At 60.7% G+C, this 54,371-nt stretch carries 60 protein-coding genes (2 of these 60 running past the window's edge); 34 read left to right on the top strand and 26 right to left on the bottom strand.

The window, feature by feature from the left end; all coding sequences use genetic code 11:
- The 8 genes from mreB to tldD all read left to right on the top strand — a co-directional run.
- Positions 1–445 carry the 3' end of a rod shape-determining protein MreB gene (gene mreB, locus M0814_RS17755; RefSeq protein ID WP_002555108.1) on the top strand. 593 nt of this gene lie to the left of the window's left edge, so the window shows 445 of its 1,038 coding nt (coding positions 594–1,038); the start codon falls outside the window, past its left edge; its stop codon occupies positions 443–445.
- 141 nt (positions 446–586) lie between these two features.
- Positions 587–1,711 (top strand): rod shape-determining protein MreC, encoded by a 1,125-nt coding sequence (gene mreC, locus M0814_RS17750; RefSeq protein WP_080593219.1) that lies wholly within the window; start codon positions 587–589, stop codon positions 1,709–1,711.
- The gene (gene mreD / locus M0814_RS17745; RefSeq protein ID WP_003221660.1) at positions 1,711–2,202 is read left to right on the top strand and encodes a rod shape-determining protein MreD; all 492 of its coding nucleotides are present in this window, start codon (positions 1,711–1,713) and stop codon (positions 2,200–2,202) included. The genes mreC and mreD overlap by 1 nt, the downstream gene beginning before the upstream one ends.
- Positions 2,203–2,246: 44 nt before the next feature.
- Positions 2,247–2,843, top strand: a complete 597-nt coding sequence (locus tag M0814_RS17740) for a Maf family protein (protein ID WP_103485936.1) — start codon at positions 2,247–2,249, stop codon at positions 2,841–2,843.
- Positions 2,844–2,901: 58 nt separating this feature from the next.
- The gene (gene rng, locus M0814_RS17735) at positions 2,902–4,359 is read left to right on the top strand and encodes a ribonuclease G (protein ID WP_003221665.1); all 1,458 of its coding nucleotides are present in this window, start codon (positions 2,902–2,904) and stop codon (positions 4,357–4,359) included.
- 75 nt (positions 4,360–4,434) lie between these two features.
- Positions 4,435–8,238 carry a YhdP family protein gene (locus M0814_RS17730; RefSeq protein WP_103485937.1) on the top strand — a complete coding sequence of 1,268 codons (3,804 nt, stop codon included), beginning with the start codon at positions 4,435–4,437 and terminating at the stop codon, positions 8,236–8,238.
- Between the two features lie 58 nt (positions 8,239–8,296).
- Positions 8,297–9,157, top strand: coding sequence for a carbon-nitrogen hydrolase family protein (locus M0814_RS17725; protein WP_003221670.1), 861 nt, complete (start codon positions 8,297–8,299; stop codon positions 9,155–9,157).
- Between the two features lie 4 nt (positions 9,158–9,161).
- Complete coding sequence (tldD, locus tag M0814_RS17720) at positions 9,162–10,604, top strand: metalloprotease TldD (protein WP_007961588.1); 1,443 nt, start codon at positions 9,162–9,164, stop codon at positions 10,602–10,604.
- A gap of 51 nt (positions 10,605–10,655) precedes the next feature.
- On the opposite strand, the gene yjgA is transcribed toward tldD, so the two are convergent.
- Complete coding sequence (gene yjgA / locus M0814_RS17715; protein ID WP_003221672.1) at positions 10,656–11,180, bottom strand: ribosome biogenesis factor YjgA; 525 nt, start codon at positions 11,178–11,180, stop codon at positions 10,656–10,658.
- A gap of 102 nt (positions 11,181–11,282) precedes the next feature.
- On the opposite strand from yjgA, the gene pmbA reads away from it, so the two are divergent.
- The 6 genes from pmbA to M0814_RS17685 all read left to right on the top strand — a co-directional run bounded on the left by pmbA (position 11,283) and on the right by M0814_RS17685 (position 16,655).
- Positions 11,283–12,635 carry a metalloprotease PmbA gene (pmbA, locus tag M0814_RS17710; RefSeq protein WP_177434732.1) on the top strand — a complete coding sequence of 451 codons (1,353 nt, stop codon included), beginning with the start codon at positions 11,283–11,285 and terminating at the stop codon, positions 12,633–12,635.
- Positions 12,636–12,885: 250 nt separating this feature from the next.
- On the top strand, positions 12,886–13,293 hold the full coding sequence (locus tag M0814_RS17705) for a FagA protein (protein ID WP_103485939.1): 408 nt from the start codon (positions 12,886–12,888) through the stop codon (positions 13,291–13,293).
- Entirely contained in the window at positions 13,274–14,650 is a 1,377-nt protein-coding gene (locus M0814_RS17700; protein ID WP_103485940.1) for a class II fumarate hydratase, read from the top strand. The genes M0814_RS17705 and M0814_RS17700 overlap by 20 nt, the downstream gene beginning before the upstream one ends.
- Positions 14,651–14,677: 27 nt before the next feature.
- The gene (locus tag M0814_RS17695; protein ID WP_003221677.1) at positions 14,678–15,118 is read left to right on the top strand and encodes a hypothetical protein; all 441 of its coding nucleotides are present in this window, start codon (positions 14,678–14,680) and stop codon (positions 15,116–15,118) included.
- Position 15,119: 1 nt separating this feature from the next.
- The gene (locus tag M0814_RS17690) at positions 15,120–15,731 is read left to right on the top strand and encodes a superoxide dismutase (protein ID WP_045122293.1); all 612 of its coding nucleotides are present in this window, start codon (positions 15,120–15,122) and stop codon (positions 15,729–15,731) included.
- 30 nt (positions 15,732–15,761) lie between these two features.
- A complete protein-coding gene (locus M0814_RS17685; protein ID WP_103485941.1) occupies positions 15,762–16,655 on the top strand; it encodes a ZIP family metal transporter in 894 nt (297 codons plus the stop codon).
- Between the two features lie 37 nt (positions 16,656–16,692).
- Here the strand turns inward: M0814_RS17685 and M0814_RS17680 are convergent, their stop codons facing one another.
- From M0814_RS17680 to M0814_RS17635, 10 genes are all read right to left on the bottom strand, one after another.
- Positions 16,693–16,968 (bottom strand): HPr family phosphocarrier protein, encoded by a 276-nt coding sequence (locus M0814_RS17680; protein ID WP_003221684.1) that lies wholly within the window; start codon positions 16,966–16,968, stop codon positions 16,693–16,695.
- 15 nt (positions 16,969–16,983) lie between these two features.
- The gene (rapZ, locus tag M0814_RS17675) at positions 16,984–17,841 is read right to left on the bottom strand and encodes an RNase adapter RapZ (RefSeq protein ID WP_103485942.1); all 858 of its coding nucleotides are present in this window, start codon (positions 17,839–17,841) and stop codon (positions 16,984–16,986) included.
- Positions 17,842–17,843: 2 nt separating this feature from the next.
- Positions 17,844–18,308 (bottom strand): PTS IIA-like nitrogen regulatory protein PtsN, encoded by a 465-nt coding sequence (gene ptsN / locus M0814_RS17670; protein WP_003221688.1) that lies wholly within the window; start codon positions 18,306–18,308, stop codon positions 17,844–17,846.
- Positions 18,309–18,320: 12 nt separating this feature from the next.
- Positions 18,321–18,629, bottom strand: coding sequence for a ribosome-associated translation inhibitor RaiA (raiA, locus tag M0814_RS17665; RefSeq protein ID WP_003221690.1), 309 nt, complete (start codon positions 18,627–18,629; stop codon positions 18,321–18,323).
- A gap of 73 nt (positions 18,630–18,702) precedes the next feature.
- Positions 18,703–20,196, bottom strand: coding sequence for an RNA polymerase factor sigma-54 (locus M0814_RS17660; protein ID WP_045122294.1), 1,494 nt, complete (start codon positions 20,194–20,196; stop codon positions 18,703–18,705).
- Positions 20,197–20,382: 186 nt separating this feature from the next.
- The gene (lptB, locus tag M0814_RS17655) at positions 20,383–21,108 is read right to left on the bottom strand and encodes an LPS export ABC transporter ATP-binding protein (protein ID WP_003221693.1); all 726 of its coding nucleotides are present in this window, start codon (positions 21,106–21,108) and stop codon (positions 20,383–20,385) included.
- Positions 21,108–21,653 carry a lipopolysaccharide transport periplasmic protein LptA gene (gene lptA, locus M0814_RS17650; protein WP_103485943.1) on the bottom strand — a complete coding sequence of 182 codons (546 nt, stop codon included), beginning with the start codon at positions 21,651–21,653 and terminating at the stop codon, positions 21,108–21,110. The genes lptB and lptA overlap by 1 nt, the downstream gene beginning before the upstream one ends.
- Positions 21,640–22,212 (bottom strand): LPS export ABC transporter periplasmic protein LptC, encoded by a 573-nt coding sequence (gene lptC, locus M0814_RS17645; protein WP_103485944.1) that lies wholly within the window; start codon positions 22,210–22,212, stop codon positions 21,640–21,642. Before lptC ends, lptA begins: the two co-directional genes overlap by 14 nt.
- An 8-nt stretch (positions 22,213–22,220) precedes the next feature.
- Positions 22,221–22,745 (bottom strand): HAD family hydrolase, encoded by a 525-nt coding sequence (locus tag M0814_RS17640; protein ID WP_003221699.1) that lies wholly within the window; start codon positions 22,743–22,745, stop codon positions 22,221–22,223.
- Positions 22,745–23,719 (bottom strand): KpsF/GutQ family sugar-phosphate isomerase, encoded by a 975-nt coding sequence (locus M0814_RS17635; protein WP_003221702.1) that lies wholly within the window; start codon positions 23,717–23,719, stop codon positions 22,745–22,747. Before M0814_RS17635 ends, M0814_RS17640 begins: the two co-directional genes overlap by 1 nt.
- A gap of 275 nt (positions 23,720–23,994) precedes the next feature.
- Between M0814_RS17635 and M0814_RS17630 the strand changes: the two genes are divergently transcribed.
- The 10 genes from M0814_RS17630 to hisC all read left to right on the top strand — a co-directional run bounded on the left by M0814_RS17630 (position 23,995) and on the right by hisC (position 31,959).
- On the top strand, positions 23,995–24,804 hold the full coding sequence (locus tag M0814_RS17630) for an ATP-binding cassette domain-containing protein (protein WP_003221703.1): 810 nt from the start codon (positions 23,995–23,997) through the stop codon (positions 24,802–24,804).
- On the top strand, positions 24,804–25,601 hold the full coding sequence (mlaE, locus tag M0814_RS17625; protein ID WP_003221704.1) for a lipid asymmetry maintenance ABC transporter permease subunit MlaE: 798 nt from the start codon (positions 24,804–24,806) through the stop codon (positions 25,599–25,601). The genes M0814_RS17630 and mlaE overlap by 1 nt, the downstream gene beginning before the upstream one ends.
- Positions 25,601–26,068, top strand: coding sequence for an outer membrane lipid asymmetry maintenance protein MlaD (mlaD, locus tag M0814_RS17620; protein ID WP_007967220.1), 468 nt, complete (start codon positions 25,601–25,603; stop codon positions 26,066–26,068). The genes mlaE and mlaD overlap by 1 nt, the downstream gene beginning before the upstream one ends.
- Before the next feature lie 11 nt (positions 26,069–26,079).
- Entirely contained in the window at positions 26,080–26,733 is a 654-nt protein-coding gene (locus M0814_RS17615) for an ABC transporter substrate-binding protein (protein WP_103485945.1), read from the top strand.
- Positions 26,730–27,035 (top strand): STAS domain-containing protein, encoded by a 306-nt coding sequence (locus M0814_RS17610; RefSeq protein ID WP_103485946.1) that lies wholly within the window; start codon positions 26,730–26,732, stop codon positions 27,033–27,035. The genes M0814_RS17615 and M0814_RS17610 overlap by 4 nt, the downstream gene beginning before the upstream one ends.
- A 116-nt stretch (positions 27,036–27,151) precedes the next feature.
- Positions 27,152–27,391, top strand: a complete 240-nt coding sequence (locus M0814_RS17605; RefSeq protein WP_003221710.1) for a BolA family protein — start codon at positions 27,152–27,154, stop codon at positions 27,389–27,391.
- Positions 27,392–27,413: 22 nt separating this feature from the next.
- Positions 27,414–28,679 (top strand): UDP-N-acetylglucosamine 1-carboxyvinyltransferase, encoded by a 1,266-nt coding sequence (murA, locus tag M0814_RS17600; protein WP_045122295.1) that lies wholly within the window; start codon positions 27,414–27,416, stop codon positions 28,677–28,679.
- Between the two features lie 126 nt (positions 28,680–28,805).
- Positions 28,806–29,441, top strand: coding sequence for an ATP phosphoribosyltransferase (gene hisG / locus M0814_RS17595; RefSeq protein ID WP_003221711.1), 636 nt, complete (start codon positions 28,806–28,808; stop codon positions 29,439–29,441).
- Positions 29,442–29,566: 125 nt separating this feature from the next.
- Positions 29,567–30,904: a histidinol dehydrogenase gene (hisD, locus tag M0814_RS17590; RefSeq protein WP_003221712.1), complete on the top strand. Its 1,338-nt coding sequence runs from the start codon at positions 29,567–29,569 to the stop codon at positions 30,902–30,904.
- Positions 30,905–30,906: 2 nt separating this feature from the next.
- Positions 30,907–31,959, top strand: coding sequence for a histidinol-phosphate transaminase (gene hisC, locus M0814_RS17585; RefSeq protein WP_103485947.1), 1,053 nt, complete (start codon positions 30,907–30,909; stop codon positions 31,957–31,959).
- 123 nt (positions 31,960–32,082) lie between these two features.
- Here the strand turns inward: hisC and algW are convergent, their stop codons facing one another.
- The gene (gene algW / locus M0814_RS17580; RefSeq protein ID WP_045122296.1) at positions 32,083–33,237 is read right to left on the bottom strand and encodes a Do family serine endopeptidase AlgW; all 1,155 of its coding nucleotides are present in this window, start codon (positions 33,235–33,237) and stop codon (positions 32,083–32,085) included.
- 103 nt (positions 33,238–33,340) lie between these two features.
- On the opposite strand from algW, the gene M0814_RS17575 reads away from it, so the two are divergent.
- The 3 genes from M0814_RS17575 (at position 33,341) to cysN (ending at position 37,181) form a co-directional block, all read left to right on the top strand.
- Positions 33,341–34,099 carry a Nif3-like dinuclear metal center hexameric protein gene (locus M0814_RS17575; protein WP_003221714.1) on the top strand — a complete coding sequence of 253 codons (759 nt, stop codon included), beginning with the start codon at positions 33,341–33,343 and terminating at the stop codon, positions 34,097–34,099.
- Between the two features lie 256 nt (positions 34,100–34,355).
- Complete coding sequence (gene cysD / locus M0814_RS17570; RefSeq protein WP_003221715.1) at positions 34,356–35,273, top strand: sulfate adenylyltransferase subunit CysD; 918 nt, start codon at positions 34,356–34,358, stop codon at positions 35,271–35,273.
- Positions 35,274–35,282: 9 nt separating this feature from the next.
- Positions 35,283–37,181, top strand: coding sequence for a sulfate adenylyltransferase subunit CysN (gene cysN / locus M0814_RS17565; RefSeq protein WP_003221716.1), 1,899 nt, complete (start codon positions 35,283–35,285; stop codon positions 37,179–37,181).
- Positions 37,182–37,871: 690 nt separating this feature from the next.
- Here the strand turns inward: cysN and M0814_RS17560 are convergent.
- The 3 genes from M0814_RS17560 to M0814_RS17550 are packed head-to-tail and all read right to left on the bottom strand — an operon-like array spanning position 37,872 to position 41,264.
- Complete coding sequence (locus M0814_RS17560; protein WP_103486180.1) at positions 37,872–38,777, bottom strand: acyltransferase; 906 nt, start codon at positions 38,775–38,777, stop codon at positions 37,872–37,874.
- A complete protein-coding gene (gene pta / locus M0814_RS17555) occupies positions 38,778–40,877 on the bottom strand; it encodes a phosphate acetyltransferase (RefSeq protein ID WP_003221718.1) in 2,100 nt (699 codons plus the stop codon).
- Between the two features lie 60 nt (positions 40,878–40,937).
- Positions 40,938–41,264, bottom strand: a complete 327-nt coding sequence (locus M0814_RS17550) for a DUF3565 domain-containing protein (RefSeq protein ID WP_103486182.1) — start codon at positions 41,262–41,264, stop codon at positions 40,938–40,940.
- Here M0814_RS17550 and M0814_RS17545 point away from each other — a divergent pair.
- From M0814_RS17545 to M0814_RS17535, 3 genes are all read left to right on the top strand, one after another.
- Positions 41,233–41,718: a peptidylprolyl isomerase gene (locus M0814_RS17545; protein WP_003221719.1), complete on the top strand. Its 486-nt coding sequence runs from the start codon at positions 41,233–41,235 to the stop codon at positions 41,716–41,718. The two genes, M0814_RS17550 and M0814_RS17545, sit on opposite strands and share 32 nt — an antisense overlap.
- A gap of 124 nt (positions 41,719–41,842) precedes the next feature.
- Positions 41,843–42,325, top strand: a complete 483-nt coding sequence (locus M0814_RS17540) for a glutathione peroxidase (protein WP_103486179.1) — start codon at positions 41,843–41,845, stop codon at positions 42,323–42,325.
- Positions 42,326–42,466: 141 nt separating this feature from the next.
- Complete coding sequence (locus M0814_RS17535) at positions 42,467–43,570, top strand: NADH:flavin oxidoreductase (RefSeq protein WP_003221722.1); 1,104 nt, start codon at positions 42,467–42,469, stop codon at positions 43,568–43,570.
- A gap of 218 nt (positions 43,571–43,788) precedes the next feature.
- On the opposite strand, the gene M0814_RS17530 is transcribed toward M0814_RS17535, so the two are convergent.
- Together M0814_RS17530 and cysZ are read right to left on the bottom strand one after the other, a co-directional pair.
- Complete coding sequence (locus M0814_RS17530; protein ID WP_103485803.1) at positions 43,789–44,988, bottom strand: glycosyltransferase family 1 protein; 1,200 nt, start codon at positions 44,986–44,988, stop codon at positions 43,789–43,791.
- A 54-nt stretch (positions 44,989–45,042) separates the two neighbouring features.
- A complete protein-coding gene (gene cysZ / locus M0814_RS17525) occupies positions 45,043–45,795 on the bottom strand; it encodes a sulfate transporter CysZ (RefSeq protein ID WP_007968036.1) in 753 nt (250 codons plus the stop codon).
- 311 nt (positions 45,796–46,106) lie between these two features.
- Here cysZ and trxB point away from each other — a divergent pair, with 311 nt between their 5' ends.
- Positions 46,107–47,069 carry a thioredoxin-disulfide reductase gene (gene trxB, locus M0814_RS17520; RefSeq protein WP_003221727.1) on the top strand — a complete coding sequence of 321 codons (963 nt, stop codon included), beginning with the start codon at positions 46,107–46,109 and terminating at the stop codon, positions 47,067–47,069.
- A 183-nt stretch (positions 47,070–47,252) separates the two neighbouring features.
- Here the strand turns inward: trxB and M0814_RS17515 are convergent, their stop codons facing one another.
- From M0814_RS17515 to M0814_RS17490, 6 genes are all read right to left on the bottom strand, one after another.
- Positions 47,253–47,591, bottom strand: a complete 339-nt coding sequence (locus M0814_RS17515; RefSeq protein ID WP_103485804.1) for a HopJ type III effector protein — start codon at positions 47,589–47,591, stop codon at positions 47,253–47,255.
- Positions 47,584–47,880 carry a DUF1244 domain-containing protein gene (locus tag M0814_RS17510; protein ID WP_003221730.1) on the bottom strand — a complete coding sequence of 99 codons (297 nt, stop codon included), beginning with the start codon at positions 47,878–47,880 and terminating at the stop codon, positions 47,584–47,586. The genes M0814_RS17515 and M0814_RS17510 overlap by 8 nt, the downstream gene beginning before the upstream one ends.
- A gap of 68 nt (positions 47,881–47,948) precedes the next feature.
- Entirely contained in the window at positions 47,949–48,320 is a 372-nt protein-coding gene (gene folX, locus M0814_RS17505) for a dihydroneopterin triphosphate 2'-epimerase (protein ID WP_003221732.1), read from the bottom strand.
- Positions 48,321–48,881: a GTP cyclohydrolase I FolE gene (gene folE / locus M0814_RS17500; protein ID WP_103485805.1), complete on the bottom strand. Its 561-nt coding sequence runs from the start codon at positions 48,879–48,881 to the stop codon at positions 48,321–48,323.
- Positions 48,882–48,902: 21 nt separating this feature from the next.
- Positions 48,903–49,613 carry a dihydromonapterin reductase gene (gene folM, locus M0814_RS17495; protein WP_103485806.1) on the bottom strand — a complete coding sequence of 237 codons (711 nt, stop codon included), beginning with the start codon at positions 49,611–49,613 and terminating at the stop codon, positions 48,903–48,905.
- Positions 49,614–49,792: 179 nt separating this feature from the next.
- The gene (locus M0814_RS17490; RefSeq protein WP_103485807.1) at positions 49,793–50,362 is read right to left on the bottom strand and encodes an antibiotic biosynthesis monooxygenase; all 570 of its coding nucleotides are present in this window, start codon (positions 50,360–50,362) and stop codon (positions 49,793–49,795) included.
- Between the two features lie 210 nt (positions 50,363–50,572).
- Between M0814_RS17490 and M0814_RS17485 the strand changes: the two genes are divergently transcribed.
- The gene (locus M0814_RS17485; RefSeq protein ID WP_003221740.1) at positions 50,573–51,532 is read left to right on the top strand and encodes a MerR family transcriptional regulator; all 960 of its coding nucleotides are present in this window, start codon (positions 50,573–50,575) and stop codon (positions 51,530–51,532) included.
- 3 nt (positions 51,533–51,535) lie between these two features.
- On the opposite strand, the gene M0814_RS17480 is transcribed toward M0814_RS17485, so the two are convergent.
- Positions 51,536–52,141 carry a hypothetical protein gene (locus M0814_RS17480; RefSeq protein ID WP_003221742.1) on the bottom strand — a complete coding sequence of 202 codons (606 nt, stop codon included), beginning with the start codon at positions 52,139–52,141 and terminating at the stop codon, positions 51,536–51,538.
- A 55-nt stretch (positions 52,142–52,196) separates the two neighbouring features.
- On the bottom strand, positions 52,197–52,673 hold the full coding sequence (locus M0814_RS17475; protein ID WP_103485808.1) for a PAS domain-containing protein: 477 nt from the start codon (positions 52,671–52,673) through the stop codon (positions 52,197–52,199).
- Between the two features lie 153 nt (positions 52,674–52,826).
- Here M0814_RS17475 and M0814_RS17470 point away from each other — a divergent pair, with 153 nt between their 5' ends.
- Entirely contained in the window at positions 52,827–53,282 is a 456-nt protein-coding gene (locus M0814_RS17470; RefSeq protein ID WP_103485809.1) for a flavodoxin, read from the top strand.
- On the opposite strand, the gene M0814_RS17465 is transcribed toward M0814_RS17470, so the two are convergent.
- Positions 53,272–54,159 (bottom strand): LysR family transcriptional regulator, encoded by an 888-nt coding sequence (locus tag M0814_RS17465; RefSeq protein WP_103485810.1) that lies wholly within the window; start codon positions 54,157–54,159, stop codon positions 53,272–53,274. The two genes, M0814_RS17470 and M0814_RS17465, sit on opposite strands and share 11 nt — an antisense overlap.
- A gap of 94 nt (positions 54,160–54,253) precedes the next feature.
- Between M0814_RS17465 and M0814_RS17460 the strand changes: the two genes are divergently transcribed.
- Positions 54,254–54,371: the start of a CidA/LrgA family protein gene (locus M0814_RS17460; protein WP_103485811.1), read on the top strand. 269 nt of this gene lie beyond the right edge of the window; 118 of the gene's 387 nt are visible here — the first part of the coding sequence; it begins with the start codon at positions 54,254–54,256; its stop codon lies off the right edge, out of view.

The following is a 54,371-nucleotide window of genomic DNA, read 5'->3' as shown; positions in this document are numbered from 1 at the left end:
CTACGTGCGCCGCAACTACGGCAGCCTGATCGGTGAATCGACTGCCGAGCGCATCAAGCAGGAAATCGGTACGGCCTACCCGGGCGGCGAAGTGCGCGAAGTCGACGTTCGCGGTCGCAACCTGGCCGAAGGCGTTCCACGCGCATTCACCCTGAACTCCAACGAAGTGCTGGAAGCTCTGCAAGAGTCGCTGGCTACTATCGTTCAGGCGGTGAAAAGCGCGCTGGAGCAATCGCCGCCGGAACTGGCTTCCGACATCGCCGAGCGTGGCCTGGTGCTGACCGGTGGTGGCGCGCTGCTGCGTGACCTCGACAAGCTGCTGGCGCAGGAAACCGGTCTGCCGGTGATCGTTGCCGAAGATCCGCTGACCTGTGTTGCTCGCGGCGGTGGCCGTGCATTGGAAATGATGGACAAGCACACCATGGACCTGCTCTCCAGCGAATAAGCGCTGGGTTGCAATACGTGGGTGAGCGCACAGGCAGCACTTTGCAGTGCTGCCTGTTGGCGTTTATCTTCTGTCAGTCTTCATCCAGGCCGGTTTGATGCCGTATGAATAAACAGAACATTTGCCTGGGAGGAGCGGCTTATTAAACCGCTTTTCGCCAAAGGCCCTTCGTTGGGTGTGCGCCTGTTGGTGTTGGCCGTGCTGTCGGTCGCACTGATGGTGGTCGATGCCCGCTTCGACCTGCTCAAACCCGCGCGCAAACAAGCGTCGCTGGTGTTGATGGACGCCTACTGGATCACCGACCTGCCCGGACGGCTGTGGGAAGGGGTCGCCAGTCAGTTCGGCAGTCGCACCGAGCTTGTCGCCGAAAACGAAAAACTCAAGACCGAAAACCTGCTGTTGCAGGGCCGCATGCAAAAGCTTGCCGCCCTCACCGAGCAGAACGTGCGGCTGCGCGAGTTGCTCAATTCCTCCGCACTGGTCAACGAAAAGGTCGAAGTGGCCGAGTTGATCGGCATGGACCCCAATCCCTTCACCCATCGCATCATCATCAATAAAGGTGAGCGCGATGGCGTGGTGCTCGGTCAGCCGGTGCTCGATGCACGCGGTCTGATGGGCCAGGTGGTCGAGTTGATGCCGTACACCTCCCGTGTGCTGCTGCTGACCGACACCACTCACAGCATTCCTGTACAGGTGAACCGTAACGGTCTGCGGGCGATTGCCAGCGGCACCGGCAATCCGGAACGCCTGGAACTGCGGCACGTTGCCGACACCGCCGACATCAAGGAAGGCGACCTGCTGGTCAGCTCCGGCCTCGGTCAGCGCTTCCCGGCCGGTTATCCGGTGGCGACGGTCAAGGAAGTCATCCACGATTCCGGCCAGCCTTTCGCGATTGTCCGCGCGGTGCCGACCGCTGCGCTGAACCGCAGCCGTTATCTGCTGCTGGTGTTCAGCGACAACCGCACCGCCGAAGAGCGCGCCAACGATGCGGCGCAGGCCCAGGAAAATCTTGATGCGCAGGGCGGTGGCCCGGTGCTTCCGGCCACAGTGCCGAAAATCGTCAACAGCCCGGCTGCCGCTGCAGCAACAACCGCCCCCGCAGCACCTGCCGCCGCGGCCAGCACTACGCCGGCCAAACCGGTAGCGAGCAAACCGCCTGCGACCAAGCCTGCGGCAGCGAGTAAACCGCCGGCGTCCCAGCCTGCTGCGCGTCCGGCGGCGAAACCGCCGGTCACCGCGCCGGCCAATACCGGGAGACAAGAATAATGGTTGGGGCTACTGCTTCCCGTAACGGCTGGATGGTCTGGCTGACATTTCTCATCGGTCTGCTGCTCAGCGTGTCGCCGATGCCGCAATTCATGGAAATCCTGCGTCCGCTCTGGCTGGCGCTGCTGCTGGCATTCTGGGCGTTGGCCTTGCCGCAAACCGTGGGCATGGTCACGGCGTTTTGCCTGGGGTTGGCCGAAGATGTGCTGTACGGCACGCTGCTTGGGCAGAACGCCTTGATCCTGACCCTGATCACCTTCCTGGTGCTGTCCTTGCAACAACGCCTGCGGATGTTCCCGATGTGGCAGCAATGCCTGGTGATCCTGGTGATCTTCGGCCTCGCTCAACTGGTTCAATTGTGGCTCAGTGCCCTGACCGGCAACCGCCAGCCAACTCTGGCGCTGGTGCTGCCAGCCTTGACCAGCGCCTTGCTCTGGCCTTGGGTCAGCTTTGCTTTGCGTGGATTGCGCCGCCGCTACAAAATCAACTGATTCGGTCAGGCATGTGCCCGCACCTCGACAAGGGAGATGTCTTGATGAAGCCGCTTTACCTCGCCTCTGGTTCGCCGCGTCGGCGTGAGTTGCTCACGCAGATCGGCGTGCCGTTCGCCGCCATCAGTGCGGACATCGATGAAACCCCGCTTCCCGAAGAATCGCCCTCGGCCTACGTCGAACGCCTCGCTCGTGGCAAGGCCGAGGCCGGTCGACGCACGCGGGTGTCCGAGGCGGCGTTTTGCGTTCTGGGCGCGGACACCGCGGTGGTGCTCGACGGCAAAATTCTTGGCAAACCGGTGGACGAAGCCGACGCATGCGCCATGCTGATGATGTTGTCCGGCAAGGAGCATGAAGTGCTGACCGCCGTCGCGGTGCTGGAAGGCCAGCGTTGCGAGTCGCGAGTGGTGCGCAGTCTGGTGCGGTTCCGCTCGATCAGCCGTGAAGAAGCGGCGGCCTACTGGGCCAGCGGTGAACCTCGGGACAAGGCCGGCGGTTATGGCATTCAGGGCCTCGGCGCGGTGTTTGTCGCCGGGCTCAATGGCAGCTATTCGGCGGTGGTCGGGCTGCCGGTTTGCGAAACCGCAGAACTGTTGGGCCATTTCGGCATACCCTGTTGGCAAAACCTGAACGCGCAATGAGCGTCGTACGAATCAAGATGCGGCCATTATCGTGAACATGCCTGAACGAGACCCTGCCATGAGTGAAGAGATTCTGATCAACATCACGCCGATGGAATCGCGCGTGGCGGTGGTCGAAAACGGTGTGCTGCAAGAAGTCCACGTTGAGCGCACGCAAAAGCGCGGGATCGTCGGCAACATCTATAAAGGCAAGATTGTCCGGGTGCTGCCGGGTATGCAGGCGGCATTCGTCGACATCGGTCTGGATCGTGCGGCCTTCATTCACGCTTCGGAAATCTCCCTGCGCGAAGGCCCGGCGGTGGAAAGCATCAGTTCACTGGTGCACGAAGGCCAGAGTCTGGTGGTGCAGGTGACCAAGGACCCGATCGGGTCGAAAGGTGCACGACTGACGACTCAGCTGTCGATTCCGTCGCGTTATCTGGTGTACATGCCGCGCACCGCCCACGTCGGCATTTCTCTGAAAATCGAAGACGAAGCCGAGCGCGAACGCCTCAAGCAGGTGGTCAGCGATTGTGTGGCCAAGGAAGGGATCAAGGAGGCCGGTGGCTTCATCCTGCGTACCGCCGCCGAGGGGGCCGGGGCCGATGAAATCCTCATGGACATCCGCTATCTGCGCCGTCTGTGGGATCAGATCAGCGAGCAGATCAAGACCATTGGCGCGCCGAGCGTGATCTACGAAGACCTCGGTCTGGCCCTGCGCACCTTGCGCGACCTGGTCAGCCCGAAGATCGAGAAGATCCGTATCGACTCCCGGGAAACCTTCCAGAAAACCACGCAGTTCGTCGCCGAACTGATGCCGGAAATCGCCGATCGTCTGGAACACTATCCGGGCGAGCGGCCGATTTTCGACCTGTATGGCGTCGAAGACGAAATCCAGAAAGCCCTCGAGCGCAAAGTGCCGCTCAAGTCCGGCGGTTATCTGGTGGTCGATCCGGCGGAAGCCATGACCACCATCGACGTCAACACCGGCGCGTTCGTCGGTCATCGCAATCTCGAAGAAACCATCTTCAAGACCAACCTCGAAGCGGCCACCGCGATTGCCCGGCAGATGCGCCTGCGCAATCTGGGCGGAATCATCATCATCGACTTCATCGACATGGAAGATGAAGAGCATCAGCGTCAGGTGCTGCGCACCCTGGAAAAACAGCTCGAACGTGATCACGCCAAGACCAACATCATCGGCATCACCGAGTTGGGCCTGGTGCAGATGACCCGCAAGCGCACCCGCGAAAGTCTTGAACAAGTGCTCTGCGAGCCATGCAGCAGTTGCCAGGGGCGTGGCAAGTTGAAGACTCCGGAAACCATCTGTTACGAGATTTTCCGCGAGATTCTGCGTGAAGCCCGGGCCTATCAGGCTGAGGGTTATCGGGTATTGGCGAACCAGAAAGTGGTGGATCGGCTACTCGACGAAGAATCCGGTAACGTCGCCGAGCTTGAAGGGTTCATCGGCCGCACCATACGCTTTCAGGTCGAAACCATGTATTCCCAGGAACAATATGACGTGGTGCTGCTCTGAACCCCTGCAGCACATTTAATCCACAACGGCTGGCCTCAGCTTTTAGTAGTTTTATTGCCATGGGAGCCAACTGACATGGAGCGTCTGACACGCATTTTGGCCGCACTGACCCGCTGGGGGCTGGGCCTGTGCGCGTTGGTTCTGGTGCTGATGGCGTTGTACGTCAGCCTCGGTCGGGAACTGACGCCGCTGGTGGCGGAATACCGCACCGATATCGAAGACAAGGCCACGGCCGCGCTCGGCATGCCATTGGAGATCGGCGAACTGGAGGGCAACTGGAGCGGATTCGCGCCGATTCTGCTGGCCCACGATGTGATGGTCGGTGACGGCGCCAATGCCTTGCGTCTGGATCGGGTGCGCGTGGTGCCTGATCTTTGGGCCAGTGTGCTGGCGCGCGAAGTACGCATCGCCCATCTGGAACTGAACGGCCTGAAGATCAGCGTCAAGCAAGCGCAGGACGGCACCTGGGCATTGGAAGGCCTGCCGGTGCAGAACGACCAGCCGCTTGATCCCGAACAATTGTTCAATCGCTCGCAGATTATTCAGCAACTGTCGGTGCTCGACAGTCAGGTGACCGTGCAGCCGCTGGATCAGGCGCCGATGACCTTTACCTACGTCGGCCTCAATCTGAAAACCGGCAGTAGCCGTCAGCGTCTCGACGCCCGTCTGACCTTGCCCGACGGGCAGCCGGTGGCGATGAGCCTGCGTACGCGGATTCGCCCCTCTCAATTGCCCGACAGTTCGGTGGAGGGTTATGTCAGCCTGCCGCAAAGCGATTGGTCAAAGTGGCTGCCCGAGCGTTTGACCCAGCAGTGGAATTTTTCCCAGATCAAGGCCGGCGGCGAGCTGTGGGTGAACTGGAACGACGGCGCCCTGCAAAGCGCCGCCGTGCGTTTGAATGCGCCGCAGGTGACCGGCGCTTATGCCGAGCGCAAACCGATCAAGATCAGCAATCTGGCGCTCAACGGTTACTACCAGCGGGATGACGAGGGCGCGATCGTTACCCTCGATTCGTTGGCGATGAATTTCGGCGAGACCCGCTGGGAATCCCATGTGCAGCTCAAGCAGACGGTGGCCACCGATAAAACCGATGAGCTGTGGCACTTGCAGGCCGATCGCCTTGATCTGACACCGCTCACGCCGTTGCTCAATGCGCTGGGGCCGTTGCCCGAAAGCGTCGCCACGGTCGTCGACCACCTGAAGGTGACGGGCGGACTGCGCAACGTGCTGCTGGATTTTCGCCCGAACGCCACCGACGGCTCGAAATTCGGCTTCGCTGCCAACCTCGATAATGTCGGTTTCGATGCCTATCACGGTGCCCCGGCGGCGCGAAACGTCAGTGGCAGCCTCAGCGGCAACCTCGACGGCGGTGAACTGCGCATGGACAGCAAGGATTTCGTCCTGCACCTCGACCCTATCTTCGCCAAGCCATGGCAATACATTCAGGCCAACGCCCGTTTGACCTGGAAACTCGACAAAGACGGTTTCACCCTGATCGCGCCTTACCTGAAAGTGCTGGGCGAAGAGGGCAAGATTGCCGGCGACTTCCTGATCCGCCTGCACTTCGACCATAGCCAGGAAGACTACATGGATCTGCGCGTCGGACTGGTCGATGGTGACGGTCGTTACACCGCCAAGTACCTGCCCGAAGTCTTGAGCCCGGCCCTCGACGAGTGGCTGCGCACGGCGATCCTCAAAGGCGCCGTGGACCAGGGGTTCTTCCAGTACCAGGGCTCGTTGAACAAGAACGCCAAGGATGTCGATCGCAGTATCAGCCTGTTCTTCAAGGTGCATGACGCCGAACTGGCGTTCCAGCCGGGCTGGCCGCATGTGAGCAAGGTCAGCGGCGACGTGTTCATCGAGGACAGCGGCGTGCGCATCGTGGCCGACAAGGGCCAGTTGCTCGACACGCAGGTCAGTGACGTCTTCGTCAACATTCCCCATGTGCAGGCCGGACAACATACCCATCTGTTTCTCGACGGCGGTTTTTCCGGTGGGCTGGGCGACGGGCTGAAAATACTGCAGACCGCGCCGATCGGCACCGGCGAAACCTTCGCCGGCTGGGAAGGCGAGGGCGATCTGCAGGGCAAGGTCAAACTCGATATTCCGCTGGAAAAGGGTGATCAGCCGAAGATTGTCGTCGACTTCAAGACTGCCAATGCGCGCCTGAAACTGGCGGAGCCGAAGCTTGAACTGAGCCAGCTCAAAGGCGATTTCCGTTTTGACAGCGCCAAGGGGCTGAGCGGGCAGAACATCGCGGCGCAGGCGTTCGACAAGCCAGTCACCGCGCAGATTTTTGCCGATGGCAGCGCCAACAAGATCAAGACCCGGGTCGCCGCCTCCGGGCAGGTCGAGGTGAAGAAACTCACTGACTGGCTGGGCGTCACTCAGCCATTGCCGGTGTCCGGGACCATTCCCTATCAGTTGCAGGTCAACCTCGACGGCAGCGACAGTCAGTTGACGGTCAGTTCCAACATGAAAGGTGTGGCGGTGGATCTGCCAGCACCGTTCGGCATGTCGGCCCAGCAGGGCCGGGACACGGTATTCCGCATGACCCTGCAAGGTCCGGAGCGGCGCTACTGGGTCAGCTACGATCAGCTGGCCAGTTTCACTTTCGCGGCGCCACCGAGCAATTTCGCCGATGGCCGCGGCGAGCTGTTCCTCGGTACGGGCGATGCGGTTCTGCCGGAGGCCAAGGGTTTGCGCATTCGTGGTGTGCTGTCGGAGCTGGACGTCGCACCGTGGCAGGATCTGGTCAGCAAATACGCCGGCAACGACCCGGGTGGCAGCGCCAAGCAACTGCTCAACAGTGCCGACTTCAAGGTGGGCAAGCTCACCGCTTTCGGCACCACGCTCGATCAGGCTGCAGTGCAGGTCAACCGCAAACCGTGGGCCTGGAATCTGTCGCTCGACAGTCAGCAGGCCAAGGGCTCGGCCAGCCTGCCTGATGCCAAGGGCGCACCGATTGGGGTCAATCTGCAATTCGTGCGCCTGCCGGCGCCGGATCCGACGGTGCAGGCTGACGAGAACTCGCCCGACCCGCTGGTTTCGGTCGACCCGACGAAGATTCCTGCGCTGGATATCACCATCAATCAGTTGTACCTCGGCCCGGATCTGGTGGGCGGCTGGTCGCTCAAGGTGCGGCCAACGGCCAAAGGCATTGCCCTGAACAATATGGACATGGGCCTCAAGGGCATCCTGTTGCAGGGTAATGGTGGCTGGGAAGGTACACCGGGGGCGACCAACAGTTGGTTCAAGGGCCGGATCAGCGGCAAGAACCTCGCCGATGTGCTCAAGGGCTGGGGCTTTGCACCGAGCGTGACCAGTGAAGAGTTTCACATGGACGTCGATGGCCGCTGGCCCGGTTCGCCGGCATGGCTGGCGACCAAGCGTTTCTCGGGCACGCTGGATGCCTCGCTCAATAAAGGTCAGTTCGTTGAAGTGGAGGGCGGCGCGCAGGCGTTGCGGGTGTTCGGTCTGCTCAACTTCAACTCCATCGGCCGCCGCCTGCGCCTGGATTTCTCCGACTTGTTCGGCAAGGGCCTGAGTTACGACCGGGTCAAGGGCCTGCTGGTGGCCAACGCCGGTGTCTATGACACTCGCGAGCCGATTCGCCTGACCGGGCCGTCGAGCAATCTGGAACTCAACGGTACGCTGGATCTGGTGCGTGAGCAGGTCGATGCGAAATTGCTGGTGACCTTGCCGGTGACCAACAACCTGCCGATTGCCGCGTTGATTGTCGGCGCGCCGGCGGTGGGCGGGGCGTTGTTCCTGATCGACAAGCTGATCGGTGACCGTGTGGCACGCTTCGCCAGCGTCAAGTACACCGTCAAAGGCCCGTGGAAAGAACCGAAAATCACCTTCGACAAGCCTTTTTGAACAGCCATATCCCAAGCCTATGGAGTAGCATGGCCGCATACCTGTTGCGGAGCGCGCCATGTCTTTAGCGGTGATTCAAATGGTCAGCCAGAGTGATGTGCTGGCCAATCTGGCGCAGGCTCGACGCCTGCTCGAACAGGCCGCGGCCGGCGGCGCGAAGCTGGCGGTGCTGCCGGAAAACTTCGCCGCCATGGGCCGTCGCGATATCGCCGACATCGGCCGCGCCGAAGCGCTCGGCGAAGGGCCGATCCTGCCGTGGTTGAAACAGACCGCCCGTGACCTCAAGTTATGGATAGTGGCCGGTACCTTGCCGTTGCCGCCGCTCGGGCAACCGCAGGCCAAGTCCCACGCCTGTTCGCTGCTGGTCAACGATCAGGGTGAAACCGTCGCGCGGTATGACAAGCTGCACCTGTTCGATGTCGATGTGGCGGACAATCGCGGGCGTTATCGCGAATCCGATGACTATGCTTATGGCAGTGGCGTGGTGGTGGCGGACACGCCGGTCGGCCGCGTCGGTCTGAGCGTGTGTTACGACTTGCGCTTCCCGGAGCTGTACAGTGAACTGCGCGCCGCCGGTGCCGAGTTGATCACCGCTCCATCGGCCTTTACCGCGGTGACCGGTGCGGCGCATTGGGACGTGCTGATTCGCGCCCGGGCCATCGAGACCCAGTGTTATGTGTTGGCGGCAGCGCAGGGCGGAACCCATCCGGGGCCGCGAGAAACCTTCGGTCATGCGGCGATTGTCGACCCGTGGGGCCGTGTGCTGGCGCATCAGGATCAAGGCGAAGCGGTGCTGTTGGCCGAACGCGACAGTGATGAACAAGCGTCCATCAGGGCGCGAATGCCGGTGACGAGTCATCGGCGGTTTTTCTCGCAGGGCGCACAGCGGCCTGCTTCAGAACATGAATTTAAGGCGTAAACCTATGAGCGAGTTGTTGTCCTCAGTCAGTGATCACCTGTTGGCGCCCGGCGGCGTGACGATCGAGAGCCTGCAAGGCGTGCTCGGCGATCTGGCAGGCCCGGGCATCGATGCTGCCGACCTGTATTTCCAGGGTCAGATCTCCGAGTCGTGGTCGCTGGAAGACGGCATCGTCAAGGAAGGCAGCTTCAACCTCGATCAGGGGGTTGGCGTGCGTGCGCAGTCCGGTGAGAAGACCGGTTTTGCCTACAGCAACGCGATCACCCTTGAAGCGCTGGGCGCTGCGGCTCGTGCCGCGCGTTCGATCTCCCGTGCCGGGCAGAATGGCACGGTGCAGGCGTTCAGCACTCAGGATGTCGCGCAGCTGTATGCGCCGGACAATCCGCTGGAAGTGTTGAGCCGCGCCGAGAAAGTCGAGCTGCTCAAGCGCATCGACGTCGCTACCCGCGCCCTCGACCCACGGATTCAGCAGGTCAGCGTGAGCATGGCCGGGGTCTGGGAGCGGATTCTGGTAGCGTCCACCGACGGAGGCCTGGCCGCTGATGTGCGACCGCTGGTGCGTTTCAACGTCAGCGTGATCGTCGAGCAGAATGGTCGTCGCGAGCGCGGCGGGCATGGCGGCGGCGGGCGTACCGACTACCGTTATTTCCTCGCCGAAGACCGTGCCATGGGTTATGCCCGTGAAGCGCTGCGTCAGGCCCTGGTGAACCTCGAAGCGATTCCGGCACCGGCCGGCACCTTGCCTGTCGTCCTCGGTTCGGGCTGGTCCGGCGTGCTCCTGCACGAAGCGGTCGGTCACGGTCTGGAAGGCGACTTCAACCGCAAGGGCAGTTCGGCCTACAGCGGGCGGATGGGCGAAATGGTCGCTTCCAAGCTCTGCACCATTGTCGATGACGGCACGTTGAGCGGTCGTCGCGGCTCGCTGAGCGTCGACGACGAAGGCACCCCGACCGAGTGCACCACGCTGATCGAAAACGGCGTGCTCAAGGGCTACATGCAGGACAAGCTCAATGCGCGCCTGATGGGCGTGGCCCGTACCGGTAACGGTCGTCGCGAGTCTTATGCACATTTACCGATGCCGCGCATGACCAACACCTACATGTTGGGCGGCGAGAGCGATCCGGCGGAAATCATCGCGTCGGTGAAGAAAGGCATCTACTGCGCCAACCTTGGCGGCGGTCAGGTCGACATCACCAGCGGCAAGTTCGTGTTCTCCACCAGCGAGGCGTACCTGATCGAGGACGGCAAGATCACTGCGCCGGTCAAGGGCGCGACGTTGATCGGCAACGGTCCCGAGGCGATGAGCCGGGTGTCGATGGTCGGTAACGATCTGGCGCTGGACAGCGGTGTGGGTACGTGCGGCAAGGACGGGCAGTCGGTGCCGGTGGGTGTCGGTCAGCCGACGCTGAAAATCGATGCGATCACCGTGGGTGGCACGGGCGCATAAGAAGAGGTGGAGCTTCGGGTGGCGCGCATTGCGGCCACCCGCTGACGACTATCAACGCAGGCCGCGTTGCGTATCGTCCAGCTCACGGATGTACTTGAAGATCTTGCGGCTGGAAGCAGGAGGTTTGTTTTGCGCAACCTCGTGCTGAGCCTGACGGATCAGGGAACGCAGTTGTTGGCGATCGGCGTCCGGGTACTCGACGACGAATTTCTCCAGCACGGCATCGTCACCGGCGATCAGGCGGTCACGCCAGCGTTCGAGGTTGTGGAAACGCTCGTTGTACTGACGGGTGGAGGCATCGAGTTGATCGAGCAGTACCAGAATCGCGTCAGTGTCCTGATCGCGCATCAGTTTGCCGATGAACTGCAGGTGCCGTTTACGCGCGATGTTCGCGGTGTGCTTGGGCGCATCGGCCAGGGCCCGGCGCAAAGCGTCGGTCAATGGCAGTTTTGCCTGCAAGTCGGGCTTGAGTGTTGTAAGGCGCTCGCCAAGGTCAACCAGAGCATGCAGCTCGCGTTTGACCTGAGATTTGCTTTTTTCTCCCGTATCGAGGGAGTCGTCGTAAGAATCAACCATGGTGGCAGTCCGCAAAGAAACGCCGCCATGATAACCAGTCGGGGGCCGCTTGTCCGGCCCGGTCGCTCGATGACCCCAGCCGAAAGCAGAATTTGAGTGGAGATGAGCATGAGTGCAGTTCAAAGCGTCGGCCCGCAGGCATTGCCGGCACTGCAGGAACAGGTCGAGCAGATCATCGCCGAAGCCAAGCGTCAGGGCGCCAGCGCCTGCGAAGTCGCGGTGTCGCTGGAGCAGGGTTTGTCGACGTCGGTACGCCAGCGTGAGGTCGAGACGGTCGAGTTCAATCGCGATCAGGGTTTTGGCATCACCTTGTATGTTGGCCAGCGCAAAGGCTCGGCCAGCACTTCCGCCACCGGCCCTGACGCGATTCGCGAAACCGTTGCCGCTGCACTGGCCATCGCCAAACACACCTCTGAAGACGAAGCTTCGGGCCTCGCTGATGCGGCGCTGATGGCCAAGGATCAGCAGGATTTCGATCTGTTTCACGAGTGGGACATCACCCCCGAGCAGGCCATCGAGAAGGCGCTGATCTGTGAAGCGGCCGCGTTCGACGCCGATGCGCGGATCAAGAACGCCGACGGCACTACCCTCAGCACGCATCAGGGCTGCCGTGTGTATGGCAACAGCCACGGTTTCATCGGCGGTTACGCGTCGACCCGGCACAGCCTGAGCTGCGTGATGATCGCCGAAGCCGATGGCCAGATGCAGCGCGATTACTGGTATGACGTGAACCGTCAGGGCAGTTTGCTGGCGGATCCGGTGAGCATCGGCCAGCGTGCCGCGCAACGCGCCGCGAGCCGTCTGGGCGCGCGTCCGGTGCCGACCTGCGAAGTGCCGGTGCTGTTTTCCGCCGAGCTGGCGGGCGGATTGTTCGGCAGTTTCCTGTCGGCGGTGTCCGGCGGCAGCCTGTACCGCAAATCGTCGTTTCTCGAAGGCACTTTGGGGCAGAAACTGTTTCCGGAATGGCTGACCATCGACGAGCGTCCGCACCTGATGCGCGCCATGGGCAGTGCGTCCTACGACGGCGATGGTCTGGCCACTTACGCCAAGCCGTTCGTCGAGAAGGGCGAACTGGTGTCGTACATCCTCGGCACGTACTCCGGGCGCAAACTCGGCATGCCGAGCACCGCCAACGCGGGTGGCGTGCACAACCTGTTCGTCACTCACGGTGACGAAGACCAGGCGGCGCTGTTGAAGCGCATGGGCCGTGGGCTGCTGGTTACCGAATTGATGGGCCATGGCTTGAACATGGTTACAGGCGATTATTCGCGCGGGGCGGCGGGTTTCTGGGTCGAAAACGGCGAAATCCAGTTCGCGGTGCAGGAGGTGACCATCGCTGGCAACATGCGCGACATGTTCAAGCAGATCGTCGCAGTCGGGAATGATCTGGAGCTGCGCAGCAATATTCGCACGGGCTCGGTGTTGATCGAGCGAATGACTGTCGCGGGCAGTTAAGCCCCAGCAGTCAGACAAGAAAGGCGCGCCACCTCATCGGGTGGCGCGCCTTTTTTCTTGGCTCCTCACAAAACCCTGTGGGAGCGAGCCTGCTCGCGAAAGCGATTTCACAGCCGACCGCAGCGGCGATTGACACGACGCCTTCGCGAGCAGGCTCGCTCCCACAATGGAGTCTGTGTAATCAGGTACTCTTGTTTTGGTTCTCATTATCATCTAATAATGAATCTCATCTACGAACGAGTCCCGGATCATGAGTTCTGCCTTGCACGAGCAGCCGTACCTCGAAAGCTGGCGCTGGATGAGTCGCCAGATCCGTTGCGCAATGGATCCTGACGAACCGCGCCTGATCGAACATTACCTGGCCGAAGGCCGTTATCTGGCCTGCTGTACGGCGACTTCCCCGTGGACCATCGCTGAAACCTCCTTCCGTCTGCTGATAGACACAGCCACCGACATCGCGTTGCCGTGGCACTGGCGCAGCCTGTGTCTCGATCAAGCCTGGCGCCCGCTGCGTGAAATGGAGCGCCTCTCGCTGTGCAACTGCCGGCTCCAGCGCTGGCAGCGCTACACCTGGCAACTGGCGACCTGCGAGTTGCTTCCCTCGATTCCTCTCATTGAACTGGTGCAAGGATTTTCAGATGAACAAGACACGTATTGAGCGCGACAGCATGGGCGAATTGCAGGTGCCGGTGGGCGCTCTCTACGGCGCGCAGACCCAGCGTGCAGTGGATAACTTCCCGATCAGCGGACAACCGATGCCGAGGCAATTCATCCGTGCGCTGATCCTCGCCAAAGCCGCTGCCGCCCGGGCCAACGTCGAACTCAACCAGATCAGCGCCGCACAGGGCAAAGCCATCAGCGATGCGGCCCAAGGCCTGCTCGAAGGCGACTTCATGCAGCATTTTCCGGTGGATATCTTCCAGACCGGCTCCGGCACCAGCTCCAACATGAACGCCAACGAAGTGATCGCGACCCTCGCCAGCCGTCTGCTCGACGAGCCGGTCAACCCGAACGATCACGTCAACTGCGGCCAGAGCAGCAACGACATCATTCCGACCACCATCCACGTCAGCGCTGCCCTGGCTTTGCACGAACAGCTGTTGCCGGCGTTGCTGCACCTGGTGCAGGTGATCGAAAACAAAGCCGAACAGGTGCATCACCACGTCAAAACCGGTCGCACCCATTTGATGGACGCGATGCCGGTGCGCATGAGCCAAGTGCTCAATGGCTGGGCGCAACAGCTCAAGGCCAACATCGCTCACCTGCAGGATTTGCTGCCGAGCCTGCAATCGCTGGCACAGGGCGGTACGGCGGTTGGTACCGGGATCAATGCGCATCCTGAGTTCGCCGCACGTTTCAGCCGCCAACTGAGCCAGCTGACCCATGTGCAATTCACTCCGAGCAAGGATCTGTTTGCGCTGATCGGCTCGCAGGACACCGCCGTCGCCGTCTCCGGCCAGCTCAAGGCCACCGCGGTGTCGCTGATGAAAATCGCCAACGACCTGCGCTGGATGAACTCAGGGCCGCTTGCCGGTCTCGGCGAGATCGAGCTCGAAGGGCTGCAACCGGGTTCGTCGATCATGCCGGGCAAGGTCAATCCGGTGATTCCGGAAGCCACTGCGATGGTCGCCGCGCAAGTGATCGGCAACGACTCGGTGATCACCATCGCCGGCCAGTCGGGCAATTTCGAACTGAACGTGATGCTGCCGATCATCGCCCAGAACCTGCTCAGCAGCATCGAACTGCTGGCCAATGCCAGTCGTCTGCTCGGCGACAAGGCCATCGCCAGCTTCAAGGTCAATGAGTCGCGGCTCAAGGAAGCGCTGTCGCGCAACCCGATTCTGGTCACCGCGCTCAACCCGATCATCGGCTATCAGAAGGCCGCCGAAATCGCCAAGCAGGCCTACAAACAGGGGCGTCCGGTGATCGACGTCGCGCTGGAACACACCGATCTGTCGCGCAGCCAACTGGAAGAGTTGCTCAACCCCGAGAAACTCACCGCCGGCGGCGTGTAAATCCCGCAACCGCTTTGGAGGTTCACCATGGAGCACTGGAAACGCACGATCGAACGGGCCAATCGCTGCTTCATGTTGGGCGAGCTGATTGATGCCCGTGAAGCTTATCTGCAAGCCCTGGCCCTGGCGCAAGTGCTGTTCGAGCGCTGGGCCGATGCCGACGAAGCGGTGGCGGCCTGCGTCATCTCCCACCACAACCTGGCGGATCTGCACCTGCGCCTGAATCAGCCGGAGGAGAGCGCCGAGTACCTCTGCGCGATTCATCAACGGCTGTTGCAAACCATGCAGGACGAGCGCCTGCGTCCGGCCCTGCGTGAAGCCGCACTGCGCCAGAGCAGCAAGACCTACGTCGAACTGCTGAATTTCATCAGCGAGCACGGCGAATACCCGCGCACCCAGCGCCTGCTGCATCCGGATACCGGCAATGCGCGTCGCGCGCCTGCCTCACATCACCATGGAGTCCACTGAAATGGCTTTTACCTTGCCTGCCTTGCCGTACGCCTACGACGCTCTGGAACCGCACATTGATGCGCAAACCATGGAGATTCACTACACCAAGCACCACCAGACTTACATCAACAACCTCAATGCCGCCGTCGAAGGCACTGAGTACGCCGAGTGGCCGGTGGAAAAACTGGTCGCCAGCGTCCAGCAGTTGCCGGAAAAACTCCGCGCAGCGGTGATCAACCAAGGTGGCGGCCACGCCAACCACTCGCTGTTCTGGGAAGTCATGGTGCCCAATGGCGGTGGCAAGCCAGATGGCGCGTTGGCCAAGGCGATCGATGAGCAACTGGGCGGCCTCGACAGTTTCAAGGACGCCTTCACCAAAGCCGCACTGACCCGTTTCGGCAGTGGCTGGGCCTGGCTCAGCGTGACCCCGGAGAAAAAACTGATCGTGGAAAGCAGCGGCAATCAGGACAGCCCGCTGATGAATGGCAATACGCCGATTCTCGGTCTGGACGTCTGGGAACACGCTTACTACCTGCGTTATCAGAACCGCCGTCCGGAATACATCAACGCGTTCTACAACGTGATCAATTGGCCTGAAGTCGCCGCGCGTTATCAGGCCGCACTGGTTTAAGCCATCTATAAAAACAATCCAGGGCTGACTATGGGCACTGAAACACTGTCGATTGGCGGTGGGCGCATGTTTCGTTACGCGGTCGGGTCGCTGTTGCTGCTGGCGGGCATGACTCTGCTTGCGGCGCACGGCCTGGAATGGCTGGATCTGCAGCCGAAGCTGTCGCGGGCCTTGCAGGGTGGGGCGATCTGCGCCCTCGGCACGGCGCTCGGCGCGGTGCCGGTGTTGGTGATCCGGCGCATGCCGCAGATGCTCAGCGATACGCTGCTGGGTTTCGGCGCCGGCGTGATGCTGGCAGCGACTGCGTTTTCGCTGATCGTGCCGGGCATTGGTGCCGCCGAAACTCTGGGCCTGACACCGTGGGCGGCCAGCGGGCTGATCTGCTTCGGCATCATGCTCGGTGCATTCGGCTTGTATCTGGTGGACCTGAAACTGTCCGGCGCCTCACCGGAAATGCTCGTCGGTACCCCTGAGCACCCGGTGATTGCGCCGCGGATCTGGCTGTTCGTCTTCGCCATCATTGCCCACAACATCCCGGAAGGCATGGCGGTGGGTGTCTCTGCAGGTGGTGGCATGCCGGACGCCGACAGTCTGGCGATGGGCATTGCCTTGCAGGATGTGCCAGAGGGATTGGTGATTGCGCTGGTGCTGGCCGGGGCGGGGATGTCGCGGGTCAGGGCGTTCTTGATCGGGGCGGCTTCAGGGCTGGTCGAGCCAGTGTTTGCGCTGCTCTGTGCGTGGCTGGTCAGTCTGGCGGAGCTGTTGTTGCCGTTGGGGCTGGCGCTGGCGGCGGGGGCGATGTTGCTGGTGGTGACGCATGAAGTGATCCCCGAGTCGCGACGCAATGGTCATGACAAGCTGGCCAGTCTTGGCTTGCTGATCGGGTTCTGTCTGATGATGGTGATGGATACGGCGCTGGGCTGATTGGCAGAGAGGGAGCAAGCTCCCCCTCCATGCAGGATCAACCACCTTCATCGAAGTAGTTGTTGATCAATGCCACCAGCGCATCCAGCGCTTCCTGCTCCTGATGGCCTTCGGTACTCAGATAGATCTTGGTGCCTTTGCCGGCGGCCAGCATCATCATCGCCATGATGCTTTTGCCATCGACCGTGGTTTCGGGTGTACGCCCCACTCTGATCGTGCAATCCGGGAACTGGCCCGCTACCCCGACGAATTTGGCCGACGCTCGGGCATGCAGGCCCAGCTTATTGATGATTTCGATTTCCAGAGCAGGCATCGCGGTGTGAATCCTTTAAGTGAGGTCGCGGTGGCGAACCTGGACGTTCTTCAGGGTTTTCTGCAGGGCCTGACCCAGGCGTTCGGTCAGGTAAACGGAGCGGTGATGCCCGCCAGTGCAGCCAATGGCAATGGTGACGTAGGCGCGGTTGCTCGCGGCAAAACGCGGCAGCCATTTATTCAGGTAGCCGTAGATGTCTTGAAACATCTCCTCAACCTCCGGCTGCGCCGCCAGATATTCGGCGACCGGTGCATCGAGACCGGATTGTGCGCGCAATTCAGGCTTCCAGTACGGATTGGGCAGGCAGCGCACGTCGAACACCAGATCCGCATCCACCGGCATGCCGCGCTTGAAGCCGAACGACTCGACCAGGAAGGCCGTGCCCGGCTCCGGCTGGTTCAGCAGGCGTAGCTTGATGGTGTCGCGCAACTGGTACAGGTTCAGATTGGTGGTGTTGACCTTGAGGTCGGCCAGGTCGGCAATCGGCCCGAGCAGGGCGGTCTCGTCGTTGATCGCTTCGGCCAGCGAGCGGTTGGCCGTGCTTAGCGGGTGACGACGGCGGGTTTCCGAAAAGCGCTTGAGCAGGGTTTCTTCGTCGGCATCCAGATACAGCACATCGCACTGGATGTGCCGGGCGCGGACTTCTTCCAGCAACTCGGGGAAACGCGACAGGTGGCTCGGCAGGTTGCGCGCATCAATCGACACAGCTACCAGCGGCTGCGCCAGTTCGGTGTGGATCAGCGCGCGTTCGGCCAGTTCCGGCAGCAGACCGGCCGGCAGGTTGTCGATGCAGTAGTAGCCGTTGTCCTCAAGGACATCCAGGGCAGTGCTTTTACCCGAGCCGGAGCGGCCGCTGACGATGATCAAGCGCATGATTAATGCCCGTTTTGCTCGCTCAGGACGACCTGATACAAGGCTTCGTTGCTCGGTGCGCTGCGCAGTTTTTCGCGCACTTCCTTGCGATCGAGCATGCTGGCGATCTGGCGCAGTAATTCCAGGTGGGCATCGGTGGCAGCTTCCGGGACCAGCAGGACAAACAGCAGGTCAACCGGCGCACCGTCGATGGCATCGAAATCGATAGGCGCATCAAGGTGCATCAAAGCGCTGACAGGCGCTTCACAGCCTTTGAGGCGACAGTGGGGAATGGCGATGCCGTTGCCGAAACCGGTGGAGCCGAGTTTCTCACGGGCGATCAGCGCCTCGAAGACATCTTGCATCTCCAGACCCGGCACTTCGCGGGCGATCAGGTTGGCAATCTGTTCGAGGGCTTTCTTTTTACTGCCGCCCGGCACGTTCACCAGGGAACGGCCGGGGGTCAGGATACTTTCAAGTCGGATCATGGGTTGGGGGTGTTAACGACCTGTCGCGCCCTGGAGGAGGCTCTGGGTCTTTTCCTTATGCTTTTTGAGTTGGCGATCCAGCTTGTCGGTCAGTGCGTCGATCGCAGCGTACATGTCGGTATCTTCTGCGTTGGCGACCACTTCGCTGCCGGGAATATGCAAGGTGGCTTCGATTTTCTGCTTCAGCTTTTCGACGCACATCGTGACCTGCACGTTGGTGATCTTGTCGAAATGGCGCTCCAGTCGTTGGAGTTTTTCCTCGATATAGGAACGCAGAGGTTGGGTCACTTCCAGTTGGTGTCCACTGATGTTGACTTGCATACAGCTTCTCCTTCGTTGCCAGTGCATAAAGCGGCAGGCCGAAGAGCCTGCCACTGGAACGCTGTAACGTGGCTTACATCAACCGCTTGCGTTCGCTCGAAGGCGCGATCCCGAGGGATTCGCGGTACTTGGCGACGGTGCGGCGAGCCACCTGAATGCCTTGTGCCTCCAGTAAACCAGCGATCTTGCTGTCACTCAACGGCTTTTTCTGATTTTCCGCCGCAACCAGTTTCTTGATGATCGCGCGAATCGCCGTGGACGAGCATTCGCCGCCTTCGGAGGTGCTGACGTGGCTGGAGAAAAAATATTTCAGTTCATAAATACCCCGTGGGGTATGCATGAATTTCTGGGTAGTGACGCGGGAAATCGTCGATTCGTGCATGCCGACCGCCTCGGCGATGTCGTGCAGGACCAACGGCTTCATGGCTTCGTCGCCGTACTCCAGGAAACCGCGCTGATGCTCGACGATCTGGGTCGCCACTTTCATCAGGGTTTCGTTGCGGCTTTGCAGGCTCTTGATGAACCAGCGCGCTTCCTGCAACTGATTGCGCATGAAGGTGTTGTCGGCGCTGGTATCGGCGCGACGGACGAAACCGGCGTACTGTGCGTTGACCCGCAGACGGGGCACCGACTCCTGATTCAGCTCGACCAGCCAGCGTTCGTTGTCCTTGCGCACAATGACGTCCGGCACCACGTACTCGGCTTCAGTCGATTCGATCTGCGAGCCCGGGCGCGGATTCAGACTCTGCACCAGTTCGATGACCTGACGCAGCTCGTCTTCCTTGAGCTTCATGCGCCGCATCAGCTGGCTGTAGTCGCGACTGCCGAGCAGATCGATGTAATCGCTGACCAGACGCTTGGCTTCGTTCAGCCACGGAGTCTTGGCCGGGAGCTGGCGCAGTTGCAGCAACAGGCATTCGCCAAGGTTGCGGGCGCCGATGCCGGCGGGTTCGAACTGCTGGATGCGGTGCAGGACGGCTTCGATTTCGTCCAGCTCGATGTCGAGTTCCGGATCAAAGGCGTCGAGAATTTCTTCGAGGGTTTCGTCGAGGTAGCCCTGATTGTTGATGCAATCGATCAGGGTCACGGCGATCAGGCGGTCGGTGTCGGACATCGGCGCCAGGTTCAATTGCCAGAGCAAATGGCTCTGCAGGCTTTCCCCGGCAGAGGTGCGGGTGGTGAAGTCCCACTCGTCGTCATCGCTGCTGGGCAGGCTGCTGGCGCTGGTCTGGTAGACATCTTCCCAGGCAGTGTCGACTGGCAGCTCGTTGGGAATGCGCTCGTTCCATTCACCTTCCTCCAGGTTGTCCACCGTCGGGGCGGTTTCCTGATATGACGGTTCCTGAATGTCGGTGTTGGGCTTTTGTTCGGCGTTGTCGGCCAAAGGATCGGAGTTGTCGAAGTCGTCGCCTTCTTCCTGGCGTTCGAGCATCGGATTGGATTCCAGGGCCTCCTGGATTTCCTGTTGCAGGTCCAGGGTCGACAATTGGAGCAGGCGGATGGCCTGTTGCAGCTGCGGTGTCATCGTCAGCTGCTGGCCCATTCTCAAGACTAGCGATGGTTTCATGGCAGGGGCTTAACACCTTATTCGCCGGCGCGCATGCGCCATCCACTACAGGGCGCCGAAGCGCCAAACTTAAGCAAATTATATGCCTGAAACTGTCGTGTTTGCCTAGAGCGCTGTAACAATAAAAGCGTATAAAAGCCTGCTTCATCGATACAGCACCCGGAGGCTGGCCAAGTGCCTTGGTGCTTACAGGCGGAACTCGTGGCCCAGATACACTTCCTTCACCAGATCGTTGGCAAGGATGGTCGCAGCATCGCCTTCGGCAATCAGTTGACCGTCGTTGACGATGTAGGCGGTTTCGCAGATATCCAGAGTCTCACGCACGTTGTGGTCGGTGATCAGAACACCGATGCCCTTGGCCTTGAGGTGGTGGATGATCTGCTTGATGTCGCCGACCGAGATCGGGTCGACACCGGCGAACGGTTCGTCGAGCAGGATGAATTTCGGTGCGGTCGCCAGTGCACGGGCGATTTCCACCCGACGGCGTTCACCACCGGACAGGCTCATGCCGAGGTTGTCGCGGATGTGGCTGATGTGGAATTCCTGCAGCAGGCTTTCCAGTTCCTTGCGACGACCGGCCTTGTCGAGTTCCGCGCGGGTTTCGAGGATGGCCATGATGTTATCGGCCACCGACAGTTTGCGGAAGATCGACGCTTCTTGCGGCAGATAGCCGATACCGGCCTTGGCGCGGCCGTGCATCGGCTGATGGCTGACGTCCAGATCATCGATCAACACGCGGCCCTGATCGGCCTGCACCAGGCCGACGATCATATAGAAGCAGGTCGTCTTGCCGGCGCCGTTCGGGCCGAGCAGGCCAACGATCTGGCCACTGTCGATCGACAGGCTGACGTCGCGCACAACCTGGCGGCTTTTATAGGCCTTGGCCAGGTGTTGAGCTTTCAGAGTTGCCATTACTGGGTTTTCTCGTCGGTTTTCTTCTTCGGCTGGATCACCATGTCGATGCGCGGACGCGCCTCGGTGACTTTACTGCCGGTAGCGCGGCCGGCGCTGGCCAGTTTTTTCACCGTGTCATAGACGATTTTTTCGCCCTGAGTGGTGTTGTTGTCCTTGTCGACAACCTTGGCCTTGTCGATCAGCACGACGCGGTTTTGCGCAGCGTGGTACTGGATCGTCACGCCCCAGCCCTGTACAGGCTTGGTGTCGCCCTGGGTTTGCAGTTGCTCGAAGTAGGCAAGGTTGCCCACCGAGGTCACCACGTCGATATCGCCGGTCGGGGTACGGGTGATGGTCACCGTATTACCCTTAACGATCATCGAACCCTGGGTAATGATCACGTCACCTTTATAGGTGGCGATGCCGTTCTTGTCGTCCAGTTGGGCGTCGTCGGCCTGAATGCGGATAGGTTGCTGCTGATCGTTCGGCAGAGCCCAGGCGCTCACGCTTCCCAGTGCTGCGCCCAGACTGAGCAAAATAGGGAGGGTTTTAACGAGCCTCATACTGTCCTCTTACGTTCGATAGCAGGTGTATCCTGCTTTCCTTCAAATACGCCTTCATTCCCACGCCAGTCGATACACCGCCAGCGCCGTCGATTCTAACGGGTTGCGCGGTCTGCGCATATTGCTGCTGCGGGAACACTGTCATGCGTGTGCTGGTGATCAAGGTGTCGCGGTTCTTTTCGTCAGTACGCTTGACGCGTACGGAATCGATCAGTTCGACCTCGGTGCCGCCCGAATTCACTTCACCGCGCTCGCTGGTCACGTGCCACGGAAACTCGGTGCCGCGGAACATGTTCAGGTCGGGTTTGGTGACAAGCGTCACATCCGTCGCTTTCAGGTGCTCGGCCTTGTCCGACGTCATCTCGTATTGCAGCTTGCCGTCCGGGAGGTACTGAAAGGTGTGTGTATTGGTGGCGTACCAGTCGATGGCAGTGTCTTCGGCCTTGGCTGCAGGCTTGTCGAGGAAGCGTTCCGGACTGATATTCCAGTAGCCGACCGCTGCAAACATGGCAGCGATACAGCCGAACAGCAGGAAGTTGCGAAATTTTTTGCTAAACATGATTTGGCTCACAGGTACGCGGCGTTGGCCGCATCGAGGCGGCCCTGGGCGCGCAGGATCAATTCGCAGAATTCGCGGGCGGCACCTTCGCCACCACGGGCCCGAGTGACGCCATGGGCGTGTTCGCGCACGAAATCGGCAGCATTGGCGACGGCCATGCCCAGGCCTACGCGGCGGATCACCGGCAGGTCAGGCAAGTCGTCACCGAGGTAGGCGACCTGTTCATAGCTTAGGCCCAGTTGCTGCAGAAGACCGTCCAGAACCACCAATTTGTCTTCGCGGCCCTGAAACAGATGCGGGATGCCGAGGTTCTTCGCCCGGCGCTCAACCACCGGCGTCTTGCGGCCACTGATGATGGCCGTCTCGACACCGGCATTCATCAGCATCTTGATGCCTTGGCCGTCGAGGGTGTTGAACGTCTTGAATTCGCTGCCGTCTTCAAGGAAGTACAGGCGCCCGTCGGTGAGGACGCCGTCGACGTCGAACACCGCCAGTTTGATCGCTTTGCCGCGTTGCAGCAGATCGCTTGTCATTACATCACTCCTGCACGCAGCAGATCGGAGAGGTTGAAGGCGCCAATCGGGCGATCTTCTTCGTCCACGACCACTAGTGCGTTGATTCGGTGGTCTTCCATGATTTTCAGCGCTTCGGCGGCGAGCATCTCGGGCCGTGCGGTCTTGCCGTGTGCGGTCATGACCTGGTCGATGGTGGCGCTGCGGATGTCGATGCTGCGATCCAGGGTGCGGCGCAGGTCGCCGTCGGTGAAGATCCCGGCCAGCTTGCCATCGGCTTCAAGGATGACGGTCATCCCCAGACCCTTGCGGGTCATTTCCATGAGCGCGTCCTTGAGCAGGGTGCCGCGTTGTACCTGCGGCAGCTCTTGCCCGGCGTGCATGACGTTTTCCACTTTCAACAGCAGGCGTCGACCCAGGGCACCGCCCGGGTGGGAAAAAGCAAAATCTTCGGCGGTGAAACCACGCGCTTCCAGCAGCGCCACGGCCAGGGCATCGCCCATGACCAGCGCAGCGGTGGTCGAGGAAGTCGGCGCCAGGTTCAGCGGGCAGGCTTCGTGCTCGACGTGAACATTGAGATTGACTTCGGCAGCCTTGGCCAGCGGCGACAGGGGATTGCCGGTCAGGCTGATCAACTGGATACCCAGGCGCTTGATCAGGGGCAGCAAGGTGACGATTTCGTTGGTCGAGCCGGAGTTGGAGAGGGCGAGAATCACGTCGTCGCGGGTGATCATGCCCATGTCGCCATGACTGGCTTCGGCCGGGTGGACGAAAAATGCCGGGGTGCCGGTGCTGGCCAGGGTCGCGGCAATCTTGTTGCCGACGTGCCCGGATTTGCCCATGCCGACCACGACCACACGGCCTTTGCTGGCCAGAATCATCTCGCAAGCGCGTACGAAATCGGCGTCGATATGGGGCAATAAGCCTTGTACGGCTTCCACTTCGAGGCGGATGGTGCGTTGTGCCGATTGAATCAGGTCGCTGGATTGGCTCATGTCAGAAATCGTATAGCCCGATGAAAAGGCGGCGATTATAGCGGTTATGTTGAAAAGCCTCACGCAAGTTCGTTGTGCTTTGTCATTCCTCGTAACCAAAACCCTGAAAAAGCGCGGCCGCGCCTGTCATATCGCTGAACACAGGGGGGCATGGGCCTTGGGCGCTTGGCCTTTGCAGTGATATAGTTCGCCGCCAGTTCGGCCTGCCCGGGAGGTATGTGCTTTCTGCGGAAAGCCAGGCGTCCGAGTGAGAGGCTGCATCGCAAGGAGTTTAGATGAGTGCCGATAACGCCTACGCGGTCGAGCTGAAGGGAGTCTCCTTCAAGCGCGGTGCGCGCAGCATTTTCAATAACGTCGATATTCGCATCCCGCGTGGCAAGGTTACCGGCATCATGGGACCTTCCGGGTGCGGCAAGACCACTTTGTTGCGCTTGATGGGTGCACAGTTGCGTCCTTCCAGCGGCGAAGTCTGGGTCAACGGCCAGAACCTGCCGACGCTGTCGCGCAGTGATCTGTTCGATGCGCGCAAGCACATGGGCGTGCTGTTTCAGAGCGGCGCGCTGTTTACCGATCTCGATGTCTTCGAGAACGTCGCTTTCCCCCTGCGCGTTCATACCCAATTGCCGGATGAAATGATCCGCGACATCGTTCTGCTCAAATTGCAGGCGGTCGGTCTGCGCGGCGCCATCGAGCTGATGCCCGACGAACTGTCCGGCGGCATGAAGCGTCGCGTGGCGCTGGCCCGGGCAATTGCGCTCGATCCGCAGATTCTAATGTACGACGAGCCTTTCGTCGGTCAGGACCCGATCGCCATGGGCGTGCTGGTACGCCTGATCCGTCTGCTCAACGATGCGCTGGGGATCACCAGTATCGTGGTCTCCCACGATCTGGCCGAAACCGCGAGCATCGCTGACTACATCTATGTAGTGGGTGATGGTCAGGTGCTGGGGCAGGGCACGCCGGACGAGTTGATGAATTCGGATGAGCCGCGTATTCGCCAGTTCATGACCGGCAACCCCGATGGCCCGGTGCCGTATCATTTTCCAGCGACGGATTACCGCGCAGATCTTCTGGGGAAGCGCTGATGCGCAGAATTTCATTAATAGAACGCGTACGCCGTTTCGGCGAGGCGGCGATCGACGCCGTTGCGGTGTTTGGGCGTGCGACCCTGTTCCTGTTCCACGCCCTGCTCGGTCGTGGCGGCATCAGCGGCGGTTTTGGCCTGTTGGTCAAGCAGCTGCATTCGGTTGGCGTGATGTCGCTGGTGATCATCGTCGTGTCCGGGATTTTCATCGGCATGGTGCTGGCGCTGCAGGGCTTCAGTATTCTGTCGAGCTACGGTTCGGAGCAGGCGGTGGGGCAGATGGTGGCCCTGACGTTGCTGCGTGAACTGGGGCCAGTCGTGACGGCGTTGCTGTTTGCCGGGCGTGCCGGTTCGGCGCTGACCGCAGAAATTGGCAACATGAAGTCCACCGAACAGCTTTCCAGCCTGGAAATGATCGGTGTCGATCCGCTCAAATACATTATTGCCCCGCGTCTGTGGGCCGGTTTCATTTCCCTGCCGGTGCTGGCGATGATTTTCAGCGTGGTGGGAATCTGGGGCGGTTCGTGGGTGGCTGTCGACTGGCTTGGCGTGTATGAAGGCTCCTACTGGGCGAACATGCAGAACAGCGTGAACTTCACCAGCGATGTGCTCAACGGCGTCATCAAAAGTATCGTTTTCGCCTTCGTCGTGACCTGGATCGCCGTATTCCAAGGCTATGACTGTGAGCCCACTTCCGAGGGCATCAGTCGCGCCACCACCAAGACCGTGGTATTCGCCTCGCTGGCGGTACTGGGCCTGGACTTTATTCTGACCGCTTTGATGTTTGGAGATTTCTGATGCAAAACCGCACCCTGGAAATCGGTGTCGGCCTGTTCCTGCTGGCAGGGATCCTGGCCTTGTTGCTGCTTGCCCTGCGGGTCAGTGGCCTGTCTCCGACTTCGACCACCGACACCTATAAACTGTATGCCTACTTCGACAATATCGCCGGTTTGACGGTCAGAGCCAAAGTGACCATGGCCGGTGTGACCATCGGCAAGGTCACGGCCATCGATCTGGATCGCGACAGCTTCACCGGGCGGGTAACCCTGCAAGTGGATAAAAAGGTCGACAACCTGCCGACCGACTCCACAGCGTCTATCCTGACCGCTGGCCTGTTGGGCGAGAAGTACATCGGTATCAGCGTGGGCGGGGAAGACACCCGTCTGAAGGATGGTGGAACCATCCACGACACGCAGTCGTCTCTGGTACTGGAAGACCTGATCGGTAAATTCCTGCTCAATACCGTTAGCAAAGACGCCAAATGAGGAGCTTTTGAATGATCTCTACCTTGCGACGTGGCCTGTTGGTGTTGCTCGCGACACTGCCACTGCTGGCTAACGCTGCGCCTGGACAGTCGGCGCACGATCTGGTTCAGGACACCACGAGCCGGATGCTGGCCGACCTGTCGGCCAATAAAGAGAAGTACAAGAAGGATCCGCAGGACTTCTACACGGCGCTGAACACCATTGTCGGTCCCGTGGTGGATGCCGAGGGCATTTCCAAGAGCATCATGACCGTCAAGTATTCGCGCAAGGCCACGCCTGCGCAGATGCAGACGTTCCAGGAAAACTTCAAGCGCGGTCTGTTCCAGTTCTATGGCAACGCTTTGCTCGAGTACAACAACCAGGGCATTACCGTTGATCCTGCCAAGGATGAGTCCGGCGATCGCACCAGCGTCGGCATGACCGTCAAGGGCAACAACGGCGCGGTCTATCCAGTGCAATACACGCTGGAGAAGATCAACGGCGAGTGGAAGCTGCGCAACGTGATCATCAACGGCATCAACATTGGCAAGCTGTTCCGTGACCAGTTCGCCGATGCGATGCAGCGCAATGGCAACGATCTGGACAAGACCATCAATGGTTGGGCCGGTGAAGTGGCCAAGGCCAAGGAAGAAACCGACAAAGCTGCCGCGAAGCCAGCGCAATGAGTGAGGCGGCAATACGTATGAGTGACGTCGACGAGCTATTGCTCAGCGGAATACTGGATTACCGCACAGGTCCCGACCTGCGCAAGGAAGGCCAGGCGCTGATCAAGTCCAGCAAGGCGACGTCGCTGGTCATCGATTGCTCGGCAGTGAAGAAGTCCAGCAGCGTCGGCTTGTCCCTGCTGCTGTGCTTCATGCGCGATGCCCAGGCGGCCGGCAAGGTTGTCAGCATCCGCGCGATGCCGGAAGACATGCGCGAAATCGCTCAGGTCAGTGAGCTGACCGAGTTGCTGGCGCACCCCTGAACCCGCATCGATAAAAAAGCCCCCCGTCAGAGTCCTGCCAATGCGGGGTTCGCAGGCGCGGGGCTTTTTTGTATGATGTCCGACCCGTGCGCACAGGGCGCCGATTGAGGTTGAGCATGCAGGCCGTAGAAGTGAAGAGCTTCCTTGAAGGGAAGCTGCCAGGAACGCAGGTGGAAGTTGAAGGCGAAGGCTGCAACTTTCAGCTGAACGTGATTAGCGATGAACTGGCGGCGTTAAGCCCGGTCAAGCGTCAGCAGAGCATCTATGCCCATTTGAACCCGTGGATCGCCGATGGCAGCATCCATGCGGTCACTATGAAATTTTTCAGCCGCGCGGCCTGGGCCGAGCGCACCTGAGCCCAAGGGCGTCGAGATTCTTATGGATAAATTGATTATTACCGGTGGCGTTCGTCTTGATGGCGAAATCCGTATCTCCGGGGCGAAGAACTCCGCCCTGCCGATTCTGGCTGCCACCCTGCTGTGCGATGGCCCGGTGACCGTTGGCAACCTGCCGCACCTGCACGACATCACCACCATGATCGAGCTGTTCGGTCGCATGGGCATCGAGCCTGTAATCGACGAGAAACTCAGCGTCGAAATCGATCCACGCACCATCAAGACCCTGATCGCACCGTACGAACTGGTGAAAACCATGCGTGCCTCGATCCTGGTACTGGGCCCGATGGTTGCGCGTTTCGGCGAAGCCGAAGTCGCCCTGCCTGGCGGTTGCGCCATCGGTTCGCGTCCGGTCGACCTGCACATCCGTGGCCTCGAAGCCATGGGCGCGGTGATCGACGTCGAAGGCGGCTACATCAAGGCCAAGGCGCCTGAAGGCGGCCTGCGCGGCGCCAGCTTCTTCTTCGATACCGTCAGTGTGACCGGTACCGAAAACATCATGATGGCAGCTGCCCTGGCCAAGGGCCGCAGCGTCCTGCAGAACGCCGCGCGCGAGCCTGAAGTGGTTGACCTGGCGAACTTCCTCAACGCCATGGGCGCCAAGGTTTCCGGCGCCGGCACCGACACCATCACCATCGATGGCGTCGAGCGTCTGGGTTCGTGCTTCTACAAGGTCATGCCTGACCGTATCGAAACCGGCACCTACCTGGTGGCCGCTGCGGTCACCGGTGGCCGCGTGAAGGTCAAGGACACCGATCCGACCATCCTCGAAGCCGTTCTGGAAAAGCTCCGTGAAGCCGGCGCTGAAGTCACCAGCGGTGAAGACTGGATCGAGCTGAACATGCACGGCAAGCGCCCGAAAGCGGTCAACGTGCGCACCGCGCCGTACCCGGCGTTCCCGACCGACATGCAGGCACAGTTCATCTCGCTCAACGCCATTGCCGAAGGCACCGGCGCAGTGATCGAGACGATCTTCGAAAACCGTTTCATGCACGTTTACGAACTGCACCGCATGGGCGCCAAGATCCAGGTCGAAGGCAACACTGCGATCGTCACCGGTACTGAAGTCCTGAAGGGCGCGCCAGTGATGGCCACCGACCTGCGTGCTTCGGCCAGCCTGGTGATCTCGGCACTGGTGGCCGAAGGCGACACCCTGATCGACCGCATCTACCACATCGACCGTGGTTACGAGTGCATCGAAGAAAAACTGCAGATGCTGGGCGCCAAGATCCGTCGCGTTCCGGGCTAGTAGCTGCACTGGGCACAGGGAAGTGTCCACTGAATTCGTTTCGAGTCGAGCCGGTATCCGGCTCGATGTGTGTCCGGCGCCGATTGCGACCGGACATGAGTACCTTGATAAGGACTGACGTTTCCCATGTTGACCATCGCACTGTCCAAGGGCCGCATCCTTGACGACACCCTGCCGCTTCTCGCTGAAGCGGGCATCGTGCCGACCGAGAATCCGGACAAGAGCCGCAAGCTGATCATCCCTACCACTCAGGATGACGTACGTCTGTTGATCGTGCGTGCCACCGACGTGCCGACCTATGTCGAGCATGGCGCAGCCGACCTCGGCGTCGCCGGTAAAGACGTGTTGATGGAATACACCGGCCAGGGCCTGTACGAGCCGCTGGATCTGCAGATTGCCCAGTGCAAGCTGATGACCGCCGGCAAGATCGGCGCGGCCGAGCCCAAGGGCCGTTTACGCGTGGCGACCAAGTTCGTCAACGTCGCCAAGCGTTACTACGCCGAGCAGGGCCGTCAGGTCGACATCATCAAGCTCTACGGCTCGATGGAACTGGCGCCGCTGATCGGCCTGGCCGACAAGATCATCGACGTGGTCGACACCGGTAACACCCTGCGCGCCAACGGCCTGGAACCTCAGGAACTGATCGCCACGATCAGCTCGCGCCTGGTGGTCAACAAGGCTTCGATGAAAATGCAACACGCCCGAATCCAGGCGTTGATCGATACCCTGCGCAAGGCAGTGGAATCGCGACACCGCGGCTGATGTACCTGCGCGACCTTGAGTCGCGCCCGTCTATCCGCCTCATAGCCAGAATCTCAGGTGCCCAAGCGGAAACGACTGCTAAGTTAGGGCGCCTGAGTTTTTGCCATTCCTATGAGGCTCTCGCTATGACCGCACCGACTGCAATTCGCCGACTCAACGCTGCTGACCCGGATTTCGCGCATCATCTGGATCATCTGCTGAGCTGGGAAAGTGTGTCTGACGACTCGGTCAATCAGCGCGTGCTGGACATCATCAAGGCTGTGCGCGAGCGTGGTGACGCGGCTTTGGTCGAGTTCACCCAGAAGTTCGACGGCCTCGAAGTGGCGTCGATGGCTGACCTGATCCTGCCGCGCGAGCGTCTGGAACTGGCCCTGACTCGCATCACCGTGGCACAGCGCGAGGCGCTGGAAAAAGCCGCGGCGCGGGTGCGCAGCTATCACGAAAAACAGAAACAGGATTCCTGGAGCTACACCGAGGCCGACGGCACTGTGCTCGGGCAGAAGGTCACGCCGCTGGATCGCGCCGGCCTGTATGTGCCAGGCGGCAAGGCGTCGTACCCGTCTTCGGTGTTGATGAACGCGATTCCGGCCAAGGTCGCTGGCGTGACCGAAGTGGTCATGGTCGTGCCGACCCCGCGCGGTGAAATCAATGAGCTGGTGCTGGCGGCGGCCTGCATTGCCGGCGTTGACCGGGTGTTCACCATCGGCGGCGCGCAAGCGGTTGCCGCGTTGGCTTACGGCACCGAAAGCGTGCCGCAGGTGGACAAGGTGGTCGGCCCGGGCAATATCTATGTCGCCACCGCCAAGCGTCACGTTTTCGGTCAGGTCGGCATCGACATGATCGCCGGCCCGTCGGAAATCCTCGTGGTCTGCGATGGCCAGACCGATCCGGACTGGATCGCCATGGACCTGTTCTCCCAGGCCGAACACGACGAAGACGCCCAGGCGATTCTGGTCAGCCCCGACGCCGAGTTCCTCGACAAGGTCGCCGCCAGCATCGACAAGTTGCTGCCGACCATGGACCGCGCAACCATCATCGAAACCTCGATCAATGGCCGTGGTGCGCTGATCCACGTGCGTGACATGGCGCAAGCCATCGAAGTCGCCAACCGCATCGCCCCGGAACACCTGGAGCTGTCGGTCGCCGACCCGCAAGCGTGGTTGCCGCAGATCCGTCACGCCGGCGCGATCTTCATGGGCCGCCACACCTCCGAGGCACTGGGCGACTACTGCGCCGGCCCGAACCACGTGCTGCCGACCTCCGGCACTGCGCGGTTCTCCTCGCCACTGGGTGTGTACGACTTCCAGAAACGTTCGTCGATCATCTTCTGCTCCGAGGCCGGCGCTTCCGAGCTGGGCAAGACCGCTTCGGTGCTGGCGCGCGGCGAATCCCTCAGCGCGCACGCACGCAGCGCCGAATATCGCATTAAAGATGCAGACTTTCTGCAAGGGCAGGGGGAGTGAGCATGAGTAAATTCTGGAGCCCGTTCGTCAAGGATCTGGTGCCGTATGTGCCGGGCGAACAGCCGAAGCTGACCAAACTGGTCAAGCTCAATACCAACGAAAACCCCTACGGCCCGTCGCCCAAAGCACTGGCAGCGATGCAGACCGAGCTCAACGACAACCTGCGCCTGTACCCGGACCCGAACAGCGATCTGCTGAAAACCGCTGTCGCCCACTACTACGGCGTGCAGAGCAATCAGGTGTTCCTCGGCAACGGTTCGGACGAAGTGCTGGCGCACATCTTCCACGGTCTGCTGCAACACGAGCAGCCGCTGCTGTTCCCGGACATCAGCTACAGCTTCTATCCGGTGTATTGCGGTCTGTACGGCATCCAGTTCGATGCCGTGCCGCTGGACGCGCAGTTCCAGATCAACCCGGCGGACTACGCCAAACCGAACGGCGGGATCATTTTCCCCAATCCGAACGCACCGACCGGTTGCCTGCTGGCACTGGAAGCGGTCGAGCAGATTCTCCAGGCCAGTCCGGATTCGGTGGTGGTCGTGGATGAGGCGTACATCGACTTCGGCGGCGAAACCGCGATCAGCCTGGTGGATCGTTACCCGAACCTGCTGGTGACCCAGACGCTGTCCAAGTCGCGCTCGCTGGCAGGGCTGCGCGTTGGTCTGGCGGTGGGTCATCCGGATCTGATCGAAGCGCTGGAGCGAATCAAGAACAGCTTCAACTCCTATCCGCTGGATCGCCTGGCGATTGTCGGTGCGGCGGCGGCGTTCGAGGATCGCGAGTATTTCGACAAGACCTGCCGTCTGGTCATCGAAAGTCGTGAGTGGGTCATCGCGCAGTTGCAGGCCAAAGGCTTTGAAGTGCTGCCGTCGGCGGCGAACTTCATCTTCGCCCGTCACCCGCAACACGATGCAGCAGGACTGGCAGCCAAACTGCGCGAGCAGGGTGTGATCGTGCGTCACTTCAAGCAGGAGCGGATTGCCCAGTTCCTGCGGATTTCGATCGGTACGCCGGAGCAGAACCAGGCGCTGATCGACGGCCTCGGCGACCTCTGAAAGCACTGCTGAACCTGTGGGAGCGAGCCTGCTCGCGAAAGCGGTTGGTCATTCAACATCATGGTTGACTGTGACGACCTCTTCGCGAGCAGGCTCGCTCCCACATTGATTTGTACTGGCGGCTTACTCTTCTTCTTTGACCGGCGCCGGCGGCGGACGCAGGCCGATTTCAGCGGTCAGCTTCAGTTCCTTGCCGTTGCGCATGACCTGGATGGTCACCTTGTCGGTCGGCTTGATCCGCGCCACCTGGTTCATTGACTTGCGGCCATCACCGGCCGGTTCGCCGTCGATACTCAGAATCACGTCACCCAGTTGCAGGCCGGCCTTCTGTGCCGGGCCATCGCGGAAGATCCCCGCCACGACAATTCCCGGACGCCCGGACAGGCCAAACGACTCGGCCAGTTCCTGGGTCAGCGGCTGCACTTCAATACCGAGCCAGCCACGAATCACCTGACCGTGCTCGATGATCGACTTCATCACTTCCATCGCCAGTTTCACCGGGATCGCAAAACCGATGCCCTGCGAGCCGCCGGACTTGGAGAAGATCGCGGTGTTGATCCCGGTGAGGTTGCCGTTGGCATCGACCAGTGCGCCGCCGGAGTTGCCCGGGTTGATCGCCGCGTCGGTCTGGATGAAGTCTTCGTAGTTGTTCAGGCCCAGCTGGTTGCGCCCGGTGGCGCTGATGATGCCCATGGTCACGGTCTGGCCGACGCCGAACGGGTTGCCGATGGCCAGCGCGACGTCGCCGATGCGAATACTGTCGGAGCGGCCGACGGTGATTGCCGGCAGGTTTTTCAAGTCGATCTTCAGTACCGCGAGGTCGGTTTCCGGGTCGCTGCCGATGACGCGGGCGAGGGTTTCACGACCGTCCTTGAGCGCCACCACGATCTGGTCGGCGCCCGTCGTCACGTGGTTGTTGGTCAGAATGTAGCCTTCCGGGCTCATGATCACGCCGGAGCCGAGGCTCGATTCCATGCGTTTCTGCTTCGGCGAGTTGTCACCGAAGAAACGCCGGAACTGCGGATCCTCAAACAGCGGATGCGCCGGTTTGGCGATGACCTTGGTGGTGTAGAGGTTGACCACCGACGGTGCGGCGATGACCACTGCGTCCGCATAGGACACCGGCCCCTGCTGCACGCTGGTGGTTTGCGGGGCCTGTTGCAGGTTGACGTCGAGGCTCGGAAGCCCGACCCACTGCGGGTAACGTTGAATAATCAACAGAGCGATAAGCACACCGGCCAACAGCGGCCAGCCGAAAAAACGCAGCGCCTTGAGCATTAAGCACGTCCTGGAAAAGTTGCAGGCGGGGTCAGACCGCCCATAATGTCGCGCATTATACGAGGCCGCGCGTGCCTCTGAACGGGATATTTAGGAGTCTTTCATGGCCGTCGCCCTCAGCACCCTGGTCGAAGAAGCCGACCGTTACCTCGGCAGTGCGAAAATCGCCGATTACTGCCCCAACGGCCTGCAGGTCGAAGGCCGTCCGCAGGTGATGCGTATCGTCAGCGGCGTGACTGCCAGTCAGGCGTTGCTCGATGCCGCGGTGGAAGCCGAGGCCGATCTGGTGCTGGTGCATCACGGCTATTTCTGGAAGGGCGAGAACCCGTGCATCACCGGCATGAAGCAGCGGCGCCTGAAGACGCTGCTCAAGCACGACATCAGTCTGCTCGCCTATCACCTGCCGCTGGACCTGCATCCGGAAGTCGGCAACAACGTGCAACTGGCGCGGCAGTTGGACATCACCGTCGAAGGGCCGCTGGACCCGGACAATCTGAAGATTGTCGGGCTGGTTGGCTCGTTGAATGAGCCGATGACCCCGCGTGATTTCGCGCGCAAGGTTCAAGAGGTCATGGGCCGCGAACCGCTGCTGGTCGAAGGCAGTGCGATGATCCGCCGGGTTGGCTGGTGCACCGGTGGCGGGCAGGGCTATATCGACCAGGGCGTGGCGGCGGGTGTTGATCTGTTCCTCAGTGGTGAAGCCTCCGAGCAGACCTTCCACAGCGCTCGGGAAAACGACATCAGCTTTATCGCCGCCGGCCACCATGCCACCGAGCGTTATGGCGTGCAGGCGCTGGGCGATTATCTGGCGAAGCGTTTTGCCCTTGAACACATCTTCATCGACTGCCCGAACCCGATCTGAGACTAAACATCTGTCCAGTGTGGGAGGGGGCTTGCTCCCGAAAGCGGTGTGTCATTCAACAATGATTTTGACTGATCCTCCGCCTTCGCGAGCAAGCCCGCTCCCACAGGAACAGCGTTTCACGGCCGAACTGGTGGGCATATTCATATGCCCTTTCGATCTAGTAGGCGTCCTGATTAGAAGAGGTCGCTGTGCTAGGATTCCCCGCTCGAACACGGCCCGCTGGCCGTTCATAAGAAAGCTTTCGTGAGTAGCCATGGTCGACAAACTGACGCATCTGAAACAGCTGGAGGCGGAAAGCATCCACATCATCCGCGAGGTGGCCGCCGAGTTCGACAACCCGGTGATGCTGTACTCCATCGGTAAAGACTCCGCCGTGATGCTGCATCTGGCACGCAAGGCGTTCTTCCCGGGCAAACTGCCGTTTCCGGTGATGCACGTCGACACTCGCTGGAAATTCCAGGAGATGTACAAGTTCCGCGACAAGATGGTCGAAGAGCTGGGCCTGGACCTGATCACTCACATCAACCCCGATGGCGTGGCGCAGAACATCAACCCGTTCACCCACGGCAGCGCCAAGCACACCGACATCATGAAGACCGAGGGCCTGAAACAGGCACTCGACAAGCATGGTTTCGACGCCGCGTTCGGCGGTGCCCGTCGCGATGAGGAGAAGTCCCGCGCCAAGGAGCGTGTGTACTCGTTCCGCGACAGCAAGCATCGCTGGGACCCGAAGAATCAGCGTCCGGAGCTGTGGAACGTCTACAACGGCAAGGTCAACAAGGGCGAATCCATTCGTGTATTCCCGTTGTCGAACTGGACCGAACTGGACATCTGGCAGTACATCTACCTCGAAGGCATCCCGATCGTGCCGCTGTACTTCGCCGCCGAGCGTGAAGTGATCGAGAAGAACGGCACGCTGATCATGATCGACGACGACCGTATCCTCGAACACCTGTCCGACGAGGACAAGGCACGCATCGTCAAAAAGAAAGTGCGTTTCCGTACCCTTGGCTGCTACCCGTTGACGGGCGCGGTGGAGTCCGAGGCTGAAACCCTCACGGACATCATTCAGGAAATGCTCCTGACGCGAACTTCCGAGCGCCAGGGCCGGGTCATCGACCACGATGGCGCAGGCTCGATGGAAGACAAGAAACGTCAGGGTTATTTCTAAGGGGTTGTCATGTCGCACCAATCTGATTTGATCAGCGAGGACATCCTCGCCTACCTGGGCCAGCACGAGCGTAAAGAGCTGCTGCGCTTTTTGACCTGCGGTAATGTCGATGACGGCAAGAGCACCCTGATCGGGCGCCTGCTGCACGACTCCAAGATGATCTACGAAGATCACCTGGAAGCCATCACCCGCGATTCGAAGAAAGTCGGCACCACCGGTGACGACATCGACCTGGCATTGCTGGTCGACGGCCTGCAGGCCGAGCGTGAACAGGGCATCACCATCGATGTTGCCTACCGCTATTTTTCCACCGCCAAACGCAAATTCATCATCGCCGACACCCCTGGCCATGAGCAGTACACCCGCAACATGGCCACCGGTGCGTCCACCTGTGACCTGGCGATCATCCTGGTCGACGCCCGTTACGGCGTGCAGACCCAGACCCGTCGCCACAGCTTCATCGCCTCGTTGCTCGGCATCAAGCACATCGTCGTCGCCATCAACAAGATGGACCTGAAAGACTTCGATGAAGGCGTGTTCGAGTCGATCAAGGCCGACTACCTGAAGTTCGCCGAAGGCTTGAAGATGAAGCCGACCAGCATGCACTTCGTGCCGATGTCTGCCCTCAAGGGCGACAACGTGGTGAACAAGTCCGAGCGCTCGCCTTGGTACAAAGGCCAGTCGCTGATGGAAATCCTCGAGACCGTGGAAGTGGCGGGCGACCGCAACTTCACCGATCTGCGTTTCCCGGTGCAGTACGTCAACCGTCCGAACCTGAACTTCCGCGGTTTCGCTGGCACCCTCGCCAGCGGCATCGTGCACAAGGGCGACGAAGTGGTGGTTCTGCCGTCGGGCAAGAGCAGCCGCGTCAAATCCATCGTCACCTTCGAAGGTGAGCTGGAGCAGGCCGGCCCGGGTCAAGCGGTGACGCTGACCATGGAAGACGAAATCGACATCTCCCGCGGCGACCTGCTGGTGCATGCCGACAACGTGCCGCCGGTCACCGACAGCTTCGAAGCGATGCTGGTGTGGATGGCTGAAGAGCCGATGCTGCCGGGCAAGAAATACGACATCAAACGTGCGACCAGTTATGTGCCGGGCTCGATCGCCAGCATCGTCAACAAGGTCGACGTGAACACCCTCGAAGAAGGCCCGGCGAGCGCGTTGCAGCTCAACGAAATCGGCAAGGTGAAGATCGCGCTCGACGCGCCGATCGCCCTCGACGGTTACGACAGCAACCGCACCACTGGCGCGTTCATCGTCATCGATCGTCTGACCAATGGCACCGTCGGCGCCGGCATGATCATCGCTCAGCCAGTGGCTCACGGGACTGCCTCGCACCACGGCAAACTGGCTCACGTTGCCACTGAGGAACGTGCCCAGCGCTTCGGCCAGCAGCCGGCTACCGTGTTGTTCAGCGGCCTGTCGGGCGCGGGCAAGAGCACGCTGGCCTATGCGGTCGAGCGCAAGCTGTTCGACATGGGCCGTGCGGTGTTTGTGCTGGATGGTCAGAATCTGCGTCACGACCTGAACAAGGGGCTGCCGCAGGATCGTGCTGGCCGTACTGAGAACTGGCGGCGTGCTGCGCATGTGGCGCGTCAGTTCAACGAGGCTGGTCTGTTGACCCTGGCGGCGTTTGTTGCGCCGAGTGCTGAAGGTCGCGAACAGGCCAAGGATCTGATCGGTAAGGAGCGTCTGCTGACGGTTTATGTGCAGGCTTCGCCGGCGGTGTGTGCCGAGCGTGATCCGCAGGGCTTGTATGCTGCGGGTGGCGATAATATTCCGGGTGAGTCGTTCCCATATGACGTGCCGCTGAATGCTGATCTGGTGATCGACACGCAGTCGCTGTCGTTGGAAGAAAGCGTTAAGCAAGTGCTGGATCTGCTGCGTCAGCGTGGCGCGATTTAAGCGTTAGCTGGAAATGAAGAGCCCGTGGATGAGTGATCATCGGCGGGCTTTTTTATTGGGGGGTATTTGGTTTTTGGCGGTGGCGGCCTTTGGGCCGACCATGCTCTTGGGTTTTGGGGGTATATCCGTTGCTGCGGTAACGGCTGCTTGGGGTTCCGCCCTTACGGCGGGTCACTTTTTCCAGACGCCGAAAAAGTAACCAAAAAGGCTTGCTCCTGCGTTCGGCCCGCTCGCTGGGGCTCGGGGTGCCTTCGCTGCGGGATTGATCCGGGCGCAGCGCCTACGGTTTGCTTCGCTGCACCTCCTCTCGCTGTGTTTGGCTGCGCCAAACGGTCGCTGCGCTCCCACCCCCGGATCAATCCCTCCGCTCAGCCTTCCGACGTCGCCTGTGGATCAAGATCAAGATCAAGAGCGACAGCCGAGCTTGCGCTCATCCTGGAGTGGGGCGGCATGCGCCGCGTGCGGGTTGTACTTATCTTCCCTGTAGGAGCTGCCGCAGGCTGCGATCTTTTGATCTTGATTTTGTGGGAGCTGGCTTGCCAGCGATGGCGGCCTGACAGCCGACCAGTCTCCAACTGACCACACCCGATCCAACTGTAGGAGTGAGCCTGCTCGCGATAGCGGTGTGTCATTCAACATTGGGAGTGGCTGATCCACCGCTATCGCGAGCAGGCTCACTCCTACAGGGGATTAGCGTTTGCCTGCGAATTCTCGGTGCATCTGTTCCAGCAGCGCATCCTTGTCCTGCCACAGCTGGTTGATCCAGCCCTGGAATTGCAGGCGATATTCGCCGTCCTGGTCGTAGTTCTTGCCGATGAATGCCGGGGGGATTTTCAGTTCTTCAAAGTGCACCACCACGTCGCGCACGTTGCCGCACAGCAGATCCCAGAAACCCGGGCGCCCGCCCGGGTAGTGAATGGTCACGTTGACGATCGACTCCAACTGTTCGCCCATGGCATCGAGCACAAACGCGATGCCGCCGGCCTTGGGTTTGAGCAGGTATTTGAACGGTGACTGCTGTTGCGCATGTTTGCCTTCGGTGAAGCGTGTGCCTTCGACGAAGTTGAAAATCCCCACCGGGTTGTTGCGGAATTTCGCGCAGGTCTTGCGCGTGGTTTCGAGGTCTTTGCCTTTCTTTTCCGGGTGCTTTTCCAGGTAGGCCTTGGAGTAGCGCTTCATGAACGGGAAGCCCAGCGCCCACCACGCCAGACCGATCACCGGGACCCAGATCAGCTCCTGCTTGAGGAAGAATTTCAGTGGCTGGATACGGCGGTTGAGTACGTATTGCAGCACCAGGATGTCGACCCAGCTCTGGTGGTTGCTGGTGATCAGGTACGAGTGTTGGTAGTCCAGACCTTGCAGGCCGCTGATGTGCCAGCGCGTGCGGCGCACCAGGTTCATCCAGGCTTTGTTGTTGCTGATCCACGCTTCGTGGGTGTGGCTCATCAGCCACAGTGAGGCGCGGCGGGCGAGGTCGAAGGGCAGCACTTTGATCAGCGCCACGCAGAACAGGAACGAGCACAGCAGAATCGTATTGAGCGCCAACAGCAGCGCGGCGATCAAGCCGCGAATCGGGGCGGGCAGGAAGTCCAGCATTTACACATCCATAGGTCGGTTGGCGGCTTGGATCGCGGTCAGGGCGATGGTGTAGACGATGTCGTCGACCTGCGCGCCGCGCGGCAGATCGTTCACCGGTTTGCGCAGGCCTTGCAGCATCGGGCCGAGGCTGACGCAGTCGGCGCTGCGCTGCACGGCTTTGTGGGTGGTGTTGCCGGTGTTCAGGTCGGGGAACACGAACACCGTGGCGCGACCGGCCACCTGGCTGTTCGGTGCCAGTTGCCGGGCGACGTCTGCGTTGGCAGCGGCGTCGTATTGCAGCGGGCCGTCGATCAGCAGCGAATGCTGTTGCTCGTGGGCGAGCAGGGTGGCTTCGCGGACTTTCTCGACTTCTTCGCCGCTGGCCGATTCGCCGCTGGAGTAACTGATCATCGCCACGCGCGGGGTGATGCCGAATGCGGCAGCCGAGTCGGCGCTTTGCAGGGCGATCTCGGCCAGTTCTGTTGCGCTCGGGTGCGGGTTCATCACGCAGTCGCCGTAGACCAGCACTTCTTCGGGGAACAGCATGAAGAACACCGACGACACCAGCGTGCAGCCCGGTGCGGTCTTGATCAGTTGCAGGGCCGGGCGGATGGTGTTGGCGGTGGTGTTGATCACGCCCGAGACCAGACCGTCGACCTCATCCAGCGCGAGCATCATGGTGCCGATCACCACGGTGTCTTCCAGTTGCTGTTCGGCCATCGGTGCGTTGAGACTTTTGCTTTTGCGCAGGGCGACCATCGGCTCGATGTAGCGCTCGCGGATCAGATCCGGATCGAGAATCTCCAGCCCCGGCGGCAACTCGATACCTTGCGCGCGGGCCACCGCCTCGACGTCCTCGGGTTTGGCCAGCAACACGCAACGGGCGATGCCGCGCTCCTGGCAGATTGCTGCCGCTTGCACGGTGAGCGGCTCGCTGCCTTCGGGCAGGACGATACGTTTGTTCGCCGACTGCGCCCGTTGAATCAGTTGATAGCGGAATACCGCGGGTGACAGGCGCATTTCCCGCGGCGTGCCGCAGCGTTGATGCAGCCACTTGGCGTCGAGGTGGCTGGCGACGAAGTCGGTGATGATCTCCGCGCGCTCGCGGTCATCAATGGGGATTTCCTTGTTCAGGCCATTGAGCAGGTTGGCGGTGTCGTAGGAGCCGGTGCTCACCGACAACACTGGCAGACCGGCCTGCAACGCGCCACGGCACAAGTCCATGATGCGCGGATCGGGCAGGGTGTCGCTGGTCAGCAACAGCCCGGCCAACGGTACGCCGTTCAACGCCGCGAGGCTGACCGCGAGAATGATGTCGTCGCGGTCACCCGGGGTCACCACCAGCACGCCGGGTTTGAGCAGTTCCACGGTGTTGCGCATGGTACGGGCGCAGATGATGATTTTGGTCATGCGCCGGGTTTCGTAATCGCCGGCGTTGAGCACCTGCGCGCCCATCAGGTCGGCGACGTCACGGGTGCGCGGTGCGTTGAGTTCGGGCTGGAACGGAATGCAGCCGAGCAGGCGGAAATCACCGCTGCGCAACAGCGGCGAATGCTCCTTCAGACGTGTGGCGAAGGCGTCCATGCTTTCATCGGTCTTGACCTTGTTGAGGATCACGCCGAGGACTTTCGGGTCTTTCGGGCCGCCGAACAGCTGCGCCTGCAATTCGACGCGGCCGGAGAGTTCGGCGAGCACTTCGTTTTCCGGCGCCGAGACCAGAATCACCTCGGCATCCAGGCTCTTGGCCAGGTGCAGGTTGACCCGCGCTGCGTAACTGGCGCTGCGGGTCGGTACCATGCCTTCGACCACCAGCACGTCTTTACCGATGGCGGCTTGCTGATAAAGGGCGATGATTTCTTCGAGCAACTCATCGAGCTGGCCGTCGCCGAGCATCCGCTCGACGTGGGCCAGGCCCAGTGGCTGCGGCGGTTTCAGGCCGTGGGTGCGCGCCACCAGTTCGGTGGAACGCTCAGGGCCGGTATCGCCCGGATGCGGCTGGGCAATCGGTTTGAAGAAGCCGACTTTCAGACCGGCCCGCTCCAGGGTACGCACCAGCCCGAGGCTGATGGAGGTCAGACCCACGCCAAAATCGGTGGGCGCGATAAAAAAAGTTTGCATGCGGATTCTCTAAGGGTGCATGGCAATGGTGGCGATCTATACGTGACCGCCTACCGCAATTCAGTCGCCAAGGTTATCGCTAACCGAGCCTTGTGCGCACCAACCGCAGGCAAAGGGTTGGCCTATTTTTTCAATACGTTGCGCCGGATCGAGAACCCAGGCTCGTGATTGCCACGGCGGCTGGTGACGCAGGTGCTGGGTGTGGCCACAGGAAAGCTCGGCCACCCAGTGACCGTCTTCATCCTGATGGAAGCCGGTGAGCGTCGAATCCCGTTTGTCCGGGTTGTGTTCGCTTTCGCGCGATTGCTTCGCTAAACTTGGCCTTTCTATATTCTTATGCAAAAGGTCTCGCCCCATGCTGATCGCCGCCAATAAGGCTGTCTCCATCGACTATACCCTGACCAACGACGCTGGTGAGGTCATCGACAGCTCCGCCGGCGGCGCTCCGCTGGTCTACCTGCAAGGCGCAGGCAACATCATCCCGGGCCTGGAAAAAGCTCTGGAAGGCAAAGCTGTTGGTGACGAGCTGGAAGTTTCCGTTGAGCCGGAAGACGCTTACGGCGAATACGCTGCTGAACTGGTCAGCACCCTGAGCCGCAGCATGTTCGAAGGCGTTGACGAGCTGGAAGTCGGCATGCAGTTCCACGCTTCGGCGCCGGACGGCCAGATGCAGATCGTGACCATCCGTGACCTGGACGGCGACGACGTCACCGTCGACGGTAACCACCCACTGGCCGGTCAGCGCCTGAACTTCAAAGTGAAGGTTGTTGCCGTTCGTGATGCCAGCCAGGAAGAAGTCGCTCATGGCCACGTCCATGGCGAAGGTGGCCATCACCACTGATTTTCTGCGCTAAGCTTCGAGTACTGGAGAGGCGCCTGCGGGCGCCTTTTTAGTCCGCGGCTGTCCTTGGTGGCCTCGCCAAGTGGCTGTTTCGAGTAGAACACGGGAATCCCTGGAGTACGTCATGAGTGCTTTTCACGACCTTAAGTTGACAGCCCTGGATGGTCAGGAGCTACCGCTGGCGCCTTTCAAGGGCCGAGTCGTGCTGGTGGTCAACGTCGCCTCCAAATGCGGCTTGACCCCACAGTACGCGGCACTGGAAAACCTCTATCAGCAATTCAAAGACAAAGGCTTCAGTGTGCTGGGCCTGCCGTGCAATCAGTTTGCCGGTCAGGAGCCAGGTACCGAACAGCAAATCCAGGAGTTCTGCAGCCTGAACTATGGTGTGACGTTTCCGTTGTCGAGCAAGCTTGAAGTCAACGGCCATGATCGTCATCAGCTGTACCGCTTGCTGGCGGGCGAGGGCGCAGAGTTTCCGGGGGATATCACCTGGAACTTCGAGAAATTCCTGCTCGGCAAGGATGGCCGGGTATTGGCGCGATTCTCGCCGCGCACGCCGCCGGATGATCCGACCATTGTCCACGCGATTGAAAAAGCGCTGGGCTGAAACACAAAAATCGCAGCCATCGAGCTGCGATTTTTTTTGCCTGACTTTTGACCCTTAATCATTCAGATCAATAGTGCTGTTCAAAGGCGCTGACTGTTCATATTATCGCCGTCATAAAGTCATTACCTGTGGAGCCTTCCAATGCCGGTTCAAGCCCTGTTCAAACCGTTCCACCTCGGTGCCCTCGAACTGCCGACCCGTGTGGTCATGGCGCCGATGACCCGCTCGTTTTCCCCAGGTGGCGTGCCTAATTCCAAAGTGATCGAGTACTACCGTCGCCGCGCTGCGGCCGGTGTTGGTCTGATCATCACCGAAGGCACCACCGTCGGTCACAAGGCTTCCAACGGTTACCCGAATGTGCCGCAGTTCTTCGGCGAAGCGCCACTGGCCGGCTGGAAGAAGGTGGTTGATGCGGTACACGCTGAGGGCGGCAAGATCGTTCCGCAACTGTGGCATGTCGGCAGCGTGCGCCGCATCGGCACCGAGCCGGACGCCAGCGTCCCGGCTTACGGCCCGACGGAAAAACTCAAGGATGGTCAGGTCGTGGTGCACGGCATGACCAAACAGGACATTCAAGACGTGATCGGTGCTTTCGCCCAAGCGGCGAAGGATGCGCAAAGCATCGGCATGGACGGCGTGGAAATCCACGGCGCCCACGGCTATCTGATCGACCAGTTCTTCTGGGAAGGCAGCAACCAGCGCACCGATGAATACGGCGGCAGCCTGGCCAACCGTTCGCGGTTCGCCATCGAGTTGATTCAAGCGGTGCGCGCGGCAGTCGGTGAAGGCTTCCCGATCATCTTCCGTTTTTCGCAGTGGAAGCAGCAGGATTACACCGCGCGTCTGGTGCAGACCCCGGAGGCGCTGGGCGAATTCCTCAAGCCGTTGGCCGACGCTGGGGTGGACATTTTCCACTGCTCGACGCGGCGTTTTTGGGAGCCTGAATTTGATGGTTCCGAGCTGAACCTGGCGGGCTGGACGCGCAAGCTGACCGGCAAACCGACCATCACCGTGGGCAGCGTCGGTCTGGACGGCGAGTTCCTGCAGTTCATGGTCAACACCGATAAAGTCGCGCAACCGGCGAGCCTGGAGAAACTGCTGGAGCGTCTGAACAACGACGAATTCGATCTGGTGGCGGTAGGCCGTGCGCTGCTGGTGGATCCGGACTGGGCGCTGAAAGTCCGTGAAGGGCGTGAGCAGGATATTCTGCCGTTCAGCCGTGAGGCGTTGATGACCCTGGTTTAAGCGTCGCCATTACCGACCCCTTCGCGAGCAAGCCCGCTCCCACATTTTGAAATGCATTCCAAATGTGGGAGCGGGCTTGCTCGCGAAGAGGGCATCAGAGTCGACGATATCTAAGGCAATGCCTGCGCATTCGGCACCACCTGCTCCCACATTTTGAAATGCATTCCAAATGTGGGAGCGGGCTTGCTCGCGAAGAGGGCATCAGAGTCGACGATTATCTAAGGCAATGTCTGCGCATTCGGCAACACCTGCTCCCGCACACACGCCCCACGCAAATGCTTTTCAAACTGCTCGATGATCGCTGCCCAGCCCTGGCGACTGGCATGCTGCCGCGCATTCAGACGCACACAGCGCAAGCGCTCGTCCTCTTCCAATAACCACGCCGCCGCATCGCAGAACGCTTCCTCATCACCGGGCATCGCCAGCACGCCGTTGTAGCCGTGACGGATGTGCTGCGCCGCCGCAGCCTGATCGTAAGCCACCACCCCCAGACCGGACGCCAGTGCTTCAAGCACCACGTTGCCGAAGGTTTCGGTCATGCTCGGAAACAGAAAGATATCGCCGGACGCATAGTGCGCCGCCAGCGCTTCGCCGCGTTGTGAACCACAGAAGATCGCCTGCGGGATTTGCTGTTCCAGCGCCAGACGTTGCGGTCCGTCGCCGACCACGATCAGCTTCAGATTGCGCTGTGGATAAGTGCTGCACAGGGTGTCGAAGCAGCGCTTGAGCAGGCCGAGGTTCTTCTCCGGGGCCAGACGTCCGACGTGAATCACCGCGATGTCCTGCTCGGACAAACCCCATTGTTCACGCAAGCCGTTCAGGCGCTTGGCCGGGTGAAACAACTGGCTGTCCACGCCACGGGACAGCAGGGCGAGGCGATCGAAATGCCGACGCTCCAGTTCCAGGCGCTGACTGACACTGGGCACCAGGGTCATCGCCGAGCGGTTGTGAAACCAGCGCAGATAATGCGTGAGCAAGCGCGTCAGCAAACTCAGCCCGTACTGATTGGTGTACTGTTGAAAATTGGTGTGAAAGCCACTGACCACCGAGATCCCCAGACGTCGCGCCGCGCGCAAGGCCGACAAACCGAGCGGCCCTTCGGTGGCGATGTACAGCACATCCGGGCGCTGGCGTTTCCAGCGCCGCAGCAGCTTGTGCATCGACGACTGACCCCATTGCAGACCGGGATAACCCGGCAATGGCCAGCCCCGGCACAACAGCAAGGCATCGTCCTCGACGCGCTGCGGATCGCCCGCCTGACGCGGGCGCACCAGCTCCACCTGATGCCCACGCGCGCGCAAGCCATCGCACAAGCGGCCAAGGGTATTGGCCACCCCGTTGATTTCCGGTGGGAAGGTTTCGCTGATCAGGGTGATATGCAGAGCTGTCGTCATGACCTCAGTGTCGGCTGAGGCCATGTCGTGCTTGTGACGTTCGGATGATGGATTTGTGACTGGCTGTCTGGGAGCGGCCTAGCGCTGCGTGACGAGGTTCTCCGCACCCCGTTCACGCACCCAGAACAATGTTGCCCCGGCCACAGCGGCCGGCATCATCAGAATGTTGACCACTGGAATCAGCAGCGCCAGATAGACGATCCCGCCAAAACTCATGCTCTGCCAGCGCTTCTGTCGCAGCCAGGCGAGCATCTCGTTCCAGCCGAGCTTGTGGTTGTCCGCAGGGTAGTCGATGTACTGGATCGCCATCATCCACACGCCGAACAGCAGCCACAGCGGCGCGGCGACGATGTTCACCACCGGGATGAACGAGAGGATGAACAGGCCGATCGCCCGGGGCAGGAAGTAGCCAAGTTTGCGCATTTCCCGGGCGAGGGTACGCGGGATCATCGCGATCAGTTCGCCCCAGCTGAAGGCCGGGAAGTCGTCGGTGCCGCGCACCACCACTTCGACTTTTTCCGCGAGGAAACCGTTGAACGGCGCGGCGATCACGTTAGCGAGCATGGTGAAGGTGAAGAACACCATCAACGCCACCAGCACCACGAACAGCGGCCAGAGGATGTAGCTGAGGAAACTCAACCAGTCGGGCAGCGATGGCATCAGGCTGTCGACCCACAGGCTGAACTGATGGCCGGCCAGATAGATCAATCCGACGAACAGCACCAGGTTGATTGCCAGTGGCAGCAACACGAACAGGCGCAGGCCGGGGCTGAGAACCAGTTTGAGGCCTTCGCGCAGGTATTGCGGGCCGGACAGAACAGGTGCGGGCATAAGGTGCTCCGAGCAAGGGAAAACGCGCCGACCTTACCGGCTTTGCACTGCGTGCGAAAGCGCGGCAGAGCGATCGACATTCACTGTAACAAAGACGTCGATCTGGTCGGAGTCTGCGCATAGAGACCACCTATGAGCTGGATTGTTAAACCGTATTTCCTTAATCTTGCCCCCCTCGATACGCTGCACCCAACTTTTTACAGGACTGTCGAGCTCATGCCTTCCCCAAGGTTATCCACAGTCCTTTTTTATTCCCGCCGGCAGTCCGGCGTTCCGCGCCAGTCTTTCGGCTCGGTCAACAGGAGCAGGTCATGTCTGAAGTCCGTCATTCGCGAGTGATTATTCTCGGTTCCGGCCCTGCCGGTTACAGCGCCGCGGTCTACGCCGCCCGTGCCAACCTCAAGCCACTGCTGATCACCGGCATGCAGGCTGGCGGTCAATTGACCACCACCACCGAAGTCGACAACTGGCCAGGCGACGTTCACGGCCTGACCGGTCCGGCGCTGATGGAGCGGATGCGCGAGCACGCCGAGCGCTTTGAAACCGAGATCGTTTTCGATCACATCAACGCCGTGGACTTCGCTGCCAAGCCATACACCCTGACCGGCGACAGCGCGACTTACACCTGCGACGCCCTGATCATCGCCACCGGCGCCAGCGCTCGTTACCTGGGCCTGCCGTCGGAAGAAGCGTTCATGGGCAAAGGCGTTTCGGCCTGCGCGACCTGCGACGGTTTCTTCTACCGCAACAAGCCAGTGGCTGTGGTCGGCGGTGGCAACACCGCTGTTGAGGAAGCACTGTACCTGGCCAATATCGCCAGCACCGTGACCCTGATCCACCGTCGGGAAACCTTCCGCGCCGAAAAGATCCTGATCGACAAGCTCAACGCCCGTGTGGCCGAAGGCAAGATCATCCTCAAGTTGAACGCCAACCTCGACGAAGTGCTGGGCGACAACATGGGCGTGACCGGTGCGCGTCTGAAGAACAACGACGGCAGCTTCGACGAAATCAAGGTCGACGGCGTATTCATCGCGATCGGCCACACTCCGAACACTTCGCTGTTCGAAGGCCAGTTGACCCTGAAAGACGGTTACCTGGTGGTGCAGGGCGGCCGTGACGGCAACGCGACTGCAACCAGCGTCGAAGGCATCTTCGCTGCTGGTGACGTGGCCGACCACGTTTACCGTCAGGCCATCACCTCGGCTGGCGCCGGCTGCATGGCGGCACTGGACACCGAGCGTTACCTGGACGGTCTGCAGAACGCTTCGTTCTAAATTGCAGACACAAAAAAACCGGCTTCGGCCGGTTTTTTTTATGCCCGTATTTCCGCTACACCGCATAACCCTGTGGGAGCGGGCTTGCTCGCGAAAGCGGTGTGCCAGACAAAGAAAAGTCGCTTGGCACGGCGCCTTCGCGAGCAAGCCCGCTCCCACAGGGGATGGCGTTGTCTATGGGAATCAGCGACGGGTCAGGGGCTGCGTTTCGAACTTCACGCCGGCCATACCGTGCTTGATCAGCGCGCGAATATTGCCGTGGTCGCTGCCTTCAGGCGTCGCCACCACCGAGCGATAATGCTCGCCGAATGCCAGCAGCGCTTCTTCATCGCTCAGGCCTTCCAGCAGTGCCAGGCCCAAGGTCTTGCACGAACCTTCATTCTGCCCGGCGGCGTTTTCCACGCCACCGTTGTTGAACGCTTGAGGCTGATAGTCGTAACCAGCGGCGATGAACGCCAGGGTGTCGGCGAAAGCGTGTTCGCCGCTTTTGAGGCTGGCGCGCAGGGTGTTCAGATCACTCATTGGGTTTTCCTTTGGCGAACGCCGCTTGTTGCTCGGCGCTGGCTTCTTGCTGATATTGGGCTTTCCACTCGGCGTAAGGCATGCCGTAAACCACTTCGCGTGCGTCATCGAGGCTGACCTCGATCTGCTGCTCATCGGCGGCAGCCTTGTACCACTTGGACAGGCAGTTGCGGCAGAACCCGGCGAGGTTCATCAGGTCGATGTTCTGCACGTCCTTGCGGCTGTCCAGGTGAGCGACCAGCCGGCGGAAGGCGGCGGCTTCGAGTTCGAGGCGTTGTTGCTCGGTCATGATGGGCTCTGTGCAGTCTATTCGTGGCGCGGATGATAAAAGTCTGGCGCGCGATGCGCCAGACATGCTCAGCGGCTGGCGGCGAGGGTGATCGACACCGACTCGGCAAACCGCAGCGCATGCGGCTTGTCGACTTCGACTTCGGCGTACAGCACCGCGGTATTGGTCATCACCAGGTCCAGCAATTCCTGGGTCAGGCGTTCGAGCAGCGCAAAGCGATTGCCCTCGACGTGGGCGATGATCGCCTTGGTGATGGTGCGATAGTTCAGCGCGTGGTCGATGTCGTTGTCGCGCACCGCTTCCTGCGCGGCGTACTGGATGGTGAGGTTGATCAGCACATCCTGCTTGTTGAGGATCTCGTCCTCGTTGATCCCGATAAAGGTGCGCAAGCGCAGATCCTTGACCCGGATGCGCGCCATTCCCGGTTGAAGTTGTGACATTTACTTGCTCCGTCCAATCAATTGCAGGAACTCCTGGCGGGTGTTGCTCGACTCGCGAAAGGCGCCGAGCATGACCGAGGTGTTCATGGTCGAATTCTGTTTCTCGACACCGCGCATCATCATGCACATGTGCCGGGCCTCGATGACCACCGCGACGCCGGCGGCATCGGTGACCTGTTGCACCGCATCGGCAATCTGCCGGGTGAGGTTTTCCTGAATCTGCAGGCGCCGGGCGAACATGTCCACCAGCCGCGCGATCTTCGACAGCCCCAGCACCTTGCCTGTCGGAATATAAGCCACATGGGCCTTGCCGATGAAGGGCAGCAGGTGATGTTCGCATAACGAGTAGAGCTCGATGTCGGCGACGATGATCATCTCGTCGCTGTCGGAAGCGAACAGCGCGCCATTGACGATCTTATCCACACTCTGTTCGTAGCCGTGACACAGATACTGCATGGCTTTCGCCGCGCGCAGCGGCGTGTCGAGCAAGCCTTCGCGGTCGGGATCTTCGCCGAGGCCGATGAGGATCTCGCGGTAATTCTCGGGCAGGGAACGGGTCATGGCAGATCCTCGCGCAGCAACTTATTTGACGTGACGTCCGCCGTTGACGGTCAGGGTCGTGCCGGTGACATAGGGGTTGTCGAGCAGATAGCGCAGGCTCTGGTAGATCACTTCGCTGCCGGGCTCGATGCCCAGCGCGGATTTGGCCAGCGCCTTGGCGCGGTACGCCGCGTCGTCGTCGGGATTGAACAATAGCAGGGCCGGTGCGATGCCGTTGACCTTGATTGCCGGCGCATAGCGCGCGGCGAAGGACAGGGTCAGGCTGTCGAGCCCGGCCTTGCTGGCACAATAACCGATGTGTTTGCTGCTGCCCTTGTGCGTGACATCGTCGCTGATGTGGATGATGTCGGCCGGGGTAGAGCGCTTGAGCAGGTCGGCGCAGTGCAGATTGATCAGGTACGGCGCGAGCATGTGCACATTGAGCATGCGCGAGAAGGCTTCGGCTTCACTGCCCGGGGTTTCCGCCAGCCATTCGGAGGCGTTGTGCACGATGGCGCGCAGGCTATCGGTGCGGGTCTTCAGTTCATCGATGAAGGCAAGGATGGCAGCTTCGCTGGAAAAGTCCGCGAACACGCCGATAGCGCCCAGATCCTGCAGGGTTTGCACGCCGGGACGTTCGCTGCGGTAGGTAAAGATGACCCGATGGCCGTCCTCAAGCAAACGCTGCGCGCAGTGCAGACCGACACGCTGGCCGGCACCGGTGATGAGGATCGGGGCGGAAGAAGTGGTCATGAACGGCTCGCGTCGCGGTGGGAGTAAAAACTATAACAGTGACGCGGGGTCCCCACCTATCGCAAGACGGGTGCTGTGCTTTTGTGGGAGCCGGGCTTGCTCGCGAAGGCGGTGTGCCAGGCACGGATGCATCAACTGACACGACGCTTTCGCGAACAAGCCCGCTCCCACATGGGCTCTCAGCGGTTTTGAGACACTGGTTCAACAGGCAGTCGAGGTGCTGGAACACTGTTCAACCAGTTGGCCAGCAACCGCGTCGACAACGGGATAAAGAAATACACCATCAATGGCGTCAGGCACGCCGTGCTGATCAACACCCGCGGCAGCAGGCTCATCTCGCCCAGCAGCGGCCCGAGGACAAAGTTGAACAGCAGTGACACTGGGAAGAACGCCAGCCAGATCGCCACGGCCTGTTTCCAGCGCGGTGGCCGTTGACCGGCCGCGCCGAACCAGCCTTCGATGCCGCTGACGCGGTGTTCTTTGGGGTGTGCAAACAGATCGCTGCCACGGGCCAGCCACGCGGTACGCGAGGCCGAGTGCTCCCAGGCGTGCAGGGTCTGCTCGTCGACGAAGCGGAAAATGATCTGGAATTCGTTGTCACCGGGTGGCGGAGCGAGCACGCCGGAACCCAGGTAACCGGGAAAGTCTGTGGCCAGTTGTTCGCCTTCGCGCAGCCAGGTCATCAGGTCCTGATAGCGGCCGTCGGCGACGCGACGCGCAACCATCAGCGTGACGGGGGAAGTAGACATTATGTATCTCCGTATTCCGAGTGCGTCGCTCCGGGTAGGAACTTCGCAATACGCAGGCGGGGGTAGGAGCCTGCGCTTTTCAACAAGCAAGGATTATTCCTGATTTTCGTGATTAAACCAGAGACATTCGTCGCAGATCATTGCTTGAACGCTGATGGGGCATCGGATATAGAATGGGATCCAAGAACCATCAAGGACATTGATCGGACAATGCCTGTCAAAACGGACATTCACCCTGCCTCGCAGGCCTCTGTCGCGCTCGAGCGTGAAGAGCTGTTTCCCATTCGTGAGGTTTCGCGGCTGACGGGCGTGAATCCCGTCACCCTACGTGCATGGGAGCGTCGCTACGGGTTGATTCAACCAACGCGCACCGAAAGCGGGCATCGTCTGTATTCGATGACCGAAATCGAGCGTGTGCGCAGCATTGTCGACTGGATTGATCGCGGCGTGGCCGTGAGCAAGGTCGGCAAGATCCTCGCCAGGACCGAGCCGTTGAAAGCCTTGGCCCATATCATTTCCGATGATCTGGTACAGGCTGATTACGCGCAGTGGCAGCAGCAGGTGCAACTCGCCGTCAGTTCATTTGACGACCGGGCGCTGGATCAGGTCTACAACCAGATCTTCTCGTCCTACGCGTTGCCGGTGGTGTTTCACGACATCCTCATGCCTTTGTGGCTGCAGATGCTGCAGCGCCAGGACGCCTTCGGCCAGACCAGCGAGTGGCTGTTTTTCGATGGATTTCTGCGGGCGCGGGTCTTGCAGCGCATCGTCGCGCTGCGCGGCACGCAGCCGCGCAAAGTGGTCGTCAGCGCGCTGGCCGGTCAGTGCCGGGAGCTCGAGTTGCTGGTCGCCGCGTTGTTTCTCAGTGGCAATGACGCCGGGGTGCGGGTGCTGACCACCGGTCAGCCATTCGATGAGTTGGCGCTGGTGTGCGAGCGGATCAAGCCGCAGGCGCTGGTGCTGTTTTCCAATCACGCTCCGACAGCCGATTTGCCGCGACGGTTGAACCGTCTGGCTTTGAGCCTCGATTGTCAGGTGATGCTGGCCGGTGATACCGCGGATCTGGCGCAGGACAGCCTGGCGGGTTCTTCGATTGGTTGTCTGGGCAACGAAGGGGCGACAATGCGTCAGCGCATGACGCAGTTTCTCGCGGGCAAACTGGATACGTGAATTTCAGGTGTGCAGAGCAGGGTGGGTCAGGCGATGTTGCTGCAGGATGAACTGGCGCAGGCGTTCGGTTTCGTCGGCATCGGTCTGGCTGAGTTCATAGGCAAAGAAACCCTGCTCGGTCTCTCGCTCGAAGTTGCCACGCAGGGAGATCCGCTCATAACCTGACGGGCTGAACCACAGGGCGAAATGCCTCGGCGGTTTGGTTTTGTTGCGCATCTCCAGCAGCAGGCCTTTGTGCGATACCTCGTGAACCCACATCGCCCCCGGCTGGCCCTTGGCGTTTTCCAGTGCCACAGGTTCCTCGAGCGTCAGGCGCCATGGCCGGATCATCGGGCCGTCTTCGTAAATGCTGGGTACACCGAGACGCAGATGCAGCGCGTGGAATTCGTCCTCCACCAGATGCAGCGGGAAGGTCATTTGCTGGTTTTCGAAGTTCGCCTGAATGGTCACTTGTTCGTGAGCAGCGAGGCGCGTGAGCAGATCGCGGATTTGCGAACCACCGTTGACCAACAGGCTCGACGTCGCATCCCGCACATTAAGCTGCGGGTTATGCTGCATGGTCTGGATGAAATCCAGCTCATCCTGGGTCAGGAGTGCGTCGCGTTGCATGGCCTGGCTCGAAAGAAATAGTTACAAAGTCATTGGTGATTGTAGTTAATGACACTTAGTTCGCAGTTTTGTTTGCGCCGTTCGTCGCTTTCAAAGCTGCCAGCTCCGCCTGCAGTGCGGCGACCTCGGCTTCCAGCTGTGTCACACGTTGCTGGGCCTTGACCTGAACGGTCACATCCTTCTGTACGCCGACGAAGTAAGTCAGCCCGTCATCCGCGTTTTTCACCGTCGACAGTGACAGTTCATTCCAGAACGGCGTGCCGTCCTTGCGGTAGTTGCGCAGTGTTTCCCGACACGATCCACCGTTGCGGAGCACCTCGCGAATCCGCGCCAGGCTCGCCTGATCGCGGTCTCCGGCCTGCAGAAAACGGCAGTCCTGATAGAGGATTTCTTCGCTGGTGTAGCCGCTCAGGCGTTCGAAGGCCGGGTTTACATAGATCAGGATGTTGTCCTGCTCGCCTTCTTTCTCTGCCACCACAATTCCATCGTTCGACGCGTTGATCACCATTTGCAGCAGACTGGCATTGATCATCTGTGAATCCTTTCAGCATTGTCGATGGCTCGCATTCTAGAAGATCAATCGGCGCTGTCTATAGGCCATCAGTGTCCGTTGAGAGCCAATCGCAACTTCATCGCCCGGGCTGTTACTATCGCCGCTCTTTTTTTCAGTTTCAGGATCAGATTGATGAAAGTCGCCATCCTCTCCGGTTCGGTTTACGGCACCGCCGAAGAAGTCGCCCGCCACGCCCAGAATCTGCTGAAAGAAGCCGGTTTTGAAACCTTCTACAACCCGCGCGCCAGCCTGGCCGATATCCAGGCGTTTGGCCCTGAAGCCTTTCTCGCGGTGACCTCGACCACTGGCATGGGCGAGTTGCCGGATAACCTCATGCCGCTGTATTCGACAATTCGCGATCAATTGCCAATGGCCTGGCGCGGCTTGCCCGGCGCGGTGATCGGTTTGGGCGATGCCAGTTACGGCGATACGTTCTGCGGCGGCGGCGAACTGATGCGCGAGTTGTTCGCCGAGCTGGGCGTGCGCGAAGTGCAGGACATGCTGCGTCTGGACGCCAGCGAAAGCGTGACTCCGGAAGCCGATGCCGAGCCATGGCTGGCGCAACTGATCGCCACGCTCAGGGGCTGATCGCGCGCTCGCGCAGCAAGGCCAGCCAGGCCTGCGCGGCTTTCGACAGGTAGGCGCCCTGACGCCAGATGAACGCGATGTCCCAGCGCAGATAATCCGGTGCGCGCAACGTCAGGCGCACCACGCCCGGACGCTCCAGTGCCCTGGCGACCACGCTGGGCAGCAGCACCACGCCTTGCCCGGCGGCAACCAGTGCCACGAGAAAGTCCGCCTGGCCGCTGCGCCCACCCTCTTTAGGGGTGAAACCCATTTGCTGGCAGGCCTGCAATAACCGGTCATTGAGCACGAAACTGCGCTGGTACAGCAGGAACGGCGTGTCGGCCAACTCCTCAAGAGCAATCTCGCCGCGAGCCGCCAACGGATGATCCACCGGCAGCAACGCATCGAGTTTCTCGTCGCAGAACGGCTGAAAGTCGAACTGCGGATCTTTCGGCAACAGGCTGCCGCCCAACTCCAGTTCGCCGCTGAGTACCGCCTGCTCGACGTTGCGACTGCCGCCTTCAAGCAATTGAATGCTGATGTTCGGATAGCGCCGCCGATACTCGGCGAACAGTCCGGCGAATAACGCATCACTGCCCAGCAGCGGCAGACCGAGGCGCAATTCGCCGCGCGCCAGTTGGCTCAGATCATCCAGCTCACTCAGCAACTCATTGCGCAAACGCAACATGCCTTCGGCCCGCTGCAGCACCACGCTGCCCGCGGCGGTCAGGCGCAGTTGCGAGCCGAGCCGTTCGAGCAGCGGCGTGCCGAGGCTCTGCTCCAGTTGCGCGACTTGCTTGCTCACCGCCGACTGGCTGATGTGCAGGGTTTTCGCCGCCTGGGTGAAGCCACCTTGATGCATGACTTCGACAAAACTGCGCAGCTGTTTGAATTCCATGATCTGATTCCGTTTTGGAATAGTGCTGAGTCTAACAATTCGCTTCTGGGATGACAGGCCGCTTCGTAAAATAAGCCCCTGTCAGGAGCCCATCATGAAAGCCGCATCCCTCAAGTATCTTTCCCGTCTATTCGCCGAGCTGGCCGTGTTGCTCGGTCTCTACCTGCTCGGCTGCCAGATCGCCGCGTTGCTGGCTTGGCCTATTCCCGGCG

Source organism: Pseudomonas sp. MWU12-2020, assembly GCF_023100605.1.
Lineage (GTDB): Bacteria > Pseudomonadota > Gammaproteobacteria > Pseudomonadales > Pseudomonadaceae > Aquipseudomonas > Aquipseudomonas fluorescens_H.
This window is presented reverse-complemented; position numbering and strand designations above follow the sequence as displayed.

Excerpts from the sequence above, each read along its gene's own strand:
- mreD (WP_003221660.1), top strand. The coding sequence starts at position 1,711 with ATGGTTGGGGCTACTGCTTCCCGTAACGGCTGGATGGTCTGGCTGACA.
- M0814_RS17740 (WP_103485936.1), top strand. The coding sequence starts at position 2,247 with ATGAAGCCGCTTTACCTCGCCTCTGGTTCGCCGCGTCGGCGTGAGTTG.
- rng (WP_003221665.1), top strand. The coding sequence starts at position 2,902 with ATGAGTGAAGAGATTCTGATCAACATCACGCCGATGGAATCGCGCGTG.
- M0814_RS17730 (WP_103485937.1), top strand. The coding sequence starts at position 4,435 with ATGGAGCGTCTGACACGCATTTTGGCCGCACTGACCCGCTGGGGGCTG.
- M0814_RS17725 (WP_003221670.1), top strand. The coding sequence starts at position 8,297 with ATGTCTTTAGCGGTGATTCAAATGGTCAGCCAGAGTGATGTGCTGGCC.
- tldD (WP_007961588.1), top strand. The coding sequence starts at position 9,162 with ATGAGCGAGTTGTTGTCCTCAGTCAGTGATCACCTGTTGGCGCCCGGC.
- yjgA (WP_003221672.1), bottom strand. The coding sequence starts at position 11,180 with ATGGTTGATTCTTACGACGACTCCCTCGATACGGGAGAAAAAAGCAAA.
- pmbA (WP_177434732.1), top strand. The coding sequence starts at position 11,283 with ATGAGCATGAGTGCAGTTCAAAGCGTCGGCCCGCAGGCATTGCCGGCA.
- M0814_RS17705 (WP_103485939.1), top strand. The coding sequence starts at position 12,886 with ATGAGTTCTGCCTTGCACGAGCAGCCGTACCTCGAAAGCTGGCGCTGG.
- M0814_RS17700 (WP_103485940.1), top strand. The coding sequence starts at position 13,274 with ATGAACAAGACACGTATTGAGCGCGACAGCATGGGCGAATTGCAGGTG.
- M0814_RS17695 (WP_003221677.1), top strand. The coding sequence starts at position 14,678 with ATGGAGCACTGGAAACGCACGATCGAACGGGCCAATCGCTGCTTCATG.
- M0814_RS17690 (WP_045122293.1), top strand. The coding sequence starts at position 15,120 with ATGGCTTTTACCTTGCCTGCCTTGCCGTACGCCTACGACGCTCTGGAA.
- M0814_RS17685 (WP_103485941.1), top strand. The coding sequence starts at position 15,762 with ATGGGCACTGAAACACTGTCGATTGGCGGTGGGCGCATGTTTCGTTAC.
- M0814_RS17680 (WP_003221684.1), bottom strand. The coding sequence starts at position 16,968 with ATGCCTGCTCTGGAAATCGAAATCATCAATAAGCTGGGCCTGCATGCC.
- rapZ (WP_103485942.1), bottom strand. The coding sequence starts at position 17,841 with ATGCGCTTGATCATCGTCAGCGGCCGCTCCGGCTCGGGTAAAAGCACT.
- ptsN (WP_003221688.1), bottom strand. The coding sequence starts at position 18,308 with ATGATCCGACTTGAAAGTATCCTGACCCCCGGCCGTTCCCTGGTGAAC.
- raiA (WP_003221690.1), bottom strand. The coding sequence starts at position 18,629 with ATGCAAGTCAACATCAGTGGACACCAACTGGAAGTGACCCAACCTCTG.
- M0814_RS17660 (WP_045122294.1), bottom strand. The coding sequence starts at position 20,196 with ATGAAACCATCGCTAGTCTTGAGAATGGGCCAGCAGCTGACGATGACA.
- lptB (WP_003221693.1), bottom strand. The coding sequence starts at position 21,108 with ATGGCAACTCTGAAAGCTCAACACCTGGCCAAGGCCTATAAAAGCCGC.
- lptA (WP_103485943.1), bottom strand. The coding sequence starts at position 21,653 with ATGAGGCTCGTTAAAACCCTCCCTATTTTGCTCAGTCTGGGCGCAGCA.
- lptC (WP_103485944.1), bottom strand. The coding sequence starts at position 22,212 with ATGTTTAGCAAAAAATTTCGCAACTTCCTGCTGTTCGGCTGTATCGCT.
- M0814_RS17640 (WP_003221699.1), bottom strand. The coding sequence starts at position 22,745 with ATGACAAGCGATCTGCTGCAACGCGGCAAAGCGATCAAACTGGCGGTG.
- M0814_RS17635 (WP_003221702.1), bottom strand. The coding sequence starts at position 23,719 with ATGAGCCAATCCAGCGACCTGATTCAATCGGCACAACGCACCATCCGC.
- M0814_RS17630 (WP_003221703.1), top strand. The coding sequence starts at position 23,995 with ATGAGTGCCGATAACGCCTACGCGGTCGAGCTGAAGGGAGTCTCCTTC.
- mlaE (WP_003221704.1), top strand. The coding sequence starts at position 24,804 with ATGCGCAGAATTTCATTAATAGAACGCGTACGCCGTTTCGGCGAGGCG.
- mlaD (WP_007967220.1), top strand. The coding sequence starts at position 25,601 with ATGCAAAACCGCACCCTGGAAATCGGTGTCGGCCTGTTCCTGCTGGCA.
- M0814_RS17615 (WP_103485945.1), top strand. The coding sequence starts at position 26,080 with ATGATCTCTACCTTGCGACGTGGCCTGTTGGTGTTGCTCGCGACACTG.
- M0814_RS17610 (WP_103485946.1), top strand. The coding sequence starts at position 26,730 with ATGAGTGAGGCGGCAATACGTATGAGTGACGTCGACGAGCTATTGCTC.
- M0814_RS17605 (WP_003221710.1), top strand. The coding sequence starts at position 27,152 with ATGCAGGCCGTAGAAGTGAAGAGCTTCCTTGAAGGGAAGCTGCCAGGA.
- murA (WP_045122295.1), top strand. The coding sequence starts at position 27,414 with ATGGATAAATTGATTATTACCGGTGGCGTTCGTCTTGATGGCGAAATC.
- hisG (WP_003221711.1), top strand. The coding sequence starts at position 28,806 with ATGTTGACCATCGCACTGTCCAAGGGCCGCATCCTTGACGACACCCTG.
- hisD (WP_003221712.1), top strand. The coding sequence starts at position 29,567 with ATGACCGCACCGACTGCAATTCGCCGACTCAACGCTGCTGACCCGGAT.
- hisC (WP_103485947.1), top strand. The coding sequence starts at position 30,907 with ATGAGTAAATTCTGGAGCCCGTTCGTCAAGGATCTGGTGCCGTATGTG.
- algW (WP_045122296.1), bottom strand. The coding sequence starts at position 33,237 with ATGCTCAAGGCGCTGCGTTTTTTCGGCTGGCCGCTGTTGGCCGGTGTG.
- M0814_RS17575 (WP_003221714.1), top strand. The coding sequence starts at position 33,341 with ATGGCCGTCGCCCTCAGCACCCTGGTCGAAGAAGCCGACCGTTACCTC.
- cysD (WP_003221715.1), top strand. The coding sequence starts at position 34,356 with ATGGTCGACAAACTGACGCATCTGAAACAGCTGGAGGCGGAAAGCATC.
- cysN (WP_003221716.1), top strand. The coding sequence starts at position 35,283 with ATGTCGCACCAATCTGATTTGATCAGCGAGGACATCCTCGCCTACCTG.
- M0814_RS17560 (WP_103486180.1), bottom strand. The coding sequence starts at position 38,777 with ATGCTGGACTTCCTGCCCGCCCCGATTCGCGGCTTGATCGCCGCGCTG.
- pta (WP_003221718.1), bottom strand. The coding sequence starts at position 40,877 with ATGCAAACTTTTTTTATCGCGCCCACCGATTTTGGCGTGGGTCTGACC.
- M0814_RS17545 (WP_003221719.1), top strand. The coding sequence starts at position 41,233 with ATGCTGATCGCCGCCAATAAGGCTGTCTCCATCGACTATACCCTGACC.
- M0814_RS17550 (WP_103486182.1), bottom strand. The coding sequence starts at position 41,264 with ATGGAGACAGCCTTATTGGCGGCGATCAGCATGGGGCGAGACCTTTTG.
- M0814_RS17540 (WP_103486179.1), top strand. The coding sequence starts at position 41,843 with ATGAGTGCTTTTCACGACCTTAAGTTGACAGCCCTGGATGGTCAGGAG.
- M0814_RS17535 (WP_003221722.1), top strand. The coding sequence starts at position 42,467 with ATGCCGGTTCAAGCCCTGTTCAAACCGTTCCACCTCGGTGCCCTCGAA.
- M0814_RS17530 (WP_103485803.1), bottom strand. The coding sequence starts at position 44,988 with ATGGCCTCAGCCGACACTGAGGTCATGACGACAGCTCTGCATATCACC.
- cysZ (WP_007968036.1), bottom strand. The coding sequence starts at position 45,795 with ATGCCCGCACCTGTTCTGTCCGGCCCGCAATACCTGCGCGAAGGCCTC.
- trxB (WP_003221727.1), top strand. The coding sequence starts at position 46,107 with ATGTCTGAAGTCCGTCATTCGCGAGTGATTATTCTCGGTTCCGGCCCT.
- M0814_RS17515 (WP_103485804.1), bottom strand. The coding sequence starts at position 47,591 with ATGAGTGATCTGAACACCCTGCGCGCCAGCCTCAAAAGCGGCGAACAC.
- M0814_RS17510 (WP_003221730.1), bottom strand. The coding sequence starts at position 47,880 with ATGACCGAGCAACAACGCCTCGAACTCGAAGCCGCCGCCTTCCGCCGG.
- folX (WP_003221732.1), bottom strand. The coding sequence starts at position 48,320 with ATGTCACAACTTCAACCGGGAATGGCGCGCATCCGGGTCAAGGATCTG.
- folE (WP_103485805.1), bottom strand. The coding sequence starts at position 48,881 with ATGACCCGTTCCCTGCCCGAGAATTACCGCGAGATCCTCATCGGCCTC.
- folM (WP_103485806.1), bottom strand. The coding sequence starts at position 49,613 with ATGACCACTTCTTCCGCCCCGATCCTCATCACCGGTGCCGGCCAGCGT.
- M0814_RS17490 (WP_103485807.1), bottom strand. The coding sequence starts at position 50,362 with ATGTCTACTTCCCCCGTCACGCTGATGGTTGCGCGTCGCGTCGCCGAC.
- M0814_RS17485 (WP_003221740.1), top strand. The coding sequence starts at position 50,573 with ATGCCTGTCAAAACGGACATTCACCCTGCCTCGCAGGCCTCTGTCGCG.
- M0814_RS17480 (WP_003221742.1), bottom strand. The coding sequence starts at position 52,141 with ATGCAACGCGACGCACTCCTGACCCAGGATGAGCTGGATTTCATCCAG.
- M0814_RS17475 (WP_103485808.1), bottom strand. The coding sequence starts at position 52,673 with ATGATCAATGCCAGTCTGCTGCAAATGGTGATCAACGCGTCGAACGAT.
- M0814_RS17470 (WP_103485809.1), top strand. The coding sequence starts at position 52,827 with ATGAAAGTCGCCATCCTCTCCGGTTCGGTTTACGGCACCGCCGAAGAA.
- M0814_RS17465 (WP_103485810.1), bottom strand. The coding sequence starts at position 54,159 with ATGGAATTCAAACAGCTGCGCAGTTTTGTCGAAGTCATGCATCAAGGT.